The organism is Nocardia sp. Root136, from assembly GCF_001427185.1.
Taxonomy (GTDB): domain Bacteria; phylum Actinomycetota; class Actinomycetes; order Mycobacteriales; family Mycobacteriaceae; genus Nocardia; species Nocardia salmonicida.
The window spans coordinates 2,005,936-2,063,606 of record NZ_LMFE01000001.1 but is presented as its reverse complement, the minus strand read 5'-3'; the positions used below and the strand labels follow the sequence as shown (position 1 = coordinate 2,063,606).

Annotated in this window: 49 protein-coding genes (1 of these 49 running past the window's edge); 33 read left to right on the top strand and 16 right to left on the bottom strand. The window is 66.7% G+C overall.

The features are described from left to right. Positions 1-600 carry the 5' portion of a helix-turn-helix transcriptional regulator gene (locus ASD42_RS09570; protein WP_056812923.1) on the bottom strand. The gene continues 273 nt to the left of window position 1, outside the view, so the window shows 600 of its 873 coding nt (coding positions 1-600); it begins with the start codon at positions 598-600; the stop codon falls past the left edge of the window. A 100-nt stretch (positions 601-700) separates the two neighbouring features. Between ASD42_RS09570 and ASD42_RS09565 the strand changes: the two genes are divergently transcribed. Next, positions 701-1,237 carry a YceI family protein gene (locus ASD42_RS09565; protein ID WP_056812921.1) on the top strand — a complete coding sequence of 179 codons (537 nt, stop codon included), beginning with the start codon at positions 701-703 and terminating at the stop codon, positions 1,235-1,237. A gap of 100 nt (positions 1,238-1,337) precedes the next feature. Continuing rightward, positions 1,338-1,565 carry a DUF3107 domain-containing protein gene (locus tag ASD42_RS09560; RefSeq protein ID WP_056812918.1) on the top strand — a complete coding sequence of 76 codons (228 nt, stop codon included), beginning with the start codon at positions 1,338-1,340 and terminating at the stop codon, positions 1,563-1,565. A gap of 57 nt (positions 1,566-1,622) precedes the next feature. Here the strand turns inward: ASD42_RS09560 and ASD42_RS09555 are convergent, their stop codons facing one another. Beyond that, a complete protein-coding gene (locus ASD42_RS09555) occupies positions 1,623-2,306 on the bottom strand; it encodes a TetR/AcrR family transcriptional regulator (protein ID WP_056812916.1) in 684 nt (227 codons plus the stop codon). Between the two features lie 199 nt (positions 2,307-2,505). Here ASD42_RS09555 and ASD42_RS09550 point away from each other — a divergent pair, with 199 nt between their 5' ends. The 7 genes from ASD42_RS09550 to ASD42_RS09520 all read left to right on the top strand — a co-directional run bounded on the left by ASD42_RS09550 (position 2,506) and on the right by ASD42_RS09520 (position 10,885). Then, positions 2,506-3,594, top strand: coding sequence for a DUF3152 domain-containing protein (locus tag ASD42_RS09550; protein ID WP_082843901.1), 1,089 nt, complete (start codon positions 2,506-2,508; stop codon positions 3,592-3,594). A 118-nt stretch (positions 3,595-3,712) separates the two neighbouring features. Further along, positions 3,713-4,894 carry an adenylyltransferase/sulfurtransferase MoeZ gene (gene moeZ, locus ASD42_RS09545; RefSeq protein ID WP_056812914.1) on the top strand — a complete coding sequence of 394 codons (1,182 nt, stop codon included), beginning with the start codon at positions 3,713-3,715 and terminating at the stop codon, positions 4,892-4,894. Between the two features lie 112 nt (positions 4,895-5,006). Continuing rightward, on the top strand, positions 5,007-5,858 hold the full coding sequence (locus tag ASD42_RS09540; protein ID WP_056812910.1) for a TIGR02569 family protein: 852 nt from the start codon (positions 5,007-5,009) through the stop codon (positions 5,856-5,858). A 160-nt stretch (positions 5,859-6,018) separates the two neighbouring features. Then, positions 6,019-7,899, top strand: a complete 1,881-nt coding sequence (locus tag ASD42_RS09535) for an SCO2524 family protein (protein WP_056812907.1) — start codon at positions 6,019-6,021, stop codon at positions 7,897-7,899. A gap of 4 nt (positions 7,900-7,903) precedes the next feature. Beyond that, on the top strand, positions 7,904-8,857 hold the full coding sequence (locus ASD42_RS09530) for an SCO2523 family variant P-loop protein (protein ID WP_056812902.1): 954 nt from the start codon (positions 7,904-7,906) through the stop codon (positions 8,855-8,857). Between the two features lie 20 nt (positions 8,858-8,877). Then, on the top strand, positions 8,878-9,891 hold the full coding sequence (locus tag ASD42_RS09525) for an SCO2522 family protein (RefSeq protein ID WP_268793515.1): 1,014 nt from the start codon (positions 8,878-8,880) through the stop codon (positions 9,889-9,891). Between the two features lie 22 nt (positions 9,892-9,913). Beyond that, positions 9,914-10,885 carry an SCO2521 family protein gene (locus ASD42_RS09520; RefSeq protein WP_056812896.1) on the top strand — a complete coding sequence of 324 codons (972 nt, stop codon included), beginning with the start codon at positions 9,914-9,916 and terminating at the stop codon, positions 10,883-10,885. Here ASD42_RS09520 and ASD42_RS09515 read toward each other — a convergent pair whose 3' ends face one another. Together ASD42_RS09515 and ASD42_RS09510 are read right to left on the bottom strand one after the other, a co-directional pair. Next, the gene (locus ASD42_RS09515; RefSeq protein WP_056812894.1) at positions 10,886-11,722 is read right to left on the bottom strand and encodes a hypothetical protein; all 837 of its coding nucleotides are present in this window, start codon (positions 11,720-11,722) and stop codon (positions 10,886-10,888) included. It lies immediately after the preceding gene. A gap of 24 nt (positions 11,723-11,746) precedes the next feature. After that, positions 11,747-12,229, bottom strand: a complete 483-nt coding sequence (locus ASD42_RS09510; protein ID WP_131816854.1) for a GNAT family N-acetyltransferase — start codon at positions 12,227-12,229, stop codon at positions 11,747-11,749. Between the two features lie 603 nt (positions 12,230-12,832). On the opposite strand from ASD42_RS09510, the gene ASD42_RS09505 reads away from it, so the two are divergent. After that, positions 12,833-13,012: a hypothetical protein gene (locus ASD42_RS09505; RefSeq protein WP_056812889.1), complete on the top strand. Its 180-nt coding sequence runs from the start codon at positions 12,833-12,835 to the stop codon at positions 13,010-13,012. A gap of 112 nt (positions 13,013-13,124) precedes the next feature. Here the strand turns inward: ASD42_RS09505 and ASD42_RS09500 are convergent, their stop codons facing one another. The 4 genes from ASD42_RS09500 to ASD42_RS09485 all read right to left on the bottom strand — a co-directional run bounded on the left by ASD42_RS09500 (position 13,125) and on the right by ASD42_RS09485 (position 17,429). Further along, positions 13,125-14,309, bottom strand: a complete 1,185-nt coding sequence (locus ASD42_RS09500) for a PrsW family intramembrane metalloprotease (RefSeq protein ID WP_056812887.1) — start codon at positions 14,307-14,309, stop codon at positions 13,125-13,127. Continuing rightward, positions 14,306-14,968 carry a hypothetical protein gene (locus ASD42_RS09495; protein WP_063893580.1) on the bottom strand — a complete coding sequence of 221 codons (663 nt, stop codon included), beginning with the start codon at positions 14,966-14,968 and terminating at the stop codon, positions 14,306-14,308. The genes ASD42_RS09500 and ASD42_RS09495 overlap by 4 nt, the downstream gene beginning before the upstream one ends. A gap of 139 nt (positions 14,969-15,107) precedes the next feature. Beyond that, positions 15,108-16,589, bottom strand: a complete 1,482-nt coding sequence (locus ASD42_RS09490; protein ID WP_056812881.1) for an MFS transporter — start codon at positions 16,587-16,589, stop codon at positions 15,108-15,110. 168 nt (positions 16,590-16,757) lie between these two features. After that, the gene (locus tag ASD42_RS09485; protein WP_056812877.1) at positions 16,758-17,429 is read right to left on the bottom strand and encodes a FadR/GntR family transcriptional regulator; all 672 of its coding nucleotides are present in this window, start codon (positions 17,427-17,429) and stop codon (positions 16,758-16,760) included. A gap of 222 nt (positions 17,430-17,651) precedes the next feature. On the opposite strand from ASD42_RS09485, the gene ASD42_RS09480 reads away from it, so the two are divergent. The 7 genes from ASD42_RS09480 (at position 17,652) to ASD42_RS09450 (ending at position 26,396) form a co-directional block, all read left to right on the top strand. Beyond that, positions 17,652-18,797 (top strand): MFS transporter, encoded by a 1,146-nt coding sequence (locus tag ASD42_RS09480; protein ID WP_056815879.1) that lies wholly within the window; start codon positions 17,652-17,654, stop codon positions 18,795-18,797. Positions 18,798-19,094: 297 nt separating this feature from the next. After that, the gene (locus tag ASD42_RS09475) at positions 19,095-20,549 is read left to right on the top strand and encodes an MFS transporter (RefSeq protein WP_084465978.1); all 1,455 of its coding nucleotides are present in this window, start codon (positions 19,095-19,097) and stop codon (positions 20,547-20,549) included. A gap of 30 nt (positions 20,550-20,579) precedes the next feature. Next, positions 20,580-23,129, top strand: a complete 2,550-nt coding sequence (gene nirB, locus ASD42_RS09470) for a nitrite reductase large subunit NirB (RefSeq protein ID WP_056812871.1) — start codon at positions 20,580-20,582, stop codon at positions 23,127-23,129. A 63-nt stretch (positions 23,130-23,192) separates the two neighbouring features. Continuing rightward, positions 23,193-23,573 (top strand): nitrite reductase small subunit NirD, encoded by a 381-nt coding sequence (gene nirD, locus ASD42_RS09465; protein WP_056812868.1) that lies wholly within the window; start codon positions 23,193-23,195, stop codon positions 23,571-23,573. Next, positions 23,570-24,817 (top strand): uroporphyrinogen-III synthase, encoded by a 1,248-nt coding sequence (locus ASD42_RS09460; protein WP_056812864.1) that lies wholly within the window; start codon positions 23,570-23,572, stop codon positions 24,815-24,817. Before nirD ends, ASD42_RS09460 begins: the two co-directional genes overlap by 4 nt. Then, positions 24,814-25,548, top strand: a complete 735-nt coding sequence (locus ASD42_RS09455; protein WP_439956253.1) for a sirohydrochlorin chelatase — start codon at positions 24,814-24,816, stop codon at positions 25,546-25,548. The genes ASD42_RS09460 and ASD42_RS09455 overlap by 4 nt, the downstream gene beginning before the upstream one ends. 80 nt (positions 25,549-25,628) lie before the next feature. Continuing rightward, complete coding sequence (locus tag ASD42_RS09450) at positions 25,629-26,396, top strand: hypothetical protein (protein ID WP_131816856.1); 768 nt, start codon at positions 25,629-25,631, stop codon at positions 26,394-26,396. Here the strand turns inward: ASD42_RS09450 and ASD42_RS09445 are convergent. After that, the gene (locus ASD42_RS09445) at positions 26,375-27,331 is read right to left on the bottom strand and encodes a GlxA family transcriptional regulator (protein ID WP_056812858.1); all 957 of its coding nucleotides are present in this window, start codon (positions 27,329-27,331) and stop codon (positions 26,375-26,377) included. The two genes, ASD42_RS09450 and ASD42_RS09445, sit on opposite strands and share 22 nt — an antisense overlap. 125 nt (positions 27,332-27,456) lie before the next feature. Here ASD42_RS09445 and ASD42_RS09440 point away from each other — a divergent pair, with 125 nt between their 5' ends. The 6 genes from ASD42_RS09440 (at position 27,457) to ASD42_RS09415 (ending at position 35,171) form a co-directional block, all read left to right on the top strand. After that, positions 27,457-28,401 carry an NAD-dependent epimerase gene (locus tag ASD42_RS09440; protein WP_056812856.1) on the top strand — a complete coding sequence of 315 codons (945 nt, stop codon included), beginning with the start codon at positions 27,457-27,459 and terminating at the stop codon, positions 28,399-28,401. Between the two features lie 57 nt (positions 28,402-28,458). Continuing rightward, positions 28,459-32,574 (top strand): non-ribosomal peptide synthetase, encoded by a 4,116-nt coding sequence (locus ASD42_RS09435; protein WP_063893579.1) that lies wholly within the window; start codon positions 28,459-28,461, stop codon positions 32,572-32,574. 14 nt (positions 32,575-32,588) lie between these two features. Then, the gene (locus ASD42_RS09430; protein WP_156677411.1) at positions 32,589-33,248 is read left to right on the top strand and encodes a DUF6875 domain-containing protein; all 660 of its coding nucleotides are present in this window, start codon (positions 32,589-32,591) and stop codon (positions 33,246-33,248) included. 56 nt (positions 33,249-33,304) lie between these two features. Then, a complete protein-coding gene (locus ASD42_RS09425; protein ID WP_056812850.1) occupies positions 33,305-34,270 on the top strand; it encodes an alpha/beta hydrolase in 966 nt (321 codons plus the stop codon). Positions 34,271-34,304: 34 nt separating this feature from the next. After that, positions 34,305-34,637, top strand: a complete 333-nt coding sequence (locus ASD42_RS09420; RefSeq protein WP_056812848.1) for a TfoX/Sxy family protein — start codon at positions 34,305-34,307, stop codon at positions 34,635-34,637. Positions 34,638-34,718: 81 nt separating this feature from the next. Continuing rightward, positions 34,719-35,171, top strand: coding sequence for a VOC family protein (locus ASD42_RS09415; protein WP_056812845.1), 453 nt, complete (start codon positions 34,719-34,721; stop codon positions 35,169-35,171). A gap of 55 nt (positions 35,172-35,226) precedes the next feature. On the opposite strand, the gene ASD42_RS09410 is transcribed toward ASD42_RS09415, so the two are convergent. After that, complete coding sequence (locus ASD42_RS09410; RefSeq protein ID WP_056812842.1) at positions 35,227-35,655, bottom strand: Ig-like domain repeat protein; 429 nt, start codon at positions 35,653-35,655, stop codon at positions 35,227-35,229. A 177-nt stretch (positions 35,656-35,832) separates the two neighbouring features. Here ASD42_RS09410 and ASD42_RS09405 point away from each other — a divergent pair, with 177 nt between their 5' ends. Further along, on the top strand, positions 35,833-36,054 hold the full coding sequence (locus tag ASD42_RS09405) for a hypothetical protein (protein WP_056812839.1): 222 nt from the start codon (positions 35,833-35,835) through the stop codon (positions 36,052-36,054). Positions 36,055-36,253: 199 nt separating this feature from the next. After that, positions 36,254-38,797, top strand: coding sequence for a LuxR C-terminal-related transcriptional regulator (locus ASD42_RS09400; protein WP_056812836.1), 2,544 nt, complete (start codon positions 36,254-36,256; stop codon positions 38,795-38,797). Positions 38,798-38,799: 2 nt separating this feature from the next. On the opposite strand, the gene ASD42_RS09395 is transcribed toward ASD42_RS09400, so the two are convergent. After that, entirely contained in the window at positions 38,800-39,417 is a 618-nt protein-coding gene (locus tag ASD42_RS09395; RefSeq protein ID WP_056812834.1) for a TetR/AcrR family transcriptional regulator, read from the bottom strand. Between the two features lie 117 nt (positions 39,418-39,534). Between ASD42_RS09395 and ASD42_RS09390 the strand changes: the two genes are divergently transcribed. Genes ASD42_RS09390 through ASD42_RS09365 form a run of 6 tightly spaced genes read left to right on the top strand, consistent with a single transcriptional unit; the run spans position 39,535 to position 46,917 of the window. Continuing rightward, a complete protein-coding gene (locus tag ASD42_RS09390; protein ID WP_056812831.1) occupies positions 39,535-40,908 on the top strand; it encodes a flavin-containing monooxygenase in 1,374 nt (457 codons plus the stop codon). Further along, positions 40,905-42,053 (top strand): serine hydrolase domain-containing protein, encoded by a 1,149-nt coding sequence (locus ASD42_RS09385; protein ID WP_056812826.1) that lies wholly within the window; start codon positions 40,905-40,907, stop codon positions 42,051-42,053. The genes ASD42_RS09390 and ASD42_RS09385 overlap by 4 nt, the downstream gene beginning before the upstream one ends. Before the next feature lie 2 nt (positions 42,054-42,055). Continuing rightward, positions 42,056-43,099 carry an NAD(P)-dependent alcohol dehydrogenase gene (locus ASD42_RS09380; protein WP_056812823.1) on the top strand — a complete coding sequence of 348 codons (1,044 nt, stop codon included), beginning with the start codon at positions 42,056-42,058 and terminating at the stop codon, positions 43,097-43,099. An 11-nt stretch (positions 43,100-43,110) separates the two neighbouring features. Continuing rightward, positions 43,111-44,763 carry a class I adenylate-forming enzyme family protein gene (locus ASD42_RS09375; protein ID WP_056815871.1) on the top strand — a complete coding sequence of 551 codons (1,653 nt, stop codon included), beginning with the start codon at positions 43,111-43,113 and terminating at the stop codon, positions 44,761-44,763. Positions 44,764-44,774: 11 nt separating this feature from the next. Beyond that, entirely contained in the window at positions 44,775-46,514 is a 1,740-nt protein-coding gene (locus ASD42_RS09370; RefSeq protein ID WP_056812820.1) for an N-acyl-D-amino-acid deacylase family protein, read from the top strand. 58 nt (positions 46,515-46,572) lie between these two features. Further along, complete coding sequence (locus tag ASD42_RS09365; protein ID WP_056812817.1) at positions 46,573-46,917, top strand: hypothetical protein; 345 nt, start codon at positions 46,573-46,575, stop codon at positions 46,915-46,917. A 28-nt stretch (positions 46,918-46,945) separates the two neighbouring features. On the opposite strand, the gene narI is transcribed toward ASD42_RS09365, so the two are convergent. Next, positions 46,946-47,701: a respiratory nitrate reductase subunit gamma gene (gene narI, locus ASD42_RS09360; protein WP_056812814.1), complete on the bottom strand. Its 756-nt coding sequence runs from the start codon at positions 47,699-47,701 to the stop codon at positions 46,946-46,948. An 89-nt stretch (positions 47,702-47,790) separates the two neighbouring features. On the opposite strand from narI, the gene ASD42_RS33725 reads away from it, so the two are divergent. Continuing rightward, entirely contained in the window at positions 47,791-48,942 is a 1,152-nt protein-coding gene (locus ASD42_RS33725) for an RNA-guided endonuclease InsQ/TnpB family protein (protein WP_084787053.1), read from the top strand. A 35-nt stretch (positions 48,943-48,977) separates the two neighbouring features. On the opposite strand, the gene narJ is transcribed toward ASD42_RS33725, so the two are convergent. From narJ to ASD42_RS09340, 3 genes are all read right to left on the bottom strand, one after another. After that, positions 48,978-49,658, bottom strand: coding sequence for a nitrate reductase molybdenum cofactor assembly chaperone (gene narJ / locus ASD42_RS09350; protein WP_056812809.1), 681 nt, complete (start codon positions 49,656-49,658; stop codon positions 48,978-48,980). After that, positions 49,655-51,334 (bottom strand): nitrate reductase subunit beta, encoded by a 1,680-nt coding sequence (gene narH, locus ASD42_RS09345; protein WP_056812804.1) that lies wholly within the window; start codon positions 51,332-51,334, stop codon positions 49,655-49,657. The genes narJ and narH overlap by 4 nt, the downstream gene beginning before the upstream one ends. Before the next feature lie 173 nt (positions 51,335-51,507). Then, entirely contained in the window at positions 51,508-55,218 is a 3,711-nt protein-coding gene (locus ASD42_RS09340) for a nitrate reductase subunit alpha (protein ID WP_056812801.1), read from the bottom strand. A gap of 683 nt (positions 55,219-55,901) precedes the next feature. Here ASD42_RS09340 and ASD42_RS09335 point away from each other — a divergent pair. Further along, positions 55,902-56,714, top strand: coding sequence for a helix-turn-helix transcriptional regulator (locus ASD42_RS09335; protein WP_442938647.1), 813 nt, complete (start codon positions 55,902-55,904; stop codon positions 56,712-56,714). Here ASD42_RS09335 and ASD42_RS09330 read toward each other — a convergent pair. Next, a complete protein-coding gene (locus ASD42_RS09330; RefSeq protein ID WP_056812799.1) occupies positions 56,711-57,544 on the bottom strand; it encodes an alpha/beta fold hydrolase in 834 nt (277 codons plus the stop codon). The two genes, ASD42_RS09335 and ASD42_RS09330, sit on opposite strands and share 4 nt — an antisense overlap. Positions 57,545-57,671: the final 127 nt, after the last annotated feature.

Here is a 57,671-nt window from a genome sequence, read left to right as displayed (position 1 = left end):
TGTTCGGGCGAGCTGGTCGGCGAGATGATCGGCGAACTGGGGCCAATCGGTGACCGTGGTACGAGCCATGGGGTGGCGGAAGGCCCAGACGGCGAGGTTGACCATGTCCGGGTTGTCGAGCAGGCCGAGCGGTGTGGCCAGGTCGGCCCACGCGCTGTTCCAGGCGAGCACGTTGGCCCGAGGCCCGAGAGCGAACGCCGGGGTGGGGGAGAGCGCGTCGAGCACGCTACGAAGCGCGGCGGGCACCTGATCGAGGTCTGGATCGAAAGCTGTACTCGGACAACGGGATTCGCTGCTAGTCGTCAGCGCGAGCCAGCCGAAATGGGCCCGCTCGGTGTCGTTGAACCGCAGCGCGGTGGCGAGTGCGTCGACCACGGCCATCGACGGGTTGGTATCGCGGCCCTGCTCGAGTCGCGCCAGATAATCCGCGCTCACCCCGGCGAGCACCGCGACCTCCTCCCGGCGCAGGCCGGGGGTGCGCCGCCTGCCGCCGCCGGGCAGGCCGACGTCTTCCGGGCGCAACTCGGCGCGACGAGCGATGAGGAGTTCCGCGAACGCCGACCGGGCGCCGGGATGATCCGTGCTATCTGCGCCAACCATGTCTCGATCCTGCCTGGTCGCGGAGTTTTCAGCCACGCCCTGCGGGGACCAGGATAACCGCGGTCTGGTTAGCGGACCGCAGTCCGGTCAGGGTGGGGACATGACTTCCTCGACACAGACCCAGCAGTTGAAGACCGGATCCTGGGCCCTCGATGCCGCCCATTCCTCGGTCGCGTTCACCATTCGCCACCTCGGAATCGCCAAGGTACGCGGCGGCTTCACCCGCTTCGTAACCGAATTCGTCGTCGACGAAGCCGGCGCGGCCACCCTCGGCGCCACCATCGAACTCGACTCCTTCGACACCGGTAACGCCGACCGCGACGCCCACATCCGCCAGGCCGACTTCCTCGACGTCGCCAACCGCCCGACCCTGAGCTTCCGCGCCACCCAGCCGGTTCGGGTCGCCGAAACCTTCACCGTCACCGGCGAGGCCACCCTCGGCGCGATCACCCAGCCGCTGACCTTCGACGTCGAATGGGGCGGCATCGCCGACTTCCCCGACGGCACCCGGCACGCGGGCTTCTCCGCCACCGGCGCCATCAAGCGCACCGACTTCGGCGTCGGCGTCGCCATGCCGGGCATGCTGTCGGACACCGTGAAGATCGAACTCGAGATCGAACTGATCGAGCCCGCCTGACCCCGTTCGCTGACAGCGCACCAGGTGTGGGAGCGGTGGTGTTCGGGCTGCACTAGCCTGGGACCTGACAACACAGGACTCTTACGTTCGGAGGTTGGCCGTGGAGGTCAAGATCGGTATTTCGGATAGCCCGCGAGAGCTCGTCATCAACAGTGCGCAAAGCCCTGACGAGATCGAGGCGCTGGTGTCCGATGCGCTGAGCGGCTCCGCCGGCGTCGTGTCACTCACCGACGAGAAGGGCCGCAAGTTCCTGATCCAGGCCACGAAGGTCGCTTACGTGGAGATCGGGTCCCCGGCCACCGGTCGCGTGGGCTTCGCCACGATCTGAGCTGCGAACACGAAATGCCCCGCCATCCGATGGCGGGGCATTTTCGTTGCTCCGGAGTCAGAGGTCCTGGGAGTACGCGCGCTGGGCGGCGGTCAGCGGCACGTGCTTGAGGCCGCCCCACGCCAGTGACACCGTGGTGTCGACGGCTTCGTCCTTGGGGACCGGGCGGTCGGCTTCGAGCCAGTAGCGCGCCGAGAACTGGCTCGCGCCGACGAGGCCGACGGCAAGAATGCGGGCGCGGTAGGGATCGAGACCCGAGTCGTGGGCGACCAGATCGAAGACCGCGTCGACACACGCCTCGGTGGCCTGCTCGACCCGGCGCTGCACCTGCGGTTCGCTGGTGAGGTCGGATTCGAAGACCAGGCGGAAGCCCTGCATCTCGTTGTCGACGAAATCGAAGTACGCGGCGACCGCGGCCCGCACACGCTGCTTGTTGTCGGTGGTGGAGCGCAGCGCCTGGCGCACGCTCGACACCAGGATGTCGACGTAGTTCTGCAGCACCGCCAGGTACAGCTCGAGCTTGCTGGCGAAGTGCTGGTACAGCACCGGCTTGCTGACCCCGGCCACCTGGGAGATCTCGTCCATGCCCGCCGCGTGATAGCCGCGCTGGACGAAGACCTCGCTGGCGGCGAGCAGCAACTGCTGGCGGCGCTCGTCACGAGGCAGGCGGGTACCGCGCTTGGCCGGGACCGTCTCCGGCACCGATCGGCGCGAGGGCATGCGGTCCACGAGGTCAGTCATCTCGGCTCTCTATAGATAGTCGATTCCCCCGGCCGGAGGTGTGCGGTCCGGGTATCCCAAAGACGATACTCGCACGGTGTTCACCCTGCGTCTCGCCCTGGAAATGTAGTACCAGTCCGCGGAGTTCGCCGGGCCGTAACCGGGCGATCTCCTCCGGCCGCCCGCACGGCGGATTTGCCTACTATGAGAATCTGATGGGGTGACCGACCGGACGGATGACCATGCCGACGGCGGGCGCGATATCGCTCGCTCCACGCACCCCTCCGAGTCCGGTGCTGTCACGTCGGCGTCGGAGGGGCGGGAACTGCAGGTCTATGACCCGCTCGGGCTCTATCAGCCCGCCGACCGATCCCGCCAGCCCCTACGTGCCCGCTGGGATCCCACCGACACCGACAACGGCCGCCCGCGCAGCCCACAGCGTGATGCGAAGAAGCAGAGCGCACTCGGCCGATTCGTCTCCGCGTACGGCTGGCGGGCCTACGCGTTGCCGGTGCTGCTCGCGATCACCGTGCTGGTCGTCGTCGACGCGGTGCGCACCGGACCGATGCCGCTGCCCAGCGATCCCGGCTTCGGCGCGCTCAGTCCCAAGGTGGCGCAGTCCGGCATCATCGGCGCACCTCCCGGCGACGGCAAGTTCCCCGCCGATCTGCCCCTCGGCGCGCTGCCGGAGGGCGGCGACTACGTCGAACGCGCGGCAGGCACCTGGCACGTCGTGCCGGGCACCAGCGCCCAGGTCGGCGCGGGCACCGAGCGCGTGTTCCGCTACACCGTCGAAGTCGAGGACGGCATCGACACCTCACCGTTCGGTGGCGACGGCGCCGTGGCGAAGATGGTGGAGACCACCCTGGCCAACCCGAAGAGCTGGACCAACGACCCCAAGTTCGGCTTCCAGCGCATCGACGCGGGCCCGGCCGACTTCCGCCTCTCGCTCACCTCTCGCGAGAGCACCCGTGCCGCTTGCGGATTCGAGATCCCGATCGACTCGTCGTGCTACAACGCCGACCTCGACCGCGTCGTGCTCTCCGAGGTCCGCTGGGTGCGCGGCGCCCTGGCCTTCGACGGCGACATCGGCTCCTACCGCCAGTACCAGATCAACCACGAGGTCGGCCACGCCATCGGCTACCACGGCCATCAGCCGTGCGAGACCGACGGCGGCCTCGCCCCGATCATGATGCAGCAGACCTTCGGCACCAGAAACAACGACATCGCACTGCTCGACCCCCACGGCGTGGTCCCCGCTGACGGCAAGACCTGCCGCTTCAACCCCTGGCCGTACCCGCGCGGATAGTCGCCTCGCCCATGCGGGAACATGAACGGGGAAGAACAGCGCGGCAGGTTTGGTTGTAGTCAGCAGAGCGACCACCGGTAAGCGGTCGCGCCGACGCCACAGATACAGGAGTTCTCACGTGTCTCTCAATGGGACGTTGCCGCCGCTCGTCGAGCCGGCCGCGGAACTGACCAAGGACGAAATCGCTCGCTACAGCAGGCACCTGATCATCCCCGATCTCGGTGTCGACGGTCAGAAGCGATTGAAGAACGCCAAGGTCCTCGTGATCGGCGCGGGCGGCCTCGGCTCGCCGGCCCTGCTCTATCTGGCCGCCGCGGGTGTCGGCACGCTCGGCATCGTCGAGTTCGACGAGGTCGACGCCTCCAACCTGCAGCGCCAGATCATCCACGGCGAATCCGATATCGGTCGTCCCAAGGCCGACAGCGCCCGCGATTCCATTCTGGAGATCAACTCCGGGATCGACGTGCGGCTGCACAAGATCCGGCTGGAACCGGAGAACGCGGTCGAGCTGTTCGCCGAGTACGACCTGATCGTCGACGGCACCGACAACTTCGCCACCCGCTACCTCGTCAACGACGCCGCCGTCCTCGCGGGCAAGCCCTACGTGTGGGGCTCGATCTACCGCTTCGAGGGCCAGGTCTCGGTGTTCTGGGAAGACGCCCCGGACGGTCGCGGCATCAACTACCGCGACCTGTACCCGGAGGCCCCGCCGCCGGGAATGGTCCCCTCCTGCGCCGAGGGCGGCGTGCTCGGCGTGCTGTGCGCGTCGATCGGATCGGTGATGGTGACCGAGGCGATCAAGCTGATCACCGGCATCGGCGAGACGCTGCTCGGCCGCCTGATGGTCTACGACGCACTGGATATGAACTACCGCACCATCAAGCTGCGCCGCGATCCGCAGCGTGAGCCGATCACCGAACTGATCGACTACGACGCGTTCTGCGGTGTGGTGTCGGAGGAAGGCACCGCGGCCGCGGCCGGGTCGACCATCACCGCCGCCGAGCTCAAGGACCTCCTCGACGCCGACAAGATCGAGCTGATCGACGTGCGCGAGCCGGTGGAGTGGGACATCGTCCACATCGTGGGCGCGACCCTGATCCCCAAGGACCGCATCCTGTCCGGCGAGGCGCTGTCGGAACTGCCGCAGAACAAGCCGATCGTGCTGCACTGCAAGACCGGCATTCGTTCCGCGGAGGCGCTGGCCGCGTTGAAGCGCGCCGGTTTCGCCGACGCGACGCATCTGCAGGGCGGCGTGGTGGCCTGGGCCAAGCAGGTCGATCCGTCGCTTCCGGTCTACTGACCCGATAGCTGCCGGTTTGCGACCTCGTCGCATATTGCGGTGAGGTCGCAAAGTGGGGTATCACAGCGTGCCTTGGGACGCCTCCGGTGATTGCGGGGTTACGGTACGGCCCGTGACCTCAGTCGAACCTCCCGAGCATGTGCGAGCCACATTCGGGCTTCGCGAAGTGACGCCGGTTTCCCTAGGGGACTGGGACGGTGGCTGGCGCATGGGTGACGTGGTACTCAGCCCCGTCGCCGATCATGCGCGGGCCGCGTGGTCGGCGAAAGTACGCGAACACCTCGCGGTCGACGGACTGCGCGTCGCCCGCCCCGTCCGCGCCACCGACGGTCGCTATGTTGTCTCCGGTTGGCGCGCCGACACCTTCGTCGACGGCGCCCCCGAGCCCCGCCACGACGAGGTCGTCTCCGTATCGCTTCGCCTGCACAAGGCGACAGCGGAACTGGAACGCCCCCGCTTCCTGGTCCAGCCTCCCGTGGCGCCCTGGGTCGACGTGGACGTGTTCGTCGCCGCCGACCGCGCCGCCTGGGAATCGATCCCGCTGCGCACCCTGCGCGCGGGCGGTGTCCCCATCGCCGCCACCCCCGACGGCCAGCGCTCCCTGGAACTGATCGGCCAACTCTCCACGCTGCGCAAACCCGTCCGCAGCCCCGACCAGCTCGTCCACGGCGACCTCTTCGGCACCGTCCTGTTCACCGGCGCCCACACCCCCGGACTCACCGACATCACCCCCTACTGGCGCCCCGCCACCTGGGCCGCCGGGGTCGTTGTCGTCGACGCACTAGCTTGGGGAGGTGGCGACGACGGCTTACTCGACCGCTGGGCGACTCTGCCCGAATGGCCCCAAATGCTGTTACGCGCCTTGATGTTCCGCTTGGCGGTCCACGCATTGCACCCGCGTTCGACCCCCGAAGCCTTCCCCGGCCTCGCCCGCACAGCGGATATGGTCCGTTTGGCGCTGTAAGGGCGAATTGCGCGCATCGTGACCTATGAGTCGAATGTGGTTTCAAAACCGTTGAGACCCAACGCTTCTTGCTGGGTCGCGTGCTATCTTCATCGGGCATCGCCGCCGTGGGTCAGGGGGATCCTATGCGGCCCGTCACGAGCGGTGAGGATTGCCACCGGTGAGAATCCAGCCCAGACAACAGATTCTGGATATTTGGAGCGCCGTCATCTCGGCGTGCTATCGAGACGGGAAATGGGACTGGGAGGGCGGCGTCCTCGGCGCTAACTCGATCAGTGACTCCGAACAGTTGCTGTGCCTGCTGTACCCGGCGACCGAGATCGAAAGTTTCACCCTCGACCGGCCCGACACCATGGCCGACGATGTGCGCGAGACTCTCTACGAACTCGGTGGACCGTTCATGATCGGACTCACGGTCTTCAAGGTGCTCGAGGATTTCCTGGAACGCAATTCAACCGACGGAGTTCCTCGATTCGATGCGGGTAGCTACCTTCAATCGACCACCGAGGATGAGCCGACAGTCGCTCAGCGGTCGATCGCTGTGGTCGACAGCTACTCGATGTCGGTCACGCTGTGCGTCGCCGGAATGGGGTTCGCCCGGGTCTTCTGCCAGGATCACAATTTCCAGGGGCAACCAGACGCTGAGGAACGCAGCAAGAAGCTCATGGTCGGTCTGAGTGACCGACTGACCGCGGCACTGACCGCACTGGTCCGCAGTTTCGTTGTCAACACGGCCGCGCCTCGCTCACCGGAGGGTCGGGCGATGTTGTCGATGTTCAACCAAGGCGACCAACCCGAGCGAGTGATCCTCGACTCGATCCATCAAAGCCTCGAACGAGTCCGTGCTCGGCTGCGTACCGACGTCACGCTCGGGCAGGCCGATGAGAACAACAATCTGCACAATGACACGTTGCTGTTCGAGTGCGGATGGAGTTGGGGCATCCACGAGAATGCAGCCGAAGTCGACTTCGTGAGCAAGGACCTCGAGCAGCCGGTAGGCATCGCCGAGCCACGCCCGTATCTGTACTTCACCATCGTTGCCCTCGATGGCATCAACGACGTGCTCTCACAGCGAACACGAGAGTTGAACCTGCTCAACGATGAACAATACCGGCTCGCCGAAGCGCTGCGTCTGCGCTGGGATCTCACCCAGCGCTACTGGGCGACTGTCGCGCGGTTCGGCTCTGGTCGTTGGCCATTGGAAGATATTCCCTGGAAGACCTCCGATGGCGAAGAGTCCGACTACTTCAGTCTGATCGTCTCCGCGGTGCTGATTCAGGAACTGGTCGCGCGTACAGCCTCCGATGACGACCTGACCCGTGCAGTGGGTATTTTCGACGAGTTGTCGCGTCGTGGCCGTATTACCCGCAGACCCACGCGGGATGATCCCGCGGTCGCCTTGCACAATCCAGGCGTTCGAATGACCTTGCGTGGTACCGAGAAGATCAACGGTGGTGGGCCGCGTTTGTCCTGGATTGTGTCGGACTTTGCCCCCGTTCTGCTCAAACGGATCCTGCAGGCCGCGCGCCTTTCGAGCAATATCGCCGCCCGTGACCAACTGATGGAGTTGGCCAAGGAGGTCATGGACCACCTGGATCAGCGGGCGATCAGGGAGGGCGACGCGGCCCGACTGTGGGACAACCCGGGGGCGTTGTTCGGTGGCACGCAGCAATTGCAGCCGTCCTGGTATCTCACTGAGCGGGTCATCGAATGCTTGGTTGCCGCGGAGCGCACCTATCGTGAGGCACCGCTTCGCTCGCCTGCCATGGTCAATCGCGCGGTTGAATTGCTCAATGAGGCTGAACACCTGCTCAATCAGGAGATGCTCAACACCAGCACGGTCACAGATTCGGCGACCCGCCGAAAGTCGGCGAGGATGTCCGACGACCGTCAGGTCCTGAGCAAGGTTGAACAACAACTCGTCCGGGCACGAGCACTGGTGAACAGTCAACCAGGCACCTCGTTCACGTTGGCGTCGGTTGCGCTGACCGAACTCGACACCCTTGCCGTCGCCCGCAACCTCGCGGTGGAAGGGATGTGATCGGATGATCGTGTTTGCGACTTCCGACAAAGGTGGCACCGGCCGATCGGTCACCAGCTGCAATATGGCCTACCGCCTTGCCATGGGACGCAATTTGAAGGTCGCCTACCTCGATTTCGACTTCGGCTCGCCGACCGCAGGGGCGCTGTTCGAGGTCAGTTCGGTGGAGGAGGGCACCGCATCGGGGGCCGGGCTGCATTCTTACCTGGAAGGCAGAACTCCGGTACCGGAGCGGGTCATCGTCCGAACCTCAACCGATCGCGAGGCCTTGCGAGCGCAGCGTTCGCGTGGCGGGTTGACACTGTTTCCTGGAGACAAGGGGGGTGGTGAGACAGTGACAGCCACCCCACCTGTCGTGGAGCGCTGTGTCGATTTGTTGAAGGAGCTCGACACCCAGTTCCCGGTTGTGATCGTCGATCTCAGTTCGGGTCGGTCCGCGGCGATGAAGATCGCGCTGGAAGCGACGTGCCCGGCGAACATGGTCCAGAACAAGGTGTACTGGTTGGTCTTTCACCGATGGACACGACAACACGTCATGGCAGCGCACAGCTTGGTGTGGGGCGTCGACGGAATCGTGCAGTCGGGTGAGGCCGCGCGAACCAGCGGCCGGGCGTGGTATGCCGAAGGGCAGTTGGAGTCGCGAATCCGATACGTGCGCACCGCCGTTCCGAGCTTGGAAGATGCAGCTACCGCCATTGGTGGCCCGCAGGCCGCGTGGGTGCAGAAGCAAGACGACGCGCTGCGATCGTTCGCCGCGCGCAAACGGCTCGGCGAGGGCAAGGTACTCGGCGAAACGCCGGTCGAGCCGGTGCTGCAATGGCGTGAGCAGATCATTCTCGACACCGATGTCAACGCGCATATCGCGAACCGTCCGACGGTGGATGCGTTCGAGGAACTGGCCAGGGCGCTCGTCGACGAGAACACATGGGTACCCGTAAATAATCGGAGTGGGGCGTAGCCGGATAGGCTCTGGGACTTGTGAGCTCACTGTTTCAGGAAGCGACAGCCGACTCCAGGATCGAGGCGGTGCCAATGGCCCATGTCTCCATCGAGGTCGGGCATTTCTCGATGGACGAGCTGGCCAATGGTCCCGACAAGATCGTCGCCCAACTAGCCAGAGTCGCCCCCTTGGTGCACTCCTTTACCGAGCAGGCCCGCGACGAATTCGCTGATCGCGCGGGTAGTCGGTCAGCAGTTCGGGTCAGCACCTGTTTCCTGGTCGACGACTACTTCAGAGGTGATACGGACCCGCGCGATATCTTGCCGCGGTTCCTGCGGTTGGTCGGTGAGGCGGGCATCGAACTCGATTATCTCGGTCGCGAATCCGGGTGTGCTTTCGCGCCGCGACCAGGCAGCGACTCGATGCCGATCCGACTCGCCCGGGTGGTCGCCGACATGGTGGTGGCTGAGCCACTCTTGGGCTATGACGGGCGTCGGCCTCCGACCTCTGAGCTCGGTTGGCTAGCCAACGGCGAGCGGTCCAGTGACTACGATAAGTCTCGCGCGAGCAACTTGGGTGCCTACTTCCCACCTGAGGAGCTGGCGGCACGCAACCACTCGGTGCACCTGGACGTCGAGATGTGGCGCGGAAACCCCGAGCGCGAAACAGAACCGAACTACTGGTCGTGCCCATTCCTGGCGTCGGTCTGGCAGTTGCTGCGGCTCGGCATGCTGCGTTACGCGGGCGGCCCGGTCGCACAGCCGCAGAATTTCACCGATTGGCGCCCCGACACCTTGCCCGACCGATGGAGTATGTTGCCAGCTGTTATGCAGCTGCGTCAGCGGCCCAAACCGTTTGCGGCGTACCGTTCATTGTCGGTCCTGCCCAAGCGCTACCTCGGTATCGAACATTCGGTGCAGCAGATTCTCGACCACGTCAATATCGAACCCGGGGTGCACGCAGTATTCGGCGAGCAGGCCGTCCGGGACCGAATGCAGGTGCCCCACAAGCTCAGTGACCGACTCGCACACTTCTTCCTCAGCGAATTCTGATGGCGGGGCGTAATCTGCTGTGATGCAATTCGCGGAGTCGACGCTTGCGGTTCTCGGAGAAGTGCGCACCGCACTGTTGCCGGAATCGGCTGCATTGAGCCGGGATTCGGCTGCCGAGCTTGTCGCCGTGGCACACGGTATGCCTGTTCGCTCGCGCGAACGGCCGGTGAGTTGGGCGCAATCGCCGGTCGTAGCCGAGGGGGTCGACTGTCGACTCGCCGTGCCGTCGACTCGTCGTGTGCGAGCGGTCGGCGCAGTGGCCGCCCAGGCGACGGTAACCGGTGGACGCATCGTGCAGACCGCAGCGCACTGCGCGGTGGTAGGTGCACAGTCGAGCCGTCGTCAGCCGTGGGTCCACTACATGGGTCGAGTAGGGGTTCTCGATGTGCTTACCCAGATCACGCCCGAGTTGGGCAAGGACGTCGCGCAAGGATTCGTCGCGGTCGGCGACCCGGCCAATGCCAGTTTCGACCCGGGGGCTATCGCAGCGCGCATGGCGACGAAACTGCGGCGAGCGCCCACGCTCAACCAACGGCCCCCCATGTATTCGGACACCACTCGACTACGGTGGTCGGCACGCGTGCTGGCAGGGGTCGAGCCGTTGTTGACGATGACGATGCGCGACCGCGAACTGCGCACCGTGGAAATCGTGGTCGGCGACGGCGCGCAGTTGGCGGATGTGCAGGCGTTCTGCCACGACTTGGCGATGCACGACTGGCTGCTCACGGCGCTGATCGAGGTCACCGACGAAGCGGCAGAGATGTTCGAACTGTCGGACTCGCCTGTCGAACAAGTGCTCAGCCCGATGCTCGAGCATCTCGTTCACCTGTGGATGCCCGGCGCTGCTACACCTGCGTCGATGCAGGGAATGTGGGCTGCGCTGGAAACCGATCCAGGGTTCACCCGGCAATGGCAGGCACGGGTCGGGCAGATGCGTGATCGGCTCGCTGTCGCGACACTGACCGCGTTGAATCGCACGAGTTCGGACTGGTAGTCAGAGCCGAAACAGTCGCCGTACCAAGAGAGCGAAGAACACTGACGTCGATACCAAGCCAGTGATCGCCTCGGCGGTGAGAATGAGGAGGACAGCGCTGCTCTGGGGTTGAACATCGTCCCAGCCGGGTGGGCTCAGGATGCCGACCGTGGCCAGGTAGGTCATCTGCGCGGCGTCTTCGGGCGGGGCGAGCAGGCTGACCGTCACCGTGAACAGCACGATCTCGATGGCGATCCAGGCCAACAGTCGAAAAGGTCGATACCCATACCCGCACAAGAGATCTGAGATGTAGCCGCCGATGCGTCGGGACCGCGACCGCCCCGCCTTGGTTCTGGCACGGGCGTGCGCGAGACTGCAACGATCCTGTCCACGTGGGTTCTCGTTGACGGTGTGCAGGTGCGCAGCCTGTCGGAAGGCGAGGGCTGCGTGCATCGGAAGCCCGGCGGCGAGCAGTTGGATGCCGACCCCCTCGTAGATGTCGGCGAGCAGCGAATTCTGGGTCCGACTCAGTCGCAGCGGCCCCCGAAACTCGACTTCGGCGGCGAAGAAGGCGGCGAATGCCGCGTTCAAGTTGCGGGTGTTCGAGCTGGCATACCGGTCCACGTTTCGGTATATATCCGCGAAAACCAGACTGTCTCCGGATCTTCGGCTGCTCGGCGGGGTATAGCGCAGCAGAATCTGTTCGACACCGTGATTGAAATCCTCGATCAGCGATCGTTCATTTCGAGGATGGCCTGATTCCGCGATCTCGTCGACGAACGCGTTGGCATGACGTTGCACGAGAGTGGTCTTGGACGCGATAAAATCTCTGAGCTGTCGTTGTTCGCTGATATCCATGGAAATCCCCCCGGTTGTCGCCGGTTATTCGCCCGGCAGTAGATATTCGTTCTTGTGCCACCGCAAACTTGCCGGGCGAATAGCCGGCGGTGCCAGCCGTCGCACCAGTAGCTCGCGCGGCTCACCGACCCCGAAGTACTTCTCCTCGAAGTCGACTCCGAGGAAACCGGACGCCTTGTAGAGGTTGGTCGCGGTGGTGTTGGAGGGCCGGACGGTGAGGAAGAGTCTGTCGAGGTCTGCCGCACGGCAGCTCGCGACTGCTCGCTCGATCAATGATCTGCCGAGACCTCGGCCCTGATGACTCGACGACACCGCAAGGCCGATCAGCCACGCGTCCTGCGTCTGACCGGCCGCGACCAGCGCATATCCACCCACTGCGCCCGCGAGATCGGCCACTACCCACAGCGCCCCGTGGATGTCGAACAGCTGGCGCAAAACGAAATAGGGGTAGGCCAGTGGCGAGAACTCCCGCGATTCCATCTCGGCGATCGCTTCCAGGTCATCCACAACGGCCGACCTGAACAGTGGTTGGGTCAACCCGTTCGAGATGTCCAATACAGCTCACCTCTATTGCATCGGTGCGGGATCTGCACTCCAGAGTAAGCGCAGGTTCGCCGAGATGACCACAAAGTTGATCGAAATCTACTGTCGCACAGCCGTTGTCCGAATCAGCACCGCATGTCCGACCGCAGGTTTCCCGGTACGCGACAGGCGAAGGTGGGTTAGACGTTGACGTAGCACTGCGACCGCATCGAGACGACAATGGGTGCGGTGCACAAGAAGCCGAAGCGCGAACGTTAGGGACGGATGGTTATCGCGGAAAGCGTGCAGTATCGGGAGCCGACGCGAGCCTACCTGCCCGAATCTTCAGGTGATCGATCGCGCGGTCTTTGGTGACCGCTATCCCTACCTCGTCCTTCGCCAGCTATTGGAGGTCAGCAGTTTCCGCAGCATCTTCGCAGTCGAACCCGGCTGCAGGGACGAGGACACGGTCGTCGGGTACGCGATGACCCTCGTCGGCGAGGGTGGGAGGGCCTGGCTGATCAGTTTGGCAGACTCTCCTGCTGCGGAACGTCTCCGCCGTACACCCTCTTCACGAGTTTCGGTTTCGTGCTGCGCGAGCACGACGAACAGTATTTCGGCGAGGACGAGTTCGATTCGGTCATTTCCTATATCGGCGACCGACAGGCCAAGAAGCTCGATCCGCCGGGTGGTGGAAGCCGACATTCTGAACGACCTGGACACCAGATCGAAAACCTTGCTCGACCGCTCCGCGCTGCCCGGCGTTGAATCTGTTCGACGCGGGCGGTCAACTGTCGGGTCGTCGGCGCCCGCAGCGGCGGGCGCTGATCCAGCAGTGGCGAGGAATCAAGGTAGTCACTTGTGGATAATCCACCCGGCGCTACTCCGGGGCCGGTGGGCGTCCGTCTCGTAGCCGGGCAACCTCTGAGCGTGCGAAGTTCACCCGTGGTGTCTGCGCGCCGTGATCGGTGGCCAGGGCATCGGCCAGATCCGAGACCGCGTCCAGTACGAATCCGTGACGGGTCCGCGTTTTACGATCCCCGCCGGTGCGCCGGAATGCCCGCCGCTGCTTGGCATTTCCGCAGACGGCGGCGCATTCGGCTGCGGTCACCGTGTCGGCTGCCACCTCCGGCGCGAGGATCGCGGCCAGGAATTCGCGCTCTCGCGCGACGGTGAGCCGGAACACCAGCACCGCGACGACCAGCGCGACCACCATGAGAAATGCGAGGAGGGCGAGCGCGGCGAGATTGTTGCCGCCGTTGAAGTTGCCCTGGGCATCCCACAGTCCGTGCAGAAGCATCGCTGTCGCGATCAGTAGCAATCCGCGCCCGACGCGGCGCGGCTCAGCGGGCCTGCCCAGCAGGTACACCAACCCCGCACAGAAGACCGCGGTGTAGATCATGTGACCGGTAGCGCCGGTAGCGACCCGCATGGCCACCGTCCCGAGTGAGGCATCGACCTGATTGGCGCCGAACTGGGACGCACCGGAGTTCAGGCCGTAGGAGATGTCTTCGAGGATCTCGAATCCGAGGCCGAGGAACGCGCCGAGGACGAATCCGTCGAAAGCGGTGCGCACCAGCCGCGGCGCCATCGCGATCAGCAGCAGCAGCCCGAAACCCTTGGCGGTCTCCTCGGTGAACGGCGCGGCCAGCGCCGGACCCCAGTCCTGTGCCCAGGCGTAGCCGAAAAGCTTGCCGTAGATGCCGATCAGGGCGGTGTTGGCGTAGGACGCCATCGCCCAGGTCGCGGCGAAACCGCCCCAGGCGAACGCGACCGCGAGCAGTTTCACCGGCTGACGGGCATAGCGGTCGAAATGCTGGGCGAACCACCAGAAGATCGCACCGTAGATCCCGAAGACCACCGCGCTGACCAGGATCGCCCGGCTGTAGGCGCCGTAGGTGCGTCCGATCATGGCGGCGAACAGCAGCGCACCGGACCCGACGAGAACCAGATAGACCCAGAACGCGAGGTTGCGTGGCTGGTAGAAGGTGAACGAGCGGCCCCAGCCGGAATCCTCGATGGCCAGGAACCTGGCGTCGGCGAGCTCGGAGGTGGACGTGGTCATGACGACTCCTTTCCGGTGTGGGTGAGGGTGGCGATCATCGCGCCGACGTCGGTGAGGATGTCCTGACCGGCTTGCTCCGGGCCGAGCGCGATGATCTCGACACCGGTCCCGTCGATGACGAACGCGGCCAGCACGCCGTCCACCTGCGGCGCCGCGTATCTGGTCATGACACCGGACTCGCCGCTGAGGGTGGTCACCGCCACCGGGTCCCCGGTCGCGGTGAGTGCGCTTCCCAATTGCCGCTGGGTCTGTTCGATCTGATCCAGCAGAGCCGCCGAGTCACCGGCGAATGTGCCGGTCCGTACGGTGAATTGGGTGCCGCCGCGGGTCAGTACGGCCGCGTCGGGGTACCCCTGCCCGGTCGGTTCGTCGCCGACGAGCTCGCCCTCCACCAGCGACCAGCCAGCGTCCGCCGTGAAGGTGAAGCCTCCCTTCAGGGCGATCACGTCACCAGCGGCGGTGACGTCCGCGACCGGTATGGCGTCGTCGATCCGCGGCAGCACGACACCCTGCAGGAAGGCCAGTGCGAGCACTATCAGCGCGGGCAACAGGGTGCGCCGATCCATACCCCACCAGCGGCGATCCACCGGTACCCACCGATCGCCTGGATCGAAAACCTCTGCCGAGGACACAGATTCGGCTTGTGCGTGTGTTCCCATTCGGGCCTCCGTTCCGGGTTCGCCACACGATAGCTGGAAATCTGTCGACGGGCTCGGCGGGATGACGATGTCGGTTCGTCGGCCACACAGCCGAAAGCCACGCTCAGGTTTTCCGAGCGTGGCTTTCCGCGGGCAGGATTTACACGTTGGCGTAGGCCAGGGATGGCATCTTTTCGGTGGCGAAGGACGTGCGCAGGTAGCACCACCAGGTGACGCTCGCCATCAGCAAGAAGGCGCCGGCGTATGCCCAGAAGGCAGGCGCCATGGAACCGAAGTTGATGTTGGACAAGCGAAGTGCCTGCTGGAGGACGAATCCACCGAAGGCTCCGACGGCGCCGATCACGCCGATCGCGGCACCGGCTTGACGACGGGCGGACGCCTGCGCCTCGGTGATCTCCATGCCGTGTTCGGCGGCGTACTTCTTGGCCGTGGCACCGAAGATCGAGGGGATCATCCGGTAGGTCGAGCCGTTACCGACACCGGTGAGCACGAACAGCAGTAGGAATGCGGCGAGGTAGAGCGGGAAGCTCTTCATCGACAGCGCGGTCATGATCAAAGCGACTGCCACCGCCATGCCGCTGAAGACGAACACCGTAATGCGGGCGCCACCGACCTTGTCGGAAATCCACCCACCCACCGGACGGCTGAACGATCCGACGAACGCGCCGAGGAACGCCAGGTTACCGACCATGCTGATCCAGCCGATCGAGGCCAGGTGCGGGAAGTTGGCCTTGATCAGGGTCGGGAAGGCGAAGGAGAAGCCGATGAACGAACCGAACGTGCCGATGTAGAGGAACGACATGACCCAGGTGTGCGGGTTTGTCAGCGCCAGCTTGTAGGACTTGCCGTCGGCCTTGGCGGAGACGATCGAGTCCATGTAGCGCAGCGCGCCGAACGCGGCGATCAGGATGAACGGCACCCACACCAGGATGGCGAGAGTGATGCCGAACCGGTAGCCCGCGGCGTCCTTGGCCAGCAGATGCGTGCCGAAGGTGATCAGCAGCGGCGCCACCAGCTGCGTTTGCGCCACACCGAGATTGCCACCCGCGGCGTTGATGCCGAGCGCGGCACCCTTCTTGCCCTCGGGGAAGAAGAACGAGATGTTGGCCATCGAGGACGAGAAGTTGCCACCGCCGACACCGGCGAGCGCGGCCAGCAGCAAGAACACCCACATCGGGGTGCCCGGCTGGTTGACGAAGTACGCCAGACCCAGCGTCGGGATCAGCAGCATCCCCGCGCTGAAGACGGTGAAGGCCCGGCCACCGAACCGGGGGACCGCGAAGGTGTACGGAATGCGCAGGGTCGCACCGACCAGGGTGGGAACCGAGGTCAGCAGCAGTGCGTTGGCGACGGCGGTCGGATTGCCCTTGCCGAGACCTTCGAGGAAGGTGAAGCCGGCAGCGCCCATCGCGGTGACGATGGAGCCGAACAGCACCCAGACGCTGAAGCCGAGGTTCTCGGCGAAGACGGAGAACCACAGGTTCTTCTTGGCGGTCTTCTCACCACCCGATTCCCAGAACTTCGGATTGTCGGGTTCCCACTGGGTCAGCCATCGACCCTTCTTCTCATATTCGAACGACGGAGATTCCGTCGCCTGGCCGGTGGCGGCGATTGCGGTCATCGGCTTCCTCTCGATCGAGCGCGTATGCGGTGTCGAGATAAAGGTAGAAGCCGGTTGTTGCGTGACAGTGGCCTCAGGTGACGTTCCCGGCAACTACGGCTCACCGCGCGAATTCGCAGGTGGTGACCGCCTGGTTACGTGGATTCAGCAATCGCGCCAATGCGCAGTTCAGCGGTCCGGGTACTCGGCGATGAGGGACCCGAGGAAGCAGTTGGCGGCCTGTACGGCTCGCTCGGCGTCGCCGTCGATCACGGCCTGCACGAGCTCTTCGTGCTCGGTGTCGTAGGCGTCGTCGGATTTCGCCGTTCGCGCGTGGATCACCTGTTCGATGATCGGCAGCAGCGAGTCGTAGAACTCCAGGTATACCGCGTTGTGGCTGGCGACGACGATCGCGCGGTGCAATTCGACGTCGGCGGCGATGGCGACCGGGTCAGCTTCGGCCCAGTTCCGGTTGCTGCGTTCGGCGAGCAAGCGGCGCAGATTGGCGATGTCGGTGTCGTCGCGGCGGCGCGCGGCCAGGCCGGCGGCGGTGGTGTCGAGTGCTTGGCGCAGCTCGAGGATGTCGCGTTCGTGCGCGTCGGCGAAGTACTTGCCGAGAGTGCCGCCGACCTCCGAGGTGGCGATCACATAGGTGCCCGAGCCTTGGCGGCGTTCGAGCATGCCCGCGTGCACGAGCGCCTGGACGGCTTCGCGCACGGTATTTCGACCGGTCCCGGTGAGCTCGGTGAGCTCGGGTTCGGTGGGGATCCGCTGGCCCACCGGCCAGCGGCCGGAACGGATCTCGGCCCGAAGCTGTTCGGTGACCTGGGCGATGAGGCTGGTACGCCGGACGGGTTGCACGTCAGCAAGGGTACTGGGCTGCGGGAGATCGCTCACAGTCGCTTGGCAGCAGTCATCGGGTCATCCTATGATTTCCGGGTGCCGCCACTCCGCGATTTCCAGCCGGCTTCTGGCGCCGAGTCGACCCTTGTGGACGACCGGCGTGGTCGCGTCGACCCGTCTCCCGAGATCACCAGGCGGTCGCTGATCGAAGGTCGGCTGCTCGTGCTGGCGGCCATCGTCATGTCGGCGCTGACTTTGCGCGCCGCTGTCACCGCGTTCAGTCCGCTGGCGGAGAAGATCGGTGCCGAGGTCGGGTACGGGACGGGGATCGTCGGGGTGTTCGGCATGTTGCCGACCGCCATGTTCGGTCTCGCCGGGCTCGTCGCGCCGCTGTTCGTGCGCCGGTTCGGGCTCGAACGGACGGTGTTCGTGGCGATGCTGCTGGCCGGTGCGGGGTCGCTGGTGCGGGTGTTCGCCACCGGGACGGGTGCGCTGCTGGCGTTCTCCGGGGTGGCGCTGCTCGGCATGGGCATCGGCAATGTGGTGATTCCGCCGCTGGTGAAGCGGTATTTCGGCGATCACCTGGCGGTGATCAGCTCGCTCTACATCGTGATGGTGCAGCTCAGTACTGTCATCCCGGCGTTCATCGCGGTGCCGGTGGCCGAGGCGCACGGCTGGCGGATCTCGATGGGCGTGTGGGCGCTGGTCGGTTTCGCGGCCGCGATTCCGTGGTTCGTGGTGCTGCGCGACCGGCGTGGTCGCGACACGGTCGACACCACCGGGCTGCCTGCCGAAGCGCCCGAGACCGGCAAAGTCTGGCGTTCGCCGGTGGCATGGGGGATGGCGGGCATGTTCGGCATGACCTCGCTGACCACCTACGCGATGTTCGCCTGGCTGCCCAAGATCCTGTCCGACGCGGGCGCGAGCGCCGGCTTCGGCGGCAGCATGGTCGGGCTGTTCGCGCTGATGGGGCTGATCCCGGCACTGGGCGCGCCCACCGTGGTCTCGCGGATGCGCAATCCGTTCCCCGTCGTCGTCGGCTGCATGGTGCTGTTCGCGACCGCTTTCGTCGGCCTGCTGGTAGCGCCGATGCACGCCACTCTGCTGTGGGTGGTGCTGCTGGGTCTCGGCCCGTCCACCTTCCCGATGGCCCTCACACTGATCAACCTGCGCACCCGCACGCCCCAGGGCTCCGCGGCGCTGTCGGGCTTCACCCAGGGCGTCGGCTACGCGGTCGCCTGCCTCGGCCCGCTGCTGTTCGGCATGCTGCATACGTGGACCGGTGGCTGGCTCGTCCCGTTCGCCATGCTGTTCGTCGCGCTCGGCGTGCTCCTCGCGGGTGCGTGGCAAGCCTGCAAACCGCGCATGCTCGAAGATTCTTGGTAATTGCCGACTGATAAACGAACTTCTCACAGTTGGTCGCCTGTCGAAGTGCGGTCCGCGTGACTCTGGCCTAAAATCGCAGAGACGAGGCGTAGCTCACACCCTCACCAGCGTTTCCGCTGATTTCTTGCCGCTTCCTTACCTGCGGAAATCGTTGCGACACATGCCCGAAACAAAAGGGCTGATCTCACCTCCCTGACCGGGTGAAGGTGAGAAACCGTTGATTCGCGCGACATTTCCCGCAGCATTTCGGCAATACCCATTTCCTACCGTTGGGCCATCGCACTTTTGGGAGGCCCAATCTTGAGCACGCTGAAGCGGAACCACGACATCGAGCACTGGGATGCCGAAGATGTCGCGGCCTGGGAGGCCGGCGGCAAGGACGTAGCCAAGCGCAACCTGATCTGGTCTGTGATCGCCGAGCACATCGGATTCTCGGTGTGGTCGATCTGGTCGGTGATGGTGCTGTTCATGCCCACCGACAAGTACGGCATCGACGCGGCGGGCAAGTTCTTCCTTGTCGCCATGCCCACGCTGGTCGGCGCGTTCCTTCGCATTCCCTACACCGTCGCCACCGCTCGCTTCGGCGGCCGCAACTGGACGATCTTCTCCGCGTTCCTGCTGCTGATCCCGCTGCTGCTGACGCTGTACTTCGTCAACCAGCCCGGCACGTCGTACACCACGTTCCTGGTCGTGGCCGCGTTCGCCGGCTTCGGTGGCGGCAACTTCGCGTCGTCGATGACCAACATCAACGCCTTCTACCCACAGCGCCTCAAGGGCTGGGCCCTCGGAATGAACGCCGGCGGCGGCAACATCGGCGTTCCGGTGATCCAGTTGCTCGGCCTGCTGGTGCTGGTCACCCTCGGTGGCGACTACGCCTCGGTGATCTGCGCGGTCTACCTGGTCCTGGTCGGTATCACCGCAGTCGGCGCCGCCTTCTACATGGACAACCTGACCAACCAGCAAGCCGACCTGTCCTACATGGTCAAGGCCCTGCGGGTACCGCAGTCCTGGGCGATCGCCTTCCTCTACATCGGCACCTTCGGTTCGTTCATCGGCTACAGCTTCGCCTTCGCCCAGATCCTGCAGATCAGCTTCAAGGCCGGTGGCGACACCGCCGCCCAGGCCGCCGTCCACGCCGCGTCGATCGCCTTCATCGGCCCGCTGCTCGGTTCGCTGGCCCGCCCGTACGGCGGCAAGATGGCCGACCGGATCGGTGGCAGCAAGGTCACCATCGCCACTTTCGGCGCCATGATGCTCGCGGCGCTGCTCGTGGTCACCGCCTCGACGATGGCCGACGGCAACTCCGGCGTTGCCACCGGCGCCACCATGACCATGCTGGTCGCGGGCTTCATCGCCCTGTTCGTCCTGTCCGGTTTCGGCAACGGCGCCGTCACCAAGATCATCCCGTCGGTGTTCGAGGCCAAGTCCAAGAGCCTGCCGGTCTCGCGGGTCGAGCAGGCCGCCTGGTCGCAGAACACCTCCGGCGCCCTGATCGGCTTCGTCGGCGCGATCGGCGCCCTGGGCGGGGTCGGCATCAACATGGTGTTGCGCAGCTCCTACTCCAGCACCGCCTCGGCCACCACCGCGTTCTGGGTCTTCCTGGCCTTCTACGTGGTCTGCGCCGCCGTTACCTGGACGGTGTTCCTGCGCCGTCCGCGCCTTTCCTCCGACGCCGCTGTCGTGGTCGAGGCCGAGTCCCTGGTCCTCGAGGCCGAAACCAACGCTTCGTCGGCCAATTCGTCGGCTCGCTGACAACCGACCACTACCAAGGAGGTCACTCTCATGAACAGCACTCGCAAAACAGCGGTCGTGGTCGGCCACGGCATGGTCGGACACCGTTTCGTCGAAGCCCTTCGCTCGCGCGACGAGGCAGGCCAGTGGCAGGTCATCATCCTGTCGGAGGAGAAGCTGCCCGCGTACGACCGCGTCGGCCTGTCCTACTACGTCGGCAACTGGAACGCCGATGACCTGGCGCTGCCCGGCAACATGTACGACGGCGACGAACTGGTCGACCTGCGACTGGGCCAGCGGGGCGAGTCCATCGACCTCGAAGCCAAGACCGTCACCAGCACCAGCGGCGACGTCATCGCCTACGACGCGCTGGTCATGGCGACCGGCTCCTACCCGTTCGTGCCGCCGGTTCCCGGCCACGACCTGCCCGAGTGCTTCGTCTACCGCACCATCGACGACCTCGACGGCATCCGCGCCGCCGCCGAAGCGGCCGGTCCCGGCGCGCACGGTGTCGTCGTCGGCGGCGGTCTGCTCGGACTGGAGGCGGCCAACGCGCTGCGCCTGCTCGGGATGACCCCGCACGTCATCGAGTACAACGGTCGCCTGATGCCCGCCCAGGTCGACGCGGGTGGTGGCGCGATCCTGGAGAAGCTCGTCACCGATATCGGCCTCAATGTGCACACCGGGGTGGGCACCGCCAAGATCGTCTCGATCGAGGAGGAAGGCGCCGACAACGTCACGGTGCACCTGTCCGACGACTCCGAGATCAGGGCGTCGCTGGTGGTGTTCTCCGCCGGTGTGCGCCCGCAGGACGCGCTGGCCAAGGCCTCGGGCCTCGAGACCGGCGCCCGCGGCGGCATCCTCACCGACCTCACCCTGCAGACCTCCGACCCGAGCGTCTACGCGATCGGTGAATGCGCCGCGATCGAGGGCGTCTGCTACGGCCTGGTCGCCCCCGGTTACACCACCGCCGAGATCGTCGCCGACCGCCTGCTCGGCGGCGCGGGCGAGTTCCCCGGTGCCGATATGTCCACCAAGCTGAAGCTGATGGGCGTCGACGTGGCCTCCTTCGGTGACGCCCACGGCACCACCGAAGGCGCCCTGGAGGTCGTGCTGCACGACGCGGCCAAGGGCACCTACGCCAAGCTGGTCGTCTCCGACGACGCGCAGACCCTGCTCGGCGGCATCCTGGTCGGCGACGCGAGCCAGTACGCGGCCCTTCGCCCGCTGGTCGGTCGCCCGCTGCCCGCCGACGCCGCCGCGCTGATCTCCCCGGCCGGCGCCGAACTCGGTGCCGACGCGCTGCCCGACGACGCCCAGATCTGCTCCTGCAACAACGTCAGCAAGGGCGCCATCTGCGGCGCGATCGCCGAGGGCGCCTGCGATATCCCGGCCGTCAAGAGCTGCACCAACGCGGGTACCTCCTGCGGTGGCTGTGTGCCGATGATCAAGAAGCTGCTCGAGCAGTCCGGCGTTGCGCTGTCGAAGTCGCTGTGTGAGCACTTCACCCAGTCGCGTGCCGAGCTCTACGACGTGGTCGCCGTCACCGGCATCCGCACCTTCTCCGAACTGATCGCCAAGCACGGCAAGGGCTCGGGCTGCGATATCTGCAAGCCGACCGTCGCCTCGATCCTGGCGTCGACCTCGAGCGAGCACATCCTCGAGGGCGAGCAGGCCGCGCTGCAGGACACCAACGACCACTTCCTGGCCAACCTGCAGAAGAACGGCACCTACTCGGTCGTCCCCCGGATGCCGGGTGGCGAGGTCACCGCCGACCAGCTGATCGTGATCGGCGAGGTGGCCAAGGAGTTCGGCCTCTACGTCAAGGTCACCGGTGGTCAGCGCATCGACCTGTTCGGCGCTCGCGTGGAGCAGCTGCCGCTGATCTGGAAGCGCCTGGTCGACGTCGGCATGGAGTCCGGCCACGCCTACGGCAAGTCGCTGCGCACCGTGAAGAGCTGCGTCGGTTCCACCTGGTGCCGCTACGGCCAGCAGGACTCGGTCGGCATGGCCGTGTTGCTGGAGAAGCGCTACCGCGGCCTTCGTTCGCCGCACAAGATCAAGCTGGCCGTCTCGGGTTGCGCGCGCGAGTGCGCCGAGGCCCGCGGCAAGGACGTCGGCGTGATCGCCACCGAGCACGGCTGGAACCTCTACGTCGGCGGCAACGGCGGCCTGACCCCCAAGCACGCGGTGCTGCTGGCCGGTGATCTCGACGACGAGACCCTGATCAGCTACATCGACCGCTACCTGATGTTCTACATCCGCACCGCCGACCGTCTGCAGCGCACCGCGCCGTGGCAGGAGGCCCTCGAGGGTGGCTTCGACTACCTCAAGGCCGTCGTCTGTGACGACAGCCTCGGCATCGCCGCCGACCTCGAGGCCGCCATGGCCAAGCACGTCGAGGGCTACAAGGACGAGTGGGCCGCCGTTCTCGAGGACGAGAACAAGCTCTCGCGCTTCGTCTCCTTCGTCAATGCCCCTGACGAAGCCGACCCGACGATCTCGTTCGACGACAGCGGCGAACGCAAGGTACCAGTGCTCCTCGGTCTTCCCGGCATGCCCGTCGGTGTTGCTTCGGACACAGCACCGGCCGGGAAATAAGTACTTAACGCTGCGGAAACAGGGCGCCTGTACCAATAGGTAAGGCGTTCGGAGGAGGAACCGATGACCGTTATCGACACACCCACCATCACCACTGAGACCGCGACCTGGACCCAGGCGTGCAGGCTCGATTTCCTGATCCCGGGGCGCGGCGTTGCTGTCCTACTGAAGGGCGGCCGTCAGGCGGCACTGTTCCTACTCACCGACGGCACGCTCGCCGCCGTCGGCAATATCGACCCGTTCGGCCGGGCCGCGGTGATGTCGCGCGGCATCATCGGTGATCGCGGCGGCGTTCCCGTCGTCGCGTCGCCGCTGCTCAAGCAGGCTTTCTCGTTGATCGACGGCCGTTGTCTCGACGACGAGTCCCAGTCCCTTCCGGTGTACGCGGTCCAACTCGACGGCGGCGTCGTCGCGGTCTCGAACGAGCCGGTGCCGACCCCATGACCTCTCCCACCGACACTGGCCCGTGCCTTGCCGGCTTCACCATCGGCGTCACCGCGGCTCGCCGCGCCGAGGAATTCAGCACCCTGCTCACCCGCAAGGGCGCGACCGTCACGTCAGCCCCCGCTATCCGCATCATCCCGCTGGCCGATGACACCGAGCTCGAACGCGTCACCGAACTGCTGATCACCGATCCGCCGCAGATCACCGTCGCCACCACCGGCATCGGTTTCCGCGGCTGGATGGAAGCGGCCGAGGGCTGGGGTCTGGCCGAGGTCCTGCGCGACACCCTCGCCTCGACCCGGATGCTGGCCCGCGGCCCCAAGGCCAAGGGCGCGATCCGCGCGGCCGAGCTGCGCGAGGAATGGTCACCCGCCTCGGAGTCCTCGGCCGAGGTCCTCGATCATCTGCTCGCCGAGGGCGTCGAAGGCGTCCGCATCGCGGTGCAGCTGCACGGCGCGACCACCGAATGGGAGCCGGTTCCCGACTTCTGTGAGGTGCTGCGCTGCGCGGGCGCCGACGTGGTCCCGGTGCCGGTGTACCGGTGGGAACCGCCTGCCGATCGTGGGCCGATGGACACGATGATCGATGCGATCATCTCCGGCAGCCTGGACTGCGTCACCTTCACCAGCGCGCCCGCCGTGGCGTCACTGTTGATGCGCGCCAAGGAAACCGGGCTCTTGGAGTCGGTGCTGCACGCGTTCCGTGGCCGGGTGCTCGCTGCCTGTGTCGGACCGATCACCGCGGCTCCGCTCGAAGAGCTCGGCGTGCCGACGACGATGCCGGGCCGGGCCCGGTTGGGTGCGCTGGCTCGCCATGTGGCAGAAGAACTTCCGCGCCGCGCCAGCCGGATCTACGCGGCCGGTCATCTGATCAGCGTGCGTGGTGGATGCGTCGTCGTCGACGGTGAGGTGCGTCAGCTGGCGCCCGCCCCGATGGCGTTGATGCGGTCGCTGGCTCGTCAGCCGGGTCGGGTCGTCTCGCGCGAAGACCTGCTGGCCGCGCTGCCGGGCGGTGGCGACGACACCCATGCGGTGGAGACGGCGATCGCGCGACTGCGGGCCGGTCTCGGGACCCCCAAGGCGATTCAGACTGTGGTGAAGCGTGGGTACCGGCTGGCGTTGGACGCGGCCGACTGCTCCGATACTCCTCCTCCCGCGCGAGCGGCTGTCCAGGCACCGCACGCCGCGGGGATCGGAACGCCCGCTCGCTCGCCCCGGCCCGCCCAAGCGATCGGGGTGTGGTGAGCGCCGGGCTGCCGGGTGATCCGGCACTGGTGTTGGTCGCGCACGGAACTCGCAGTGCGCGCGGGGTGGAAATGATCGCCGCGCTCGCCGAGGCGGTGGCCGCCGAGCTCGGCGTCACGGTGTCCTCGGCGCCGAATGCCTCGCTGCGGACCGCTTTCGTCGACGTGCTCGGGCCCTCGCCTTCGGAGGTTCTGCGCGATCTCGACGGGCCCGCTGTGGTGGTTCCGGCGTTTCTCGCCTCGGGGTATCACGTGTATCAGGACGTTCCGCGTGAGGTTGCCGAGAGTGGGCATAGCGCGGTCGCCGTGACGGCGGCGATGGGACCGGATCCGGCATTGACGCGGATCATGGCAGTGCGCTTGCGTGGTGCCGGGTGGAAGCCGGGCGACGCGGTCGTTTTCGCGGCTGCCGGTTCTTCGGATTCGCGTGCGCGACAGGATGTTCGGCGTGCCGCGGGGATGCTGGCCGAGCAGCTGGATGCGCCGGTGAAGATCGCCTACGTGGCGACCGGGACGCCTCGGGTGCCCGAAGTTGTTGCCTCGCTTCGTGAGTCGGGTGCCGAGCGGGTGTACATCGCGTCCTATCTGTTGGCACACGGTCTCTTTCACCAGCGGTTGCACGATGCGGGCGCCGATGGGGTGGCCGATCCGATCGGTGTGCATCCCGGGGTTGTTCGATTGATCGTCGATCGGTACCGGAGCGCGGCTCGGGAGCTGGTCGGCGTTCGCTGAAGCCGATCCCGCGCAGTCAGCCGGTGTCGGCGGCTGCGACTAGAGTTGGCCCCGACTTCACAACAAGGGGGCACAGCTCGATGTCAGATTCGTCCGCAGGTCAGGGTTATCCGTCGCAGGATGACGGGCTGACGGCCTATCCGGATGAGTCGGCATCGCGCGGCCCCGTGAACCCGGTTCCCGTGGCCTATCCGCAGGCGCCGAGCCAGGCCATACCGCAGCCGCCGTATGGACCGGTGCCGGGTGCGCTGGGATCGCCGCCACCCTACGGGCCGACGCCTCAGCCCTATGGGCCGAGCGCTCCGTATCCCGTGCCGGCCGGCCCTTATCCGCCGGTGGACGCCGCGCCGCGGGTGGTGCCGCAGAGTGTGCAGATCGCGTTCTACGTGATGCTGGCCGGGGCGGTGGTCACGCTGCTCGCCATGGCCTACTCGCTCACCATGCTCGACGAGGCGCGCAGCAATGCGCTCGACGCGTCAGGTGGCGTGCTGCGGGGAGACGACCTCGATCTACTCGTGTACGCGACCATCGGTGGGAGCATCGCGAGTTCGCTGGTCACGGCGGGGCTGTGGGTGTGGATGGCCTTCGTCTGCCGGGCGGGCAAGAACTGGGGCCGGATCACGGGCACGGTGTTCTTCGGGCTCAACGCGCTGTTCTATGTCGTCGGCACGGTGATGGTGATGGTCACCTCGACGGCCGGTATCGCGCTGGTGTTCAGCACCGTCACGCTGGCTGTCGGGCTGGCCGCGGTGATCCTCTTGTGGAACGGCATGTCCGGTCCCTACTTCGCGCCACGGACGCCTCCGGGCTACCAGCCCTACCCTGGCTATCCGCCGGTCGCGCCGTAGGTGAAGTTCGCCCGGTAGACACTCGGGGGAACGCCGAGCAGGCGAACCATGTGCTGGCGCAACGACTCCGCCGACCCGATCCCGCTGTGCCGTGCGACCTGCTCGATCGGCAACGAGGTCGATTCCAGCAGTTCGCGGGCTCGGTGGATACGCTGACTCAGTAGCCATTTCTGTGGGCTCTGGCCGGTTTCCTCGTGGAATCGGCGGGTGAGGGTGCGCACGCTGGTTCGCGCGTGCTCGGCCAGTTCGCGCAGCGACAGGGGAGTGTCGAGGCGCTCCAGCGCCCAGGCCCGGGTGGCGGAGAGCGAGAGATCGTCGTCGGCGGGGAGTGGGGTGTCGACGAACTGGGCTTGGCCGCCGGCCCGCACGGGAGTGACCACCGCCGCTCGTGCGGCGGCATTGGCGACCGTGGCGCCGTAGTCGGCTCGAATCAGATGCAGGCACAGGTCGATTCCGGCCGCCGCGCCTGCCGCGGTGGTCACCGGCCCGTCCTCGATGAACAGTGCGTCGGAGCGCACCCGGACGAGGGGATGGTCGCGGGCCAGTTCGTCGGCCAGGCCCCAGTGCGTGGTCGCGGCGCGGCCGTCGAGGAGACCGGCCTGGGCGAGCACGAACGCGCCGCTGCAGATCGAGGTGACCAGGATGCCGCGGTCGACGGCCGTGCGCAGCGCCTGCAGGGTCACCGGATCCGCGTCGGTGCGGCTGCCCGTACTCGGCACGATCACCGCGTCGGCGTAGTCGAGAACATCGAGCCCGTACCGGATCACGACGTCGAATCCACCGGGAGTCGACGGCAGTACCCCCGGCTCGGCCGTGCAGACCACCACCCGATAGCCGGGTTCACCGTCGATCATGACCGAGCCCATCAGGGTTTCCGGCATCGACAGATCGAAGGACTTCACCGGCGGGACGGCAACCACGGCAATCGTCTTCATGGCCTGATCCTTGGGATAGCTGGCATTCCGGCCACTAGTCTAGTCCTCGCGGCAACGGCATCGTTGAAGGTGCGGGCGGAACCCCGCAGCTCCACCGAAAGCTGTTGTCGTGAAAGGGAATTCATATGTCCATTCAGGTAGTTGTCGGCCGAGGTGGTACCGCGACCGCCACCGCGTTGTTGCTCGCCGAGGCCGGAGATCGCGTGCGGATGGTGAGCCGGAGCGGGCTGGGCCCGGACCATCCGGGCGTGGAACCGATCGCGCTCGACGCACTCGACACCACCGCACTGACCGAGATCGCGACCGGCGCGGACATCGTCTTCAATCTGGCTATGCCCGCGTATCACACGTGGCCGGAAGCGGTTCCGCCCCTGTTCGGTTCGATCCTGTCGGCGACGGAAAGCGTCGGCGCCGACCTGGTCATGCTGGGAAATCTGTACGGCTACGGCCCGGTCGACGGCGTCGTCAGCGAACACACCCCGCTCGCCGCGACGGGGAGCAAAGGCGCGGTGAGAGCCAGGATGTGGACCGATGCCCTCGCCGCGCACGAGGCAGGCCGATTGCGTGTCACCGAACTGCGCGCGGGTCAATTCCTCGGCGCGGGTGCTGTCTCGGTCTTCTCCCTGCTCGTTCAGTCCGCGGTGCTGGCGAACACCCCGGCCCGGGTGCCGCAGGAACTCGACCTCGCGCACTCGTTCACCGCGATCGGCGACGCCGCGGCCGCACTGGTCACCCTCGCGCGCGACGACCGGTCGTGGGGGAGGGCCTGGCATGCCCCGGTGATCACCACGACCGTGCGTGCGGCCGCGACCAGGCTCGCCGCGCTGGCAGGCGCCGCGACACCGGAACTGGCGGTGCTCACCGACGCGGAGATCACCGAACTCGCCGAGCAGGACCCGTTCTGGGCCGAACTGTTCGAGACGAAACACATGTCCCATCGTGAGTTCGTCGTCGACGATTCGGCGATGCTGACCACCTTCGGTCGCGCCGCGTCGACGCTGGACGAGGTGCTCGCCGAGGTGGTCACCGCCGACGCAGCCGCGCGCGTAACCGTGCCCGACGCGGGGTAGATGCCGTAGGTTTGCCGGAGAACCAGTCAACGGTTGCTCCGAATCCCGGGAGGCCCGGTGCGGCAAGGTGAGGGTGGTATCGGCGCGGTAGCTGCCGTGGTGACGGCCGAGGCCGCGCCGATTCCCTTGTCGGCCGGGCAATTACGCTGGTGGGTAGCTCATCAGCTGGCACCCGCCGTGCCCGCCGCCATCGCCCTGTATCTGGATCTGCGTGGGCCACTGGACATCGCGCGCCTCGGCACGGCGATGCGCGCGGCGGCGGCGCGACTGCAATCACCCCATGTGCGCCTACGTCTCATCGACGGCCGGCCTCACCAGTACCTCGACCCGACCGTGTTCGGCGAACTCACCGAAATCGACCTCACCGGCGACACGTTGGAGCCGAGTCAGGACTCGAGCCGCTTCGGGGTGGCCGAAGCGCTGTCGCGAATGGACGCCGATCGCCGAGCTCGGCTGGACCTGTGCGCGGACGCGATCACCGTCGCCGTGTTGTACCGCGTGGGTCCCGAACGGTGCTTTCTCTACCTGCGCAGTCACCACCTGGTGCTCGATGGAGTCGGTGCGGCGGCGGTGTTGCGGCTCGCAGCCGAGAACTACTCGAAGGCACCAGATCTCGACCAGGCAGGTGTGCTGTCGATCGCGGACTTGGTCGACGTGGATCGGAGTTATCGCGACTCGCCCCGTGCGGTCGCGGATCGGGCATTCTGGGCCGAAGAGGTTGCCGGGCTGCCTGATCCGGTAGGGCTCGCCGGAATCGCCGCGCCCGCGTCGTCGGACCCACATCGGGTGTCGGCCCGTCTCGACGAGCTGACCGCACACCTGCTGACCCTCGCGAGACAGCGCTACGCGGCGAGCTTTCCGGAGTTGACCGCCGCTGCCTTCGCCGCCTTCCTGGCGAGAATGTCGAGCGCCGACCAGGTCGTCTTATCGCTGCCCGTGGCCGCTCGGCCCACCGCGGCCCTACGCCGCTCGGCAGGTTCGGTCTCCAATGTCGTGCCCCTGCGCCTGCGCGACCTCGCCACTACATCAGTCGAAGACCTGATCGGCCAGGTGCGGCTGCAGGTGATCGGTGCCCTGCGCCACCAGTGCTACCGCTACGAGGACATCCAACGCGACCGTGGCGAAACCCAGATCGCCCGAGGCGGATTCGGCCCGGTGCTCAACCTCCTCGGCTTCACCGCCCCGTTGACCCTCGGCCCCGTGACCGGCCACGCCCATCTCCTGAGCCTCGGTCCCGTCGAAGACCTCCTCGTCAACGGCTACCAACTCGGCCCCGACAACACCTCCGCGACCATCGACTTCCAAGCCAACCCGGCCCGCTACGACGCCGCCACCCTGGCCTGGTACCACCGCCTTTTCCTCGATTGGTTCGCCACCTTCCTGGCCGCCGACCCGACCCAGTCGATCCGCGACCTGACCCCCGCGCACGATGTGCGGTCGTCGACCGCTGAGAGTGTTGAACGGGTCGACGCACCTGTCGGCAGGTACCGCCGCAACGAGATCGAAGTGGTGCACGACTGTGCGGCAACAACTTCGACATTGAGCGACCTGCTCAGCGGGTTCGACGAGTCGGACCGCGTCGCCGTGGTGGACGGTGCCAGGTCGACGACCTACCGGGAGCTCGGTGAGTCGGCGGCGCGGTGGGCCAGGGTGCTCATCGCGCACGGCGCCACGCCGGGAAGTCCGGTGCTCACCGCGATTCCGAGGTCACTCGAGTCCGTGCTGGCGGTGCGCGCCATCGCGGCCGCCGGTGCCTGCCTGACGCCGATCGATGTGGGCGATCCGAGCGAGCGGGTCGCCCGGATCATCGCCGGATCCGGTGCGGTACTCGGGTTGACGACACGGGCAGCGAACCCTGGGGAATCCTCCGGGATCACGTGGCTGCTGCTCGATGACGAGCGAACTCTGGCGCACGTCGCCGATCAGCCGTCGGAGCCGGTCACCGACGCGGACCGCCGCGGACGGCTGACACCCGCACACCTGGCCTACCTGATCCACACCTCAGGAACCACCGGAATGCCCAAAGGCGTCGCGGTCACCCACCGCGGCCTCGCTCCCTTGACCAGTCATCTGCTCGACCGCTACCGGACGACACCGGATTCGGTAGTGCTGCACGCCCATTCACCGGCGTTCGACGCGCATCTGCTCGAACTCCTCGCCGCGTTCGCGGCGGGTTCACGCCTGGTAGTCGAACCGCCAACGGTCGTCGCAGGCGCGGAACTGACCGGACTGATCACCGAGCGTCGAGTCACTCATCTGCTCACCACTCCCGCCGTGTTGGCGACCCTGCGACCCGAGGAAGTGCCGACTCTGACGGTCGTGGTCGTCGGTGGCGAGGCCTGCCCGCCGGAACTGGTCGCCACCTGGGCATCCCGAGTCCGCTTGCACAACGGCTACGGCCCGACCGAGGCCACGGTGATGACCACCCAGTCGACGCCGCTGGTGCCGGGGGAGCCGGTGACCATAGGCTCGCCGCTACCGGAAGTGTCCGCGCTGCTATTGGATCCACACCTTCGAGCTGTCCCCACCGGTGCCCGCGCCGAGCTGTACCTCGGCGGACCGTGTGTGGCGCAGGGTTATCTCGGCGATCCCGCGAGCACGGCGGCACGGTTCGTGGCAGATCCCCGAGGCAACGGCGAGCGCGTCTACCGCACCGGCGATCTCGTCGGCCCGCGCGCCGACGGCGGCTACGAGTTCCTCGGCCGCATCGATACCCAACTGGCCGTGCGCGGCCGCCGCATCGAACCGGCCGAAGTCGAAACGGCCCTGCTCGCCGACCCCACCATCGCCCACGCCGCAGTCGACATCGCCGACGCGGGCACGCCCGCAGCGCGTCTCATCGGCTACGTCGTCCCTGCCCGAGCTCCCGGTCCGCAACCCTCCACACCGGACACCACCTCCGACAGTGGCTCGGCCCTCGGCCGCCCCGGATCGGAGCATCCGTCCGCATCGGACACCGGCTTCGATGCCGCCGCATCCCTCGCCCGCCTCCGCACTGTCCTGCCCACAGCGCTGGTCCCCGCCGCGTTGATCACCCTCGACCGCCTCCCGCTGACAGCCAGCGGAAAACTCGACCGCGCGGCACTTCCCCCACCGCCCGCCACCCTCTACCGTCCGCCACGGACACCGCTACAACTCGTGGTCGCCACCACCTTCGCCCTCGCCTGCCACCTCGACGCGGTCGGCGCCGACGACGACTTCTTCGCCATCGGTGGCAATTCCCTGACCGGCGTGCGTGTTTCGGCGGAACTGGCCGCGTCGACGAACACCCCGATCACGGTCCGCTGGCTCTACACCGCACCCACGGTCGCCGCGCTCGCCCACCGCATCGAGACCTACCGTGCCGACGCCGACCCAGGCGCCGACGCCCTCGCCACCGTGCTGCCCTTGCGCACCGGCGGGACTCACCCACCCTTGTTCTGTGTCCACTCCGCCGTCCCGCTCGCCTGGTGCTACACCGGCCTGGCGCGCCACATCACCGACCGTCCTGTCTACGGATTGCAAGCACCGACCTTGTCGGCGGCAGATCCGCAACTCGACGACCTGACCGTCGACTTCCTCGCCGCCACCTACGCCACCGAGATCACCCGCCTGCAACCCGAGGGCCCCGTCCACCTGCTCGGCTGGTCCCTCGGCGGCCAACTCGCCCACGCCACCGCCGTCCGCCTGCGTGCCGAGGGTCGCGACGTCGCCACCCTCGCCATGCTCGACAGCGTCGTCGTCCCCGATTACGCCGACCCACCCCCGCGCCCCCGCATGCGCGACCTCCTCACCCACTTGCTCGGCGACGAACCCGGCGACGCCGACACACTTGCCGACCTCTCCGCCGAGGAAGCCGCAGCCGAATTGGCCGGAGCCGGAGCGAGTCTCGGGTCCGGCCTCACCGTCGAACAACTCACCAGGCTGCACGAGGCCTACGCCGACGGTGTCCGCCTCTCCCACGGTTACCGCCCCGACCTGTTCGACGGCGACCTCCTCTACTTCTGCGCCACCCAGGGCATGACCGCGTTCCTCGACGCCCAGATCTGGCGCCCTTTCGTCACCGGCCGTCTCATCGAACACTCCGTCGACACCACCCACGCCCAACTCACCAACGCCGACGTCGTCGCCCGCATCGGCCCGATCCTCGACCGTCACCTGCGCGAAGTCGAGATCGCGACGGCCACGACATGACCACTCTGCGCTCGATGAGAGGTCGACGTACCGACGCCACCTGGTGGTGCGTCTACGACGACCCCGCCCGCTGGTCCGCCGAACACCCACGAACTGCACCCCTGATCGACTGGTTCGCGAACACTCTCATGCGCCCCGATCCCGACCAGGGCCGACCCGGCCCGGTGTGCCCGTTCGTCAAACCCGCTGTGGCACAACACACCCTGTGGATCGCCGAACTGACGGACACCGGCGGGATCGCCGCGGCCGTCGACGACGCCTTCGAGCTCTACCGCACTCTCGACCACACCCAAGCGGTCCTCACCGTCTTCCCCGAACTCGCGGACACCGCCCGCATCGACGCCGCGCACGTCGCCCGCAAGAGCGACATCGTCCGCGCGGGTGCGATGCTCGGCCAGTTCTATCCCGGTTGTCCGGTCGCGGGCCTGTGGAACCGTGACTACCGCCCGCTGCACGCCCCGCTGCCGATGCTGGTGATCCGCCCGATGATGAACACCGATTTTCCGTTCCTCGTCGGCGAGCCGGAGTGGCTTTCGGCCTACCTCGCCCGGCACGCGCCAGGGCTCCCGCGCAAGCTGCGCGCCACGATTGCGGATCGGATGCACGTGCCCGACGCGGGACCCGCCTCGATCACCGAACTGCGCGCACATTTTCCGGATGAACACGCACAATAGGGACACGAACCGCCCAATGCCGGACATTAGCGGGGTCGTGCGGCACACTACGTCGCATGCGTCGGCTTGTGTGCTGTCTGCTCGTCCTGCTCGGCTGTGGTTTCGTCGTCTCGCCCATGGCGTCGGCGGAATCCGGGATCCTCGATGTCCGCCCGCTCGGCGGCAGGCAATTCGAGGTGGTCGTGTATTCCGCGGCGATGAATCGCCCGATCACCCTCTGGATGTCGCATCCGGGGTCCGGCGCGCCCGCGCTGTACCTGCTGAACGCGATCGACGGCGGCGAGGGCGGCGGGCCGTGGATGCGGCGCACCGATGTGGTCGACTTCTTCGCCGACAAGCCGGTGAATGTGATCGTCCCGATCGGCGGCCGCGCCAGCATGTACACCGACTGGCAGCGCGACGACGGCGCGTTGGGCCGCAACAAGTGGTCCACCTTCCTGACGAACGAACTTCCACCGCTGCTCAACGAACGATTCAGCATGACCGGCGCCAACGGCATTGCGGGCCTTTCGATGTCGGCCACCTCGGCGTTGAACATGGCGATCGCCGCACCCGGCCTGTATCGCGCGGTCGGCGCCTTCAGCGGGTGCACCCAGACCGGCAACCCGCTCGCGGAGACGCTGGTTCGCGCCCAACTGGCCACCTTCGGCGCCGACGCCACCAATATGTGGGGAGGTCCCGGCGACCCGGCATGGGCGGCCAACGACCCGACCCTGCACGCCGACCGTCTGCGCGGCACCGCCATCTATCTGTCCTCGGGTAACGGCGCTCCCGGCCCGTACGAGGCGTTCAACGACCCGAGCATCGCGGGCAATGTCGGCGTGCTGCTCGATCGACTGCTGGTCGGCGGCACTATGGAAGCCGTCGTCGGCAGCTGTTCGAGTCCGCTCGCGGGCCGCCTTGCCCAACTCGGCATCCCCGCCGACATCCGCTTCCGCGCCGCGGGCACCCACGCCTGGCCCTACTGGCAGGACGACGTCCACGATTCCTGGCCCATGTTCGCCGCGGCCCTCGGCATCTGAGTTCGGTGTCGGTGGCTCGGCGCACACTGAGCTGATGGCATACGACGAGGAACTCGCCGAGCGGATCCGGGAGATCGTCTACCCGCGCCGCGACCTCACCGAGCGGAAGATGTTCGGCGGTCTCGCCTTCCTGATCGGCGGCAACATGGCCGTGGCCGCCAGTGGCAAGGGTGGGCTGCTGGTGCGGGTGGCCCCGGCCGAAGGCGATCGTCTGCTCGACGGGTCGGCGATCACGCCGATGGTGATGGGCGGGCGCGAGCTGCACGGCTGGCTGCGAGTAGCCCCGGAAACGGTCGACGACGACACCGTCCTGCGGGAATGGGTCGAACGCGGGGTGCGGTTCGCCGCGGCCTTGCCGCGAAAATAAAAGTTCGGCGGATGTGTCGAAGCGTGATGATCGGCTCCGACCAGGGAGTGAAGCAGAGCCACTCACCCCAAGGAGCACATCATGTCCGTCAACACTTTCCTCTGGTTCGACGCCGACGCCGAAGCGGCGGCCGAACTCTATGCCGCGTCAGTCCCGAACTCGCGCATCGTCGAGGTCACCCGCCAGGGGGACGGCTCGGCCTTCATCGTCACCCTCGACCTCGACGGTCAGGCTGTCACCTTGATGAACGGCGGCCCGGGTCACCCGCACAGCGATGCCGCGTCGCTGCAGGTGGTGGTGGATACCCAGGACGAGATCGACAGCCTCTGGGACGCGCTGTCGCGGGACGGCGGAACCCCCGGCCCGTGCGGCTGGCTCACCGACCGGTTCGGGGTGTCCTGGCAGGTCGTGCCTGCCGTGCTGACCAAACTGATGGGTGGTGAGGTCGATCGTGTCATCGCCGTCGGCACGGCGCTGCGCTCGATGTCCAAGCTCGACATCGCCGCCCTGCAACAGGCCTACGACCAGGTCTGAACGCAGAACGGCCGCCGCGGGGAGAGGTTCGCGGCGGCCGGACTGTTCGAGTGGGCTAGCCGGCCGAGCCCGACAGCAGCCCACTCAGGTCAGCGGAACCGGTACTCGTCCCACCACCGGGTGAGGTGGGCTTCGGCGCGACGGTGATGGTGACGGTCTTGGAGCTGATGAGTTCCTGCACCGCCTTGATCTCGTGCGCGCCGGTGGTCTTCGGCGTCCAGGTGATGGTTGCCTTGCCGTCCGACACCGAGACCGGCTCACCGATCTGGGTGCCGTTGTCGGTGAAGGTCACCTTGAACAGGAACGAGGTGGACGTGACATCGGCGGTGACGGTGTAGGCGGTATCGACATAGTGGGTGCTACCGCTCACCGCGATCCCCTGCACGAGCGCCGATGCCTGCGGTGCGGCCAGCACGGCGGCCGCGGCCACCGCGGTGAAAGCCGTGAGTCCGAAACCGGCACGCCGCGCCTGGTAGATCTTCATGATGTTCTCCTGTTCGCGCTGTTGATGAGCGCGACATTAGCCAGCGGATCCGGCCCGCGTCCCGGAAACTGAAATAACAATGTTTAAAAGCGTGGGAGCCGGTTGCTCCGCAGGTGGCGAGCGAATTCACCCGGAGCGGATGAGGCAGCCACGGCGACCGGCCGCGACACTGGGGCCATGTCGAAGCCCGGACCGCTCCGCTACCAGTTCGTCGTCGAGGGCGAGCTGTCCGAGCGTGTCCTCGCGGCCTTTCCCGAGCTGCGCCCCAGCTCGCATTCGCCCACCGGGACGACCACCCTGTTCGGCCTCGTCGCCGACAGCACGGCCATGCGCGGGGTGATGGCCCGCATCGACACCCTCGGCCTCACCCTGCTGAGCATGTCCCAGTTGCCCGACTGAGCGTTCGCCGACGAGTCGACGTCGATCTGATAACGAGCGGCCCCACTTCACCTCGCCAGCAACCGCACAGCCTCCACTTGGCCTACCGTCGATCTCGGCGGAGGTCGGCCGCCGCGCGATGAAAAGCGTGTTCAGGAGGGTGAAGATGGCTTCGTCGTCGGGTTCTCTGGAAGTTCATAGCGGCGGCTCGGTGATAGCTGTGACCGGTCCGTGTGCCGGTCTCCCTGAGCTGTCCTTCGCTCCGGTTCGCTGCAACGAGGCCTTCGCCCGCTTGGATCGGGCACAGGCGGCCACCGGGCACACCGTGCTGCTGTGCGGACCGGCGGGCAGCGGGAAGACCGTCGTGCTGGTCGACTGGGTACGCCGCAGGTGCTCGGCGCGTGTCACGTGGTTGACCGTGGCCGAATATCGGGGCACCGACCTGTTGGCCGAGATCGCCCGAACTCTCGATCCCATGCCGGATTTCGTGCCGACCGGCGTGCTGCAGACGCCGATGGACCGTGCCGTGAATCTCCTCGCGGGCCTGGTCGATGTCGAGCCGACGGTGCTGGTGATCGACAACGCCCACCTGCTCACCGACCCGCTGCAACTCGCCGGGCTCGAATACCTGCTCACGCACCTGCCCGCCCAGGTCACCGTGTTGATCGCGAGCCGCTTCGATCCGCCACTGCGCTGGCACGCCCTCGACCTGGCGGGCAGGCTCACCCGGATCGGCGTGCCCGAACTCGCACTCGCCCCGGATCGGGTCGCCCAACTGCTCGCCCAGCACGGCTGCCGACTCGACGACGCCGAGCTCGCCGTGGTCCAGAACCTGACCCGAGGCTGGGCCGCACTGGTTCGCATCGCGGCGATCTGCCTGTCGGCCACCGGGACCGACCGCGATACGGCCCTCGCCGCGCTGGCCCGCCCCTCACACGCGGTCGCCGACTTCCTGGTCGCCGAACTGCTCGCCTCGCTACCGGCGCCGACTCTCGAATTCTTGCTCGCCACAGCGGTTCCCGCGCAATTCAGCTTGCCGATGGCCGAAGATCTGGTGGGTGGCGACGCCGCCCGCATCCTCGACGAACTGCTGCGCGCCAACTTTCCGTTGCACACCGTCGCCCACGCGGGCGAACTCTGGCACACCTACCACCCGCTGCTGCGGGCCTACCTGCTCGCCGAGGCCGCCTACACCAGGCCGGATCGCCTGCCCGATTGCCATCGCCGGGTGGCCGCCTGGTTCACCGCGGCCGCGATGCCGGGTCCCGCGCTCGAGCACATCGTGGCTGAGCCCGGCGCGCCAGGGCTGGTGCCCTTCCTGCGCGACTGGGGGCTGCGCATGGTGCTGGAAGGGGCGGGCCACACCCTGCTCGCCGCCGTCGACAACCTTTCCGAGCACGACACTTTCGTTCGCCTGCTGCGCGCGGCCGTCGCGGTGGAGTCGGGTGATATCGCCGCCGCCGAGGTATATCTCGAGGCCGCCCACGTCGGCCCGGATTCGGCGGCGCCGATGGTGCCCACCGAGTGGGTGGCCGCCCTCGATCATGCCGTGAGCGCGGGAGTCGCTGTCCTGGTGGGTGATTCGGCCTCGATGCCATGGCCGCTGCCACCGGTGACCGGACAGCCCGACCTCGACTGCTACGCCGCGCTGTACTGCGGAATCGCCGAGATCTACGGCGGTGAGCTCGACAGCGGCGCCACGTCTGTGCGCCACGCGATCGTGCACTCCGAGCAGGTCGGGCTGGGTCGCGTCGCGGTCCGCGCCAGAACCGCGACGGCCGTGGCGGCCGGGATGGCGGGCCGGGTCGGCGAGCTTCGAGCGCTGGCGGCCCAGGCGATCGACTGCGCCGAGCGCTACGACCTCGCCGGTTCGGGCGATGCCGCCGCGGCGAGGGCGCTCGCGGCCTACGGCGCGTATGAACAGGGCCTGGATTTCGAGCGGCCGTTGCCGAGTCTGCCCTCGGCCGCCGCCGACGAGACGGTGGTCCCCGCGCCGGTGCGCCTGGCGGCGATCATGACCGGCGTGCTCATGTTCGGCGATGCCACGGATCGCTCGGCCGCGGCGGTCACGCTGAGCAAGCGACTGCATCGCCTGCTCGACGAATCGCCCACGCTGCACGGCACCGGCGGACTGGTCACCGATGTGTTGTGGCTGCTGCTGCGCGTACAGGCCAGGGCGGACGCGCAGCAACTGATCGACCACGCGACGCGGGCGCTCGGCCGGACCCCGGACATGGTCGTCGCCGAAGCGGGACTGGCGCTCTACGCCCATCGCCCCGCCGTCGTGCTGACGTTGCTGGAACCGCTGCTCGCCACCGCGCGGTTGCCCTCTCGATCGCTGGTCACGGCGTGGTTGCTGGTCGCGGTCGCCGCCGACCGCCTCGATCGCCCCCGCAAGGTCGACGACGCCTGCGAGCAGGCCCTCGCCCACGCGGCCACCGAGCAGTTGGCTCGCCCGTTCCTCGATGTCCCCGCGGCCGACGAGCTGCTCGCCCGCATCGGCGCGCGCTTCGGTCACTATGCGGCTCTGGTCGACCGTATCCGTGCCTATCGGGGCACCACTGCGGGCGCACCACAACTCACCGACACCGAATTGGTGGTGCTTCGCCAACTTCCCTCCGGCATGACGGCCGGCAATATCGCCGCCGACCTGGGCGTCTCGGTGAACACCGTCAAGACGCACCTGCGCGGGATCTACCAGAAACTCGCCGTCAACGCCCGGGCCGAGGCGATCGCCCAGGCCCGTGTGCTCGGCCTGCTCTGAGCTCAGTCCGGCGCTTGGAGGGCGGGAAACCAGACATCGGTGAGTACCGCCGCGGCCTGTGTGGCCGAGACGTCGATGGTGCCCTGCATCGCCCAGCGGGTGAAGAACCGCTCGAGCTGGGCGACGAGCAGTTCGATCCGCAGCCGGGCCTCGTCGCGGCGGTGTTCGGGCCAGCGGGCGAGGTAGGCGGGCATGGTGTCGGCCAGGGTCATGATGCCCTCGCGCGCCACCGCGCGGAATTCCGGTTCGAGCGCGGTGGCCTCGTCCCAGGCCGGGAGCATGTCCTTGTTCGTGAAGAACCAATCGATCGCGCGAGTCATCCAGTCCGCGAACGACTCTCGGGACCCGACTGTGAGCACCCGGTCGAGGTCGGCGTAGAAATCCCGCACGCTGGCGAGGGTGCCTTCCTGCGCGATGGCCCGCAGCACCTCGCCCTTGCTGGTGAAGTGCAGGTAGAAGGTCGCCCGGCTACAGCCGACAGCGGCGGCGATGTCGTCGACGCGGACATCGGAGTAGCCCTGCGTCTCGAACAGGGTGCGCGAGGTCTCGACGATCCTGGCCTTCGTCAGACGCTTCTGTTCCTCGCGCAACGATCCACGGCGGGTGGGTTCGGTCGTCATCGGACCATCTTAGACGATCAGCTCATTCACTAGACATGATGTCCAGCGAGACGCTATCCTGTGGTCCACGTCACCCGGCATGGTCATCGATGACCGAGGCCGCTGGAGGAGTTCTGCATGGATACAGGTCAATTACCCAAGGTGTGCGTCATCGGCGCCGGACCCTCGGGTATCACCGCCGCCAAACGGCTCGCCGAGAACGGCATTCCGTTCGACTGCTACGAGGCGTCCGACGAGGTCGGCGGCAATTGGTACTTCAAGAACCCCAACGGCATGTCGGCGTGTTATCAGAGCCTGCACATCGACACCTCGAAGTACCGCCTGCAATTCGAGGACTTTCCGGCGCCGGCGGATTGGCCGCACTTCCCGCACCATTCCCAATTGCTGCAGTACTTCAAGGACTATGTCGACCACTTCGGGTTGCGGGATCGGATCCGGTTCAACAGCCTGGTCACCGCCGCCGAGCGCGACGACGCGGGTCTGTGGCGGGTGACGACGGCGGCGGGCGAGACCGAGGTCTACGACGCGCTGATCGTCTGCAACGGACACCACTGGAATCCTCGATTCCCGGACTACCCGGGCGAGTTCGACGGTGTGCTCATGCACAGCCACGCCTACAACGACCCGTTCGACCCGATCGATATGCGCGGCAAGCGGATCGTGGTGGTCGGCATGGGTAACTCGGGCCTCGACATCGCCTCGGAACTGTCCCAGCGGTTCCTCGCCTCGAAGCTGTTCGTTTCCGCCCGCCGGGGCGTGTGGGTGCTGCCCAAGTACGTCAACGGGCAAGTGGGCGACCGCGCGTCGATGCCCGCGTGGATTCCGGCCAAGATCGCGCTCAAGCTCAAGCAACGCTTCGTCCGCAAGAACCGCGGCGAGATGTCGACCTACGGCCTGCCGACACCTGATCACGAGCCGTTCGAGGCACATCCGTCGGCGAGTGAGGAATTCCTGCACCGGGCCGGCTGCGGCGACGTGGAGTGCAAGCCCGCGATCACCCGATTGGCCGGTGACACGGTGCATTTCGCCGACGGCAGCACCGAGCAGGTCGACGTGATCGTCTGCGCCACCGGCTACCACATCAGCTTTCCGTTCTTCACCGATACCGAGTTGGCGCCCGACGCGGACAACCGGTTCCCGCTGTTCCAGATGATGATGAAGCCCGGTGTGGACAACCTGTTCTATCTCGGTCTGGCCCAGCCGATGCCGACGCTGGTGAACTTCGCCGAGCAGCAGAGCAAGCTCGTAGTCGCCTACCTGACCGGTCGCTATCACCTGCCTCCGCGCGCGGAGATCGACGAGGTGCTCGGGGCGCAGGAAGCCAAACGCTCCGGTCGCTACTACGATTCGCCACGACACACCATCCAGACCGAATTCGAGCCGTACGTGCGCTCGATGACCAAGGAGATGGAGCGCGGCGCGAAACGTGCCGCCGCCGCGGGCAATGCCCTGCCGGTGCCCGCTCGGGTGACGGCCGAGGTGGCGCGATGAGCACCGCTTCCGGCTTCTGTCGCGACGAATTCGCCGGTGTGCGTGCGGCATTCGACGAACAGCTCGGCTCCGGGGCCGAACTCGGCGCCGCGCTGTGCGTCACTGTCGACGGCGATCCGGTCCTCGACCTGTGGGGCGGCTACGCGGATCCTGAGCGCACCACCCCATGGAGCGCCGACACCCTGGTCAACGTCTTCTCGGTCACCAAGACGATGACGGCGCTGTGTGCCCTGCTGCTCGTCGACCGCGGCGAGCTCGACGTCGATCAGCGAGTTGCCCACTACTGGCCCGAATTCGCGGCCAACGGCAAGGCCGACATCGAAGTCCGCCACCTGCTCTCGCATACCTCGGGCGTCTCGGGCTGGGACAAGCCGATCACGCTGTCCGATATCTACGACACCGATGCCGCCGCCGCCCGCCTGGCGACGCAGGCGCCCTGGTGGGAGCCGGGCACCGCCTCGGGCTATCACGCCATCAACTACGGGCATCTCATCGGCGAACTGGTGCGCCGCATCACCGGCCGCTCGCTGGGCACGTTCTTCGCCGACGAACTGGCCGGGCCCTTGGGCGCCGATTTCCACATCGGTACCAGTCCCGAGCACGCCGACCGGATCGCCACCCTGATCCCGCCGGAAATGCCCGACTACGACCTGTCGACCCTGGACCAGAACAGCGTGCTGATCAAGACGCTCACCAGCCCCTGGCTGGAGGTCTCCGAAACCGCGACGCCGGCCTGGCGCGCGGCCGAGATCGGCGGCACCAACGGGCACGGCAACGCGCGCTCGGTGGCCCGCGTCCAGTCGCTGATCGCCAACGGCGGCGAGCTGAGCGGCAGGCGGTTCCTCTCGCCCGCGACGATCGAGCTGATCTTCCGCGAGCAGGCCGACGGCATCGACCTGGCCTTGCTCGCCCCGCTGCGCTTCGGCATCGGCTACGGGTTGCCCCGACCGGAGACCTTCCCGCACATTCCGGATGGCCGGGTCTGCTGGTGGGCCGGGTACGGCGGTTCGATGGTGGTCAACGACCTGGATCGCCGAATCACCTTCGCCTACACCATGAATCGCATGGCGACGGGATTGATCGGTTCCGATCGGTGCGACAGTTACCTGAAAGCTACGTTCGACGCGGTAGGAGACGCCCGATGAGCATGCGTGCGATGCAGTTGACGGCCCCGGGCACCCTCGAATTGCGCACGGTGCCCGTACCGGAACTCGGACCCGCCGATCTGCTGCTGCGGGTCGGCGCGGCGGGGATCTGCCATTCGGATTCGTTCGTGCTGAGCCTGCCGTTCCCGATGAGCGAGAAGCCCCTGACATTGGGCCACGAGATCGCGGGCACCATCGAGGCCGTCGGCTCGGCGGTGGAAGGTCGTAGCGTCGGCGAACGCGGGATCGTGTACCTGTGCTGGTCGTGCGGCGAATGCCGGGAGTGCCTGCGCGGCAACGAGAATGTCTGCCTGGCCGCCGGTCGCACCGCGATGCCGCCGTGTCCCGGCCTCGGCCCCGACGGCGGTATGGCCGAGTACGTCCGCATACCGGTGCGCTCGTTCGTGCCGATCGCCGACGAACTCGACTTCGCCCACGCCGCGCCACTGGCCGACGCGGCACTGACGCCGATGCACGCTATCCGCGGCGCCATGGACCAGCTCTGGCCCGGTGCCACAGCGGTCGCCATCGGGATCGGCGGACTCGGCCACGTGGCGATCCAGCTGTTGAAGGCCCTCACCCAGACCACCGTGATCGCGGTCGACGTGGATGCCGACAAGCTCGCCCTGGCCACCGAATGCGGCGCCGACATCGTGCTCAAGGCCGACGAGAACACCGTGGCCACGATCTTGGAGCTCACCGGCGGACGCGGCGCGGAGGCGGTGTTCGACTTCGTCGGTACCGATCCCACCGTCAAGCTCGCCGTCGAATCCGTCGCCCCCAACGGCGCTGTCCGGCTGGTGGGTCTCGGCGGCGGCGCCACCGGCATCGACTCGGGACCAGCGGGCGGACCCGGACTGCCATGGGGTGCCACGGTACGAAAGTCCTACGGCGGCACCAGGTCCGACCTCATAGATGCCGTGGCTCTGGCCGCTGCGGGCAAGCTCCGCGCCCAGATCGAGCGGTTCGACCTGGCCGATGCCCGAACCGCCTTCGACCGACTCGACTCCGGCGCGATCCGCGGCCGCGCCGTCCTGATTCCCTGATGGAGAAGAACATGACCAACGCTGTAGACCCACAGGAATTCGTGGCCAAGGTGGCGGCGGGCCTGACCGCGCCGGGCTCGCCGTTCGAGATGACCGTTGAACCCGTTCTCGGCGTGCCGATTCCGGTCTTCGCGCAGCGCCGTGCCAACCTACGCGAACTGCTGGAGCATTCACTGAAGTGGGGTGAGCGCGACTACCTCGTCACCGAGGACCGCCGGATCTCCTTCGCTGAGCACGCCGCGGCGGCGGGCGCGTTGGCCACCGCGCTGGCGGCCAGGTACGGCGTGGGCAAGGGCGATCGCGTCGGCATCCTGGCCGCCAACGGCCCGGACTGGGTGATCGCGTTCTGGGCCGCACAGTGCCTCGGCGCGATCCCGGTCGGCTACAACGCCTGGTGGGCGCCGCCGGAGATCGCCTACGGGCTGGGCCACACCACGCCGACCGTCGTCATCGCCGACGCGAAAAGGGCTGCGCACCTGGCCGAGACAGGCACGGACCTGCCCGTCTTGACCATGGAGGAGGACCTGCCCGCGCTGATCGCCGAGTTCGGCGGCGGCGAGATCCCCAGCACGCCGGTCGCCGAAGACGATCCGGCCGTGATCCTCTACACCAGCGGGACCAGCGGCAGGCCGAAGGGTGTTGTCCATTCGCAGCGAAACATGGTGGCGATCAGCGATTACCACCGTTTCACCGACGCCATGATGGCCGCGTTCATGGGGCAGGAGCCCGGCGATGCTCCCAGCGATCGCCGCTACCTGGTCACCGCGCCGCTGTTCCATATCGCCAGCCTGCACAACCTCGTCATCCCGCGCCTGCTGACCGGCGCGGCGGCGGTGTTCCCGCACGGTGCCTTCGAGATCGGCCGCGTTCTGAGCCTGGTCGAGCGCGAGAAGGTCACCAACTGGGCCGCGGTGCCGACCATGGCGTCGCGACTGCTGGAACACGATGTGGCCCAGCACGATCTGTCCTCACTGAGCGCGCTCTCGCTGAACTCGGCGCCGTCCTCGCCCGCGCTGCTGGCGGGCCTGCGCGAGAAGACCTCGGCCCTGCAATTCTCGCTGACCACCAGCTATGGCCTCACCGAGAGCGGTACCGCGGCGACGGTCGCCACCCCGCTCGACCTGGCCGCCGACGACGCCTCGGTCGGCAGACCGATCATCGGTGTCACGGTGGAGATCCGCGACGCCGAGGGCAAGGCGGTCGGTGAAGGTGACGAGGGCGAGATCTGCATCCGCAGCCCCTACGTGATGCTCGGCTACTGGAACGACGACGCGGCGACAGCGGCCGCGATCGACGACCAACGCTGGTTGCGCTCCGGCGATTTCGGCACGATCCACCACGGCAGGCTCACCGTGTCGGGCAGGCGCACCGACCTGATCCTGCGTGGCGGCGAGAACGTGTATCCCACCGAGATCGAGAACGTGCTCGTCGAACACCCGGCCGTCAGTGAGTGCGCGGTCTTCGGCGTTGCCCATCCCGATCTCGGCCAGGAGGTGGCGGCCGTCGTCGTCGCCGAACCGGGGGCGGTGGACCCGGAGGAGTTGCGCGCCTTCGTCGCCGACCGCCTCGCTTATTTCAAGGTGCCCGCCCGATGGCGGATCACTTCGGACGCGTTGCCGCGCAACGCGACCGGTAAAGTCACCAGGCGCGAGCTCGCGATCTGAAGGGGTCAGAAATGTTCGACAGCATCATCAAAGGTGGCCGGTTCTTCGACGGCACCGGTGCCCCGTCCACGGTCCGCCACCTCGGCATCACAGCGGGCAAGGTCGCCGCGATCTCGCAGACCCCGCTCGACGAAACCGGTTGCCCCCGGGTCGTCGACGCGACCGGCAAGTGGGTCATGCCCGGCATGATCGACATCCACACCCATTACGACGTGGAGGTCCTACTCGACCCGTCGCTGTCGGAGTCGGTGCGCCACGGCGTCACCACCGTGCTGCTCGGTTCGTGTTCGCTCTCGACCGTGCACGTCGACGGTGAGACCGCGGGCGACCTGTTCGGCCGGGTCGAGGCCATCCCGCGGCAATACGTAGTCGGCGCGATGAACGACGTCCAGACCTGGAGTACCGCAGGCGAATACATCGACGCGCTCGAGCAGTTGCCGCTCGGCCCGAACCTGGCCGGCTTCATCGGTCACTCCGATATCCGGGCGGCGGTGATGGGGCTCGACCGCTCCACCCGCAAGGAGGTGAAGCCGTCCAAGGACGAGCTGGCCGAGATCGAGCGCATGCTCGTCGACGCGCTCGACGTCGGATTCGTCGGAATGTCCTCGCAGCAGCTGCTTTTCGACAAGCTCGACGGGGAGACCTGCCGTTCGCGGACACTGCCGTCCACCTATGCCAAGAGCAAGGAACGCCACCGGCTCAACACGATCCTGCGCAAGCGTGGTCGCGCGTTGCAGGGTGGCCCCGATATCGCCAACCCCAAGAGCCTGGTGTCGATGGCGGTGTCGAGCATCGGCCTCTGGCGTGATCCGCTCAAGGTGAGTCTGCTGTCGGCGGCCGATGTGAAGGCGTTGCCCGCCGCGTCCAAGATGTTCCCGGCCGTCGGCAAGATCATCAACGGGCTCGACGGCGACTTCCGCTGGCAGCACCTGCCGGTGCCGTTCGAGGTGTACTCCGACGGCATTTCGCTGCCGGTGTTCGAGGAATTCGGTTCCGGCGCCGCCGCTTTGCACCTGGCCGATCACATCGACGAGCAGCGTCACCTCATGCAGGACGAGGAGTACCGCCGCTCGTTCCGCAAGGACTACGACAACAAGTACGGCCCCCGAGCGTGGCACCGTGACTTCTTCGACGCCGATATCGTCGACTGCCCCGACGAGACCGTCATCGGCAAGACCTTCGGCGAGGTCGGTGTCGACCGCGGCGGCCTCCACCCGGTCGACGCGTTCCTCGACCTCGTCGTCGAACACGGTGACAAATTGCGCTGGCGCACCACCATTTCCAACCACCGTCCCGAGGTGGCCGATGTCCTGGCCGCCGATCCGTCGGTCCAGCTCGGCTTCTCCGACGCGGGCGCGCATCTGCGCAATATGGCCTTCTACAACTTCGGCCTGCGCCTGCTTCGCCGCGTCAACGACGCCGCGACCAGCGAGAAGCCGTTCATGACCGTCGAGCACGCGGTACACCGGCTCACCGGCGAACTCGCCGACTGGTACGGCCTCGACACCGGTCACCTGCGCCTGGGCGCCCGCGCCGACGCCATCGTGATCGACCCCGCCCACCTCGACGAGACCCTCGACGCCTACGCCGAGGACCCGATCGCGGTGTTCGGCAATCTCTCGCGCATGGTCAACCGCAACGACGAGACCGTCACTGCGGTCTTCGTCAACGGCCGGTATGTCTTCGGTGAGGGCGAAGCCGATCCCGCGCTCGGCACCGAACGGGTGGGGGAGTTCCTGCGCGCCGAGTAGGATCTGCGACCCTGACCTGATGAGCCCGAACACCCGCCCATCAGCGAGAGGACTCGACATGTCGGACGCGAAACGGATCACCTGGGGCAAACCACGTCAGCCCACCGACGCCGACCGCGACGCCCTGCGTGCGGACCTGCTCGCCAAGGCCCGTGCCGTGCGCGGCGACGGCTGGGCGAACTACCGCACCGAGTGGCCTGCGGGCCAGGTGTCTGTCGTCGCCTACGTGCTGGGCGACGCCGAAGTCCTCGCCGAACTCGAGGAGAACGAGGGAACGGTTCTGAGTCGTTTCGCCGCCGACCTGTTCGGCTTCGTCGGCGGCCGCAAGGACAACGAAAAGGGTCTCGTCGATACCCAGGCCTGGTTCGACACGGTCCGCAAAGCCCTCGGCCCCGCGTCGTGACGCGGGGCCGGTCGGCGCCCGGCGGTAACTACCAGCGGTCGGGGGTGACCGGTGCGTCCCAGGCCTTGGCGAAGCGGGTCTTGTCCTTGGTGTCCACTTCCTTGCGGCGGTAGACGATGTAGGGGCGGGTGAGGTAACCGATGGGGGCGCTGAACATGTGGACCAGGCGGGTGTAGGGCCAGGCCGCTACCAGGACGAGTACGACGAGCCCGTGGAGCTGGAAGGTCCACGGAACGCCGACCATCAGGCCGGGCTCGGGGTTGATCGAGAACAGGCTGCGGAACCACGGCGAAACCGTGGTGCGGTAGTTGTAGGTGCCCCAGAGCAGGTTGGAACCCCAGGTGTTGAGCAGGCCGGTGACCAGGGCCAGGGTCAGCAGCGTGTACATCATGACGTCGTTGCGGCTGGTGTTCTTGCGCACGGCGGGAATCGCGATGCGGCGGTAGCACAGGATGGCCACGCCGAGCACGACCATGAGCCCGGCGACCGAACCCGCACCGACCGCGATGATGTGATAGGCGTGCTCGGAGATGCCGATCGCCGAGGTCCACGATTCGGGAATCAACAAACCCATCACGTGACCACCGAACACCCCGAGCATGCCGAAGTGGAACAGCGGACTGCCCAGCTGTAGCAGCTTGGACTCGTAGATCTGCGAGGAGCGGGTGGTCCAGCCGAACTGGTCGAAGCGGTAGCGCCAGACATGGCCCAGCACAAAGGAAGTCGCCGCGATGTAGGGCAGGATCAGCCACAGGCCTTCGGGCAGCGGGATAGTGGCATTCATCGACGGACCTCCGTGCTTACGCCGCCATTGATGGCGACAAATTTGCTGCCTTTTCCTGGCTGTGAAATATCTGCTGTACATTCGAACGTATGGTCGAGACCGTGCGGTACGCCTATCGCCTGCGCCCCGGAGTGCAGGCTGTGCGCGGGCTCGAGTCCGAGTGGCATCGGTGCCGGTTTCTGTGGAACGAGGCGGTCCACCAGCAGCGCAGCGGTGGCAGGCCCACGCTCACCAAACTTGGAAAGCTCTTGACCGCTGCGCGTCGGCAAAGCTCCTGGCTTCGCAGCGGTTCCCAAGTCCCCCAACAGCAGATGCTTCGTTCCTATGTCAGCGCCAGGCATCAATCGTTCACCAGGAAAGGCCATGGTCGGCCGACGATCAAACGGCGCAAGAACTGTCTGCCGTCGTTGGAGTACACCCGCAATGGATTCTCGATTACCAACGGCCGCTTGCGATTGCCGAAGGGCGTCGAGATTCCGGTTGTGTGGTCGCGCGAACTGCCGTCGGAACCGAGTTCGGTTCGTATCTACAGGGATTCTCTCGGACACTGGTATGCCTCGTTCGTGGTCCGCCGAGAAGTAGCGACGATGCCTGCGACATCCGATGGCATCGGTATCGATTGGGGTGTTGCGACCACCGCCACTACGACAAACCCTGACTTCGACCTGCCCTACCAGGGTTTCCGGGCAAGGTGTGCGGCTGAGTTGGCTCGGGCGCAACGAAAAGTGGCGCGCAGGCGTCGCCCACGCGGACAAGCCCCGTCCAACGGGTACCGAGTCGCGCGCCGCGCCGCCGCCCGATTGCACAAGAAGGCTGCCCGGCAGAACACCCATGCTGCGCGTGTATGGGCGCGCCGGGTAGTCAACGAACATCAGACGATCGCGATCGAGGACTTCAAAATGAAGTTCCTGACCCGATCCACGATGGCGCGCAAGGCAGCCGATGCGGCGATCGGCGTCGCGAAGCGTGAGTTGATCGACCGTGGCTCGCGGGCCGGCCGGAAGGTGGTGACGGTTGTGCCCGCGTACACGACGATGACGTGTTCGAGTTGCTTCGCGAGAGCCAAGCAGCGGCTCGAACTCGCTGACCGAACCTTCCGGTGTACGTCCTGTGGGTATTCCGCTGGGCGCGACCGAAATGCTGCCAGAGTAATTCTGGCTGTGGCAGAGCGGGGCCACACAAGCGTTGACGACGTAGGACACTTGCAGCCCTCCTTCGGGGCGGTGGTGAGTGCGGTCTGAGCTTGAAATCCCTCGCTGAACTTGCGGGGGAACCGTTAACGGCGGCCTTCTGTTGCTTCGAAGAGGGCGGGGTCCATGGCGTACGGTTCGAGGCCGACCTCTTCCTCGGGCGGACCCTGGGCGGCGAGTTCGGCGATGCGCCTGCGGTCGGCGGTGGTGACCGGGGGCAAGGTGGTGAGGACCGCGCCGAGGACGCCGCTGTAGGGAGAGTTGTTGTCGCCCAGCGACAATCGCAACAGCTCCATCACCGGCACGTGCTCGCCGAGCAGGCGCTCGCCGCCGATCGGATCGATGGTGGCGGCGAATTCCAGCAGCACCGGCAGGTGGTCGGGCAGTTCCTCGTCGCCGAGTTCGACCCCCGCCTGGCGGTAGGCGTGCTTGAAACGCAGCAGTGCCATACCGCGTTTGCGGGTGTCGCCGAAGGCGTAGAACGTCAGGTGCAGGCTGGCGCGCCGGCGCATGTCGAAGGTCTCGACGTAGCTCTGCGCCACTTCGATCGCCGGGGTATCGCGCAGGTAGGCGAAGATCTCGGCGAAGTGCGCCTGCACCTCTTCGGGCAATTGCGCCGCGGCGTCGGACAACTGGTCGAGCATGGACAGGGTCTGCTCGCCGGGGTAGTCGAGCAGGAACGCCGCCAACCGCCACACGACCAGGCGGTCGTGCTCGGCCATCTCGGTAACCGGTTGGGGCCGTTTACGAATCGAGAGCAGACTCATGGCGCGACACCGCTCGCGGGGGAGTCGGCGACGGCAGCGCCGTTGCTGCCGTTGCCGTTACCGGCGCCGTTGCCGGTCTTCTCGTTGCCGTTCGCGCCCGGCAGGAGTCCGCTGGTGCTGCGCCCGTCCCAGTTGAGCAGGTTGATCCGGCCCGACTTCTCCTCCGGCGCAGCCTGATTGACATCGGAGAGCGAGAACTTCTCGACAACCTGATCGAACGCGGTCATGCCGGGTCCGCCGTCGGTGTCGAGACTGCACCCGGTGGCCAGCGAATCCAGTTCGTGCGCCTTGGACGTCGCGCCCATCGGGATCACGTACCGGTGCTCGTATTTGGCGATCGCCAGCAGCCGGTACATCGCCTCGATCTCTTCGGGCTCGAGCCCGATCGACGGTGCGATATGGGCTTCGGGCTCCTCGCCCAGGTTGACCGAACGCATGAACGCCCGCATCCCGGCCAGGCGCTGCAACGAGGACCGCACCGGCCCGATCTCCCCGGCGGTGAACAACTCGGCGAGGTATTCGAGCGGGATGCGCAGCGCGTCGATGGCGCCGAACAGGTTGCGCACGTCCTCGCCGTCGTGACCGGTCTCGGCGAGTACATCCACCACCGGCGACAGCGGCGGCACGTACCACACCATCGGCATGGTGCGGTATTCCGGGTGCAGCGGCAGGGCCAGCTGATAGTCGACGATCAGCTTGTAGACCGGTGAATCCTGGGCGGCCTGAATCCATTCCGGCGAGATGCCGGCCTTCTCGGCCTCGGCGATCACGCGCTCATCGTGCGGGTTGAGGAACACGCCGAGCTGCGAGGTGTAGAGGTCCTGCGGATCGGTGACCTGGGCCGCCTCGAGCACCGCGTCGGCGTCGTAGAGCATCACGCCGATGTAGCGCAGCCGCCCGACGCAGGTTTCTGAGCACACCGTCGGGATGCCGACCTCGACACGGGGGTAGCAGAAAGTACATTTCTCCGCCTTGCCCGTCTTGTGGTTGAAGTAGATCTTCTTGTACGGGCAGCCGGTGATGCACTGGCGCCAACCACGGCATTTGTCCTGGTCGACGAGCACGATGCCGTCTTCCTCGCGCTTGTAGATCGCGCCGGAGGGGCACGACGCGGCGCAGGAGGGGTTCAGGCAGTGCTCGCAGATGCGCGGCAGGTAGAACATGAAGGTCTCTTCGAACTCCAGTTTCACCTTGGTCTCGAGCTTGCCGAGGATGGGGTCCTTGCCGACCTGCTCGGGACCCGAACCCAGGTCGTCGTCCCAGTTCGCACCCCAGGTGACCTTGGTGTCCTCACCGGTGATCAGTGACTTGGGCCGCGCCACCGGGGTGGTGTCCATGGGCGGCGACGACAGCAGGTTGTCGTAGTCGTAGCTCCACGGCTCGTAGTAGTCGGCGACCGTGGGCAGGTCGGGGTTGGCGAAGATGTTCATCAGGCGCTTGAACCGCGAGCCGGACTTGAGGGTCAGCTTGCCGCGCTTGTTGAGCGTCCAGCCGCCCTTCCACTTCTCCTGGTCCTCGTACTGACGCGGATAGCCCTGTCCCGGACGGGTTTCCACGTTGTTGAACCACACGTACTCGGTGCCGCCGCGGTTGGTCCACGCCTGCTTGCAGGTGACCGAGCAGGTATGGCAGCCGATGCACTTGTCCAGGTTCATGACCATGGCGAGCTGTGCCATTACGCGCATGTCAGTTCCGCCTCTCCGGGTATTTTGCGCACGGCTGAGAGCCGGCGACCGTCGTGTATGCGGGCATGCGGTCGAGTGCCGAGCCTGTTCTGGGCGTGCCCGGTGAGTTACCCGGACGGTTCGAAATCAGTTGTCGCCTGTGCGGACGAACAGCCTGGTGCATGTCAGTACTCGACTTCCTGGCTGCGGCGGCGGATCGTGGTTACCTCGTCACGCTGGTTACCGGTCGGGCCGTGGTAGTTCAGGGCGAAGGACTGCTGGGCGTAGCCGCCGATCAGATGCGAGGGCTTGATCAGCACCCGGGTGAGCGCGTTGTGGATACCGCCGCGCTTGCCCTTGGCTTCCTTGGTGGTGTCCTCGGCGCCCTCGATGCGCGGCACGTCGACCGCGCGGTCCTGGGCGTGGTACATGAAGACGGTGCCCTCCGGCATGCGGTGCGAGACGATCGCGCGGGCGACGACCACACCGTTGCGGTTGATCGCCTCGATCCAATCGTTGTCGGCCACCCCGATCTTCTTGGCGTCGACGTCCGACATCCAGATCGTCTGACCGCCGCGCGAGAGCGTCAGCATGTGCAGGTTGTCCTGGTAGGCCGAGTGGATCGACCACTTGGAGTGCGGGGTCAGGTAACGCACGGTGAGACCGTTGCCGCTCACATTGCCGATGCTCGGCTCCGCGAACAGCGCCGACATATCGAGGGGTGGACGGAAGATCGGCAATTGCTCGCCGAGTTCGATCATCCAGTCGTGGTCGAGGTAGAAGTGCTGGCGACCGGTGAGGGTGTGCCACGGCTTGAGCCGCTCGACGTTGATGGTGAACGGCGAGTACCGGCGACCACCGGATTCCGAGCCCGACCATTCCGCCGAGGTGATCACCGGCACCGGGCGAGCCTGGGTGTCGGCGAAGGTGATCCGTTTGCCCTCGGCCTCTTTCGCGAGGTCGACGAGTTCGGTACCGGTCCGCCGCTCCAGCGCCTCGAACCCTTCGACCGCCAGGCGGCCGTTGGTGGTGCCCGACAGCGACAGGATGGCCTCGGCGGCGTGGGTGTCCTTGGCCAGCGACGGCCTGCCCGCGGCGATGCCGGAGACGATGGTGCCGTTCTGTCCGGCCAGGTACGCCACTTCTTCCTCGGGGAAGGTGGTGACGCCCTTGGTTGTGAGACCGAGCTTCTCCACCAGCGGCCCGAGCGCGGCCAGCTTCTCCGCGATCTTGGTGTAGTCGCGTTCGACCTCCACGATCTTGGGCATGGTCTTGCCCGGAATCGGTTCGCACTCACCGGCTTTCCAGTCCAGCACCTTGCCGCCGGCCTGCGCGAGCGCATCGGGGGAATCGTGCTGCAACGGCACCGCGACGATGTCCTTGCGGGTGCCGAGGTGCTTCTCGGCCAGCCAGGAGAAACCACGCGCGATCCGGTGGAACGCCTCGAAGTCGGTCTTGGCCTCCCACGGCGGGGAGATGGCGGGGGAGAAGGCGTGCACGAAGGGGTGCATATCGGTGGAGGACAGGTCGTGCTTCTCGTACCAGGTGGCGGCGGGAAGCACGATGTCGGCGAACAGCGTGGTGCTGGTCATGCGGAAGTCCAGCGCGAGCAACAGATCGAGCTTGCCCTCGGCGCCTTCCTCACGCCATTCCAGTTCTTGCGGTCGCACGCCGGTCGCGTCGGTGGTCTGCAGGTTGGAGCCGCAGCCGAGCAGGTGCTTCTGGAAGTACTCGTTGCCCTTGCCCGAGGAACCGAGCAGGTTCGCGCGCCACACGGTGAGCACGCGCGGGAAGTTCTCCGGTGCGTCGGGGTCTTCGCAGGCGAAGCGCAGGTCGCCCGATTTCAACCCGGCGACGACGTGCTCGGCGGGGGTCTTGCCCGCTTCGGCTGCCTCGTCGGCGAGGTCGAGCGGGTTGCGGTTGAACGTCGGGTAGCTGGGCATCCAGCCGAGACGACTCGCCAGGGCGATGTTGTCGGCGGCGGTGCGACCGGCGAACTTGCCCTTGCCCAGCGGCGACGCGAACGAGTCCGAGGTGAAGGGGTCGTAGCGCCACTGGTCGTTGGTGAGGTACCAGAACACGGTGCCCTGCATCTGACGCGGCGGGCGCTGCCAGTCCGATGCCGAAGCCAGTGTGGCCCAGCCGGTGACCGGACGGCACTTCTCCTGGCCGACGTAATGGGCCCAGCCGCCACCGTTCTTGCCCTGACAGCCGGTGAGCAGCGTCAGGGTGAAGAAGGCGCGGTAGATCTGATCGGAGTGGAACCAGTGGTTGGTGCCCGCGCCCATCAGGATCATCGAGCGACCGCCGGAACGTTCCGCGTTGTCGGCGAATTCGCGTCCGATGCGAGCGGCCTGGACGGCGGGAACGCCGGTGATGTTCTCCTGCCAGGCCGGGGTGTACGGCGACTCGGCGTCGTCGTAGCCCTTGGCCCACTCGCCCGGCAGGCCGTCGCGGCCCACGCCGTACTGCGCGAGCAACAGGTCGAAGACGGTGGTGACCCGTTTGCCCGCGACGATCTTCGTCGGCACACCGCGGATGATCGACCCGGCGACATCGGTGTCGAAACGCGGCAGCGCGATGGTGGCGTGCGCGTCGTCGGAATGGCCGAGCAGGGTGAGCAGCGGGTCGACACCCTCGAGGTCGAGGTTCCACTTGCCCGCGTCGCCCTCGCCGAAGCGATGGCCCAGCGAGCCGTTGGGCACGACGGGGTTGCCCGCCTGGTCGAGCAGCACCGGCTTGTGCTCGACGCTTTCGCCGGTGTGGCCGAGATCCGCGGCGGTGAGGAACTTGCCCGGCAGAGCGCCGTCCTGATCCGCAGCCTCGTCGAGGCAGATCAGGTACGGCAGATCGGTGAAGGACTTGATGTAGTCGGTGAACATCGGAGTCTGCTTCTCGATGAAGAACTCCTTGAGCACCACATGGCCCATCGACATCGCCAGCGCGGCATCGGTACCGGGGCGCGCGGCCACCCATTCGTCGGCGAACTTGGTGTTGTCGGCGTAGTCGGGGGAGACCACCACGACCTTCTGGCCGCGGTAGCGCGCCTCGGTCATGTAGTGCGCGTCCGGGGTTCGGGTCACCGGGACGTTGGAGCCCCACATGATGAGGTAGCCCGCGTCGAACCAGTCGGCGGACTCCGGCACGTCGGTCTGGTCGCCGAATACCTGCGGCGAGGCCACCGGCAGGTCGGCGTACCAGTCGTAGAACGACAGCATGTAGCCGCCGATCAATGACACGAAGCGCGCGCCGGTGGCATGGCTGACCATCGACATCGCCGGGATCGGCGAGAAGCCGGCCACGCGGTCGGGGCCGTACTGCTTGATCGTGTACACGTGCGCGGCAGCGGCGATCTCGGCGGCTTCCCACCACTCGGCGCGGACGAAACCGCCCTTACCGCGCGCGGTCTTGTATGCCTTGGCCTTGACCGGGTCCTCGACGATGGACTCCCACGCCAGCACCGGGTCCTTGAGCTCGGCCTTGGCCTTGCGGTAGAGATCGAGCAGCGTGCCACGCACATACGGGTAGCGCACGCGGGCCGGAGAGTAGGTGTACCAGGAGAAGGAGGCGCCACGCGGGCAGCCGCGCGGTTCGTACTCGGGCTTGTCCGAGCCCACCGACGGGTAGTCGGTCTGCTGGGACTCCCAGGTGATCACGCCGTCCTTGACGTAGATCTTCCAGGAGCACGAGCCGGTGCAGTTCACGCCGTGGGTGGAGCGCACCACCTTGTCGTGCGACCAGCGGTCGCGGTAGAACTCGTCGGCATCGCGGCCGCCGACCTTGTAGACGGACCGGTTGTCGGGCGAGACCTCGCCCCGCTGGAAATACTTGCCGAGGTTCAGCAGTGTGTCGCCGAAATCGGCGGGCGACGGACCTTGCGTGCGCGAATTAACCACGACGCCCCCTTCGAGCTGTGAAATCGGGCTGTTGAGGGAACTGTAAGGAGGCGGACCACTTCGGCAAAACGAACTTTTCACATCCGTATTCGGCCCTCGGTGAGCTGTGAGGTCGGCGAAATGCTGTGGTCACGGGGGAGGGGCTCGTCGGCACCCGCGATCGGGGGCTCACCAGGGTGAATTGAGCCGCGAGCTGGCAGAACGCGGTGATCGACGGGTCCGTCGGCGGGCCGACGGTGATGCTTCGGAAACGACTGGTTCTCCCGCGGTTTACATTTGTTTACACACCCGGTGTGCCCGCTGAACAGCGCTGATGTGACGCCACACACAGCTATGGTCGCGTCGAGACGGTCTGCGGGACAGCGGGAACGGCCGCGCGGACATGGCGACGCCGGACGGTCGCCGCGCGCGGCGGGAGTGCTTCGTAGTCGGTGGCAGGTGTCGAGCGGAGGTGCAGACCGTCACGGCCGGGGCGAGCGGCGTCGCGCGGTGCGCAATCCTAGAGCACTGCTGAACGGAACGATTTCGAATCCTTTTAATTCGGTTCAGAACGCCGTATTCCGTGACCGCGAGCACAGTTGCCGCAGGTTAACTACCCAAACGAAGTGGCGCTAATATAAAGAAACGGCATCTTTTCCGGTTGGCGGTTGGTTCGAGGTTGAATAGTCATCCAGGATTGGCCCGTGCAGACAGGAAGGGTAGTCGTGATACCGAAGCCATCGTTCGACGGACCGGACGGGCCGCCGAAACCGCCGACGCTCGGCGGGTTGCTGCGGCGACTTCGCGACGATCGGCGGATTTCGAGGGAAAAACTAGCCTTCGCGGCGGGGGTCAGTTCGAGTTACATCACGCATTTGGAGAGCGGGGATCGGGACCGGCCGACGCGCGCGGTGATCGAGGCGCTCGTGCGCTACCTCGACCGGATCGCGCCGGTGACCGATATCGAGCGCAGGCATCTATTCGATCTGGCCGGCATCGCGCCGGTCGACAATCCGACGGTCGAGGATCTGCGAGCCGAGATCAGCACCGAGATGCGCCGGACTCTGTCGCTGCGGGAACCCGATCTGGCGGCCTATGTCGACACCCGCTGGAACGTGCTCGCGGGCAACCATTCCTATGACCGCGCGTTCCCGGGACTGGTCGAGGATGTCAATATTCTGCGCTGGTTCTTCGGTAACCCGCTCTCGCGCAAGGTAATGGTGGAATGGGAGAAGGAGTCCACCCTCACCGTGCACTGGCTACGCGGCCTGATCGGCCAGCAGGTCGGCGGCGACTGGGCTTCCGAACTGCTCGACGAATTGGCGCAATATCGCGACTTCCGCCGCATCTGGGACGACGGCGACACCGTGTACGGGCGCGAGCACACCGCCATGCGGCTGTGTGATCTCCACACCGGCGAGAACTACACCGTCGAGGTCCAGCTGTTCCGGCTCGATTCCGTCGCCTATCCCGGCCGCATCCAGTACTACCAGGGCGTTCGCGGGCCCGACCGCTAGATACCGGCGACCGCCACCGGCTCCACGGCATGCGGGGTGCACGCAGTCACCAGCGCGGCCAGCGCCGCGGCAACCTGCTCGGGATGGGTCAGCGCGCAGCCGTGGCCCGCGCCCGCCACCGTGCGTACCCCACTCGCGCCCGGCAGTTCCTCCGCCAAGCGCGCGCACTTGGCCGCGGTACTGCTGTGGTCGTGTTCGCCGCGGAGAACGAGAGCGGGCACCTCTATTTCGCCGAGTCGCCCACGGACCGAATCGCGCCCGATCAGGCACTCGGCCGCCGGCCGGATCGCGGTGCGATCGGCGTCGAGCCAGCGGGTGATCCAGGTCTGCCAGATCTGCGGATCGGTGCCGCCGATCAATAGCGGCGCGAGATCTTCGGCCAGTGGCCGCAAATCGCCGCCGCCGCACCATTCGTCGAAGAAGTTCTCGTAATAGCTTTCGTCGCTTCTGGTGCAGGCGTCGGCTTCGGTATCGAGCAGTGCCAATCCGGTGACGCGTTCGGGGGCGAGCAACGCCATCCGCAGTGCCGCGTAACCGCCCTGGCTCATGCCGCCGACAATCGCGCTCTCGATGCCGAGTGCGTCGAGCACCCGCAGACCGTCGGTGGCCAGATCCCAGTAATCGAAGCGCGGGTCGTCGCCGTATCCGGTGCGGCCGTGACCGCGAGCGTCCCAGGCGACGACATTGATATCGGTGTGCGCCAGGACCTTCCGGATGGGCTCGAACATGGATTCGTCCATGAGGAATCCATGGGCGAGCAGCAGTGTCGGTCCTTGGACCGCGTCGGTGTGGAAATGGACATTGACAGAATCGGAGTGTACGAAGGGCATGGTCGAAACATACAAGCGGCGCGGTCGATTTCGCCCGGTTGCGGACCGAATGCGACACCGCCTGATGGGTGCACGGCCGGTTCTGTGAATTCACTGGCGAGTGTATATACCTAACTGGGGCCGTCTA

Coding starts and splice junctions, on each gene's coding strand:
- ASD42_RS09565 (WP_056812921.1), top strand. CDS start 701: ATGACTTCCTCGACACAGACCCAGCAGTTGAAGACCGGATCCTGGGCC.
- ASD42_RS09555 (WP_056812916.1), bottom strand. CDS start 2,306: ATGACTGACCTCGTGGACCGCATGCCCTCGCGCCGATCGGTGCCGGAG.
- ASD42_RS09530 (WP_056812902.1), top strand. CDS start 7,904: ATGATCGTGTTTGCGACTTCCGACAAAGGTGGCACCGGCCGATCGGTC.
- ASD42_RS09520 (WP_056812896.1), top strand. CDS start 9,914: ATGCAATTCGCGGAGTCGACGCTTGCGGTTCTCGGAGAAGTGCGCACC.
- ASD42_RS09515 (WP_056812894.1), bottom strand. CDS start 11,722: ATGGATATCAGCGAACAACGACAGCTCAGAGATTTTATCGCGTCCAAG.
- ASD42_RS09500 (WP_056812887.1), bottom strand. CDS start 14,309: ATGACCACGTCCACCTCCGAGCTCGCCGACGCCAGGTTCCTGGCCATC.
- ASD42_RS09495 (WP_063893580.1), bottom strand. CDS start 14,968: ATGGGAACACACGCACAAGCCGAATCTGTGTCCTCGGCAGAGGTTTTC.
- ASD42_RS09490 (WP_056812881.1), bottom strand. CDS start 16,589: ATGACCGCAATCGCCGCCACCGGCCAGGCGACGGAATCTCCGTCGTTC.
- ASD42_RS09480 (WP_056815879.1), top strand. CDS start 17,652: ATGTCGGCGCTGACTTTGCGCGCCGCTGTCACCGCGTTCAGTCCGCTG.
- nirB (WP_056812871.1), top strand. CDS start 20,580: ATGAACAGCACTCGCAAAACAGCGGTCGTGGTCGGCCACGGCATGGTC.
- nirD (WP_056812868.1), top strand. CDS start 23,193: ATGACCGTTATCGACACACCCACCATCACCACTGAGACCGCGACCTGG.
- ASD42_RS09460 (WP_056812864.1), top strand. CDS start 23,570: ATGACCTCTCCCACCGACACTGGCCCGTGCCTTGCCGGCTTCACCATC.
- ASD42_RS09450 (WP_131816856.1), top strand. CDS start 25,629: ATGTCAGATTCGTCCGCAGGTCAGGGTTATCCGTCGCAGGATGACGGG.
- ASD42_RS09445 (WP_056812858.1), bottom strand. CDS start 27,331: ATGAAGACGATTGCCGTGGTTGCCGTCCCGCCGGTGAAGTCCTTCGAT.
- ASD42_RS09440 (WP_056812856.1), top strand. CDS start 27,457: ATGTCCATTCAGGTAGTTGTCGGCCGAGGTGGTACCGCGACCGCCACC.
- ASD42_RS09430 (WP_156677411.1), top strand. CDS start 32,589: ATGAGAGGTCGACGTACCGACGCCACCTGGTGGTGCGTCTACGACGAC.
- ASD42_RS09425 (WP_056812850.1), top strand. CDS start 33,305: ATGCGTCGGCTTGTGTGCTGTCTGCTCGTCCTGCTCGGCTGTGGTTTC.
- ASD42_RS09420 (WP_056812848.1), top strand. CDS start 34,305: ATGGCATACGACGAGGAACTCGCCGAGCGGATCCGGGAGATCGTCTAC.
- ASD42_RS09415 (WP_056812845.1), top strand. CDS start 34,719: ATGTCCGTCAACACTTTCCTCTGGTTCGACGCCGACGCCGAAGCGGCG.
- ASD42_RS09410 (WP_056812842.1), bottom strand. CDS start 35,655: ATGAAGATCTACCAGGCGCGGCGTGCCGGTTTCGGACTCACGGCTTTC.
- ASD42_RS09405 (WP_056812839.1), top strand. CDS start 35,833: ATGTCGAAGCCCGGACCGCTCCGCTACCAGTTCGTCGTCGAGGGCGAG.
- ASD42_RS09395 (WP_056812834.1), bottom strand. CDS start 39,417: ATGACGACCGAACCCACCCGCCGTGGATCGTTGCGCGAGGAACAGAAG.
- ASD42_RS09390 (WP_056812831.1), top strand. CDS start 39,535: ATGGATACAGGTCAATTACCCAAGGTGTGCGTCATCGGCGCCGGACCC.
- ASD42_RS09385 (WP_056812826.1), top strand. CDS start 40,905: ATGAGCACCGCTTCCGGCTTCTGTCGCGACGAATTCGCCGGTGTGCGT.
- ASD42_RS09380 (WP_056812823.1), top strand. CDS start 42,056: ATGCGTGCGATGCAGTTGACGGCCCCGGGCACCCTCGAATTGCGCACG.
- ASD42_RS09375 (WP_056815871.1), top strand. CDS start 43,111: ATGACCAACGCTGTAGACCCACAGGAATTCGTGGCCAAGGTGGCGGCG.
- ASD42_RS09370 (WP_056812820.1), top strand. CDS start 44,775: ATGTTCGACAGCATCATCAAAGGTGGCCGGTTCTTCGACGGCACCGGT.
- ASD42_RS09365 (WP_056812817.1), top strand. CDS start 46,573: ATGTCGGACGCGAAACGGATCACCTGGGGCAAACCACGTCAGCCCACC.
- narI (WP_056812814.1), bottom strand. CDS start 47,701: ATGAATGCCACTATCCCGCTGCCCGAAGGCCTGTGGCTGATCCTGCCC.
- ASD42_RS33725 (WP_084787053.1), top strand. CDS start 47,791: ATGGTCGAGACCGTGCGGTACGCCTATCGCCTGCGCCCCGGAGTGCAG.
- narJ (WP_056812809.1), bottom strand. CDS start 49,658: ATGAGTCTGCTCTCGATTCGTAAACGGCCCCAACCGGTTACCGAGATG.
- narH (WP_056812804.1), bottom strand. CDS start 51,334: ATGGCACAGCTCGCCATGGTCATGAACCTGGACAAGTGCATCGGCTGC.
- ASD42_RS09330 (WP_056812799.1), bottom strand. CDS start 57,544: ATGCCCTTCGTACACTCCGATTCTGTCAATGTCCATTTCCACACCGAC.